Annotated in this window: 50 protein-coding genes (1 of these 50 only partly in view); 27 read left to right on the top strand and 23 right to left on the bottom strand. The window is 66.5% G+C overall.

Annotated features, from left to right (window positions below; genetic code table 11):
- Positions 1 to 1,934: the 3' portion of a tetratricopeptide repeat protein gene (locus ACFWVD_RS09720; RefSeq protein ID WP_379241614.1), read on the top strand. The gene continues 115 nt to the left of window position 1, outside the view; the window shows 1,934 of its 2,049 coding nt (coding positions 116-2,049); its start codon lies off the left edge, out of view; its stop codon occupies positions 1,932 to 1,934.
- Between the two features lie 39 nt (positions 1,935 to 1,973).
- Positions 1,974 to 3,035: a PQQ-dependent sugar dehydrogenase gene (locus ACFWVD_RS09715; RefSeq protein ID WP_379241613.1), complete on the top strand. Its 1,062-nt coding sequence runs from the start codon at positions 1,974 to 1,976 to the stop codon at positions 3,033 to 3,035.
- Between the two features lie 3 nt (positions 3,036 to 3,038).
- On the opposite strand, the gene ACFWVD_RS09710 is transcribed toward ACFWVD_RS09715, so the two are convergent.
- Entirely contained in the window at positions 3,039 to 4,187 is a 1,149-nt protein-coding gene (locus ACFWVD_RS09710) for a metallophosphoesterase (RefSeq protein ID WP_379241612.1), read from the bottom strand.
- Positions 4,188 to 4,446: 259 nt separating this feature from the next.
- Here ACFWVD_RS09710 and ACFWVD_RS09705 point away from each other — a divergent pair, with 259 nt between their 5' ends.
- Complete coding sequence (locus ACFWVD_RS09705) at positions 4,447 to 5,097, top strand: hypothetical protein (protein ID WP_379241611.1); 651 nt, start codon at positions 4,447 to 4,449, stop codon at positions 5,095 to 5,097.
- Between the two features lie 39 nt (positions 5,098 to 5,136).
- Positions 5,137 to 5,832, top strand: a complete 696-nt coding sequence (locus tag ACFWVD_RS09700; protein ID WP_379241610.1) for a DUF2993 domain-containing protein — start codon at positions 5,137 to 5,139, stop codon at positions 5,830 to 5,832.
- Between the two features lie 28 nt (positions 5,833 to 5,860).
- Here the strand turns inward: ACFWVD_RS09700 and ACFWVD_RS09695 are convergent, their stop codons facing one another.
- Complete coding sequence (locus tag ACFWVD_RS09695; protein ID WP_379241609.1) at positions 5,861 to 6,907, bottom strand: fatty acid desaturase family protein; 1,047 nt, start codon at positions 6,905 to 6,907, stop codon at positions 5,861 to 5,863.
- Between the two features lie 375 nt (positions 6,908 to 7,282).
- Between ACFWVD_RS09695 and ACFWVD_RS09690 the strand changes: the two genes are divergently transcribed.
- The gene (locus ACFWVD_RS09690) at positions 7,283 to 7,570 is read left to right on the top strand and encodes a hypothetical protein (RefSeq protein WP_379241608.1); all 288 of its coding nucleotides are present in this window, start codon (positions 7,283 to 7,285) and stop codon (positions 7,568 to 7,570) included.
- Here the strand turns inward: ACFWVD_RS09690 and ACFWVD_RS09685 are convergent.
- Together ACFWVD_RS09685 and ACFWVD_RS09680 are read right to left on the bottom strand one after the other, a co-directional pair.
- On the bottom strand, positions 7,522 to 8,127 hold the full coding sequence (locus ACFWVD_RS09685) for a hypothetical protein (RefSeq protein WP_379241607.1): 606 nt from the start codon (positions 8,125 to 8,127) through the stop codon (positions 7,522 to 7,524). The genes ACFWVD_RS09690 and ACFWVD_RS09685 overlap by 49 nt on opposite strands.
- A gap of 56 nt (positions 8,128 to 8,183) precedes the next feature.
- Positions 8,184 to 8,744: a VanZ family protein gene (locus tag ACFWVD_RS09680; RefSeq protein ID WP_379241606.1), complete on the bottom strand. Its 561-nt coding sequence runs from the start codon at positions 8,742 to 8,744 to the stop codon at positions 8,184 to 8,186.
- 81 nt (positions 8,745 to 8,825) lie between these two features.
- Here ACFWVD_RS09680 and ACFWVD_RS09675 point away from each other — a divergent pair, with 81 nt between their 5' ends.
- Together ACFWVD_RS09675 and ACFWVD_RS09670 are read left to right on the top strand one after the other, a co-directional pair.
- Entirely contained in the window at positions 8,826 to 9,977 is a 1,152-nt protein-coding gene (locus ACFWVD_RS09675) for an AI-2E family transporter (protein ID WP_379241978.1), read from the top strand.
- 89 nt (positions 9,978 to 10,066) lie between these two features.
- Positions 10,067 to 10,960: a hypothetical protein gene (locus ACFWVD_RS09670; RefSeq protein WP_379241605.1), complete on the top strand. Its 894-nt coding sequence runs from the start codon at positions 10,067 to 10,069 to the stop codon at positions 10,958 to 10,960.
- A gap of 2 nt (positions 10,961 to 10,962) precedes the next feature.
- On the opposite strand, the gene ACFWVD_RS09665 is transcribed toward ACFWVD_RS09670, so the two are convergent.
- Positions 10,963 to 12,756 carry an FAD-dependent oxidoreductase gene (locus ACFWVD_RS09665; protein ID WP_379241604.1) on the bottom strand — a complete coding sequence of 598 codons (1,794 nt, stop codon included), beginning with the start codon at positions 12,754 to 12,756 and terminating at the stop codon, positions 10,963 to 10,965.
- A 196-nt stretch (positions 12,757 to 12,952) separates the two neighbouring features.
- On the opposite strand from ACFWVD_RS09665, the gene ACFWVD_RS09660 reads away from it, so the two are divergent.
- The 9 genes from ACFWVD_RS09660 to ACFWVD_RS09620 all read left to right on the top strand — a co-directional run bounded on the left by ACFWVD_RS09660 (position 12,953) and on the right by ACFWVD_RS09620 (position 23,948).
- Positions 12,953 to 14,146: a hypothetical protein gene (locus ACFWVD_RS09660; protein ID WP_379241603.1), complete on the top strand. Its 1,194-nt coding sequence runs from the start codon at positions 12,953 to 12,955 to the stop codon at positions 14,144 to 14,146.
- The gene (locus tag ACFWVD_RS09655) at positions 14,143 to 15,459 is read left to right on the top strand and encodes a hypothetical protein (RefSeq protein WP_379241602.1); all 1,317 of its coding nucleotides are present in this window, start codon (positions 14,143 to 14,145) and stop codon (positions 15,457 to 15,459) included. Before ACFWVD_RS09660 ends, ACFWVD_RS09655 begins: the two co-directional genes overlap by 4 nt.
- A gap of 482 nt (positions 15,460 to 15,941) precedes the next feature.
- On the top strand, positions 15,942 to 16,370 hold the full coding sequence (gene arfB, locus ACFWVD_RS09650) for an alternative ribosome rescue aminoacyl-tRNA hydrolase ArfB (RefSeq protein ID WP_379241601.1): 429 nt from the start codon (positions 15,942 to 15,944) through the stop codon (positions 16,368 to 16,370).
- A gap of 3 nt (positions 16,371 to 16,373) precedes the next feature.
- On the top strand, positions 16,374 to 16,760 hold the full coding sequence (locus ACFWVD_RS09645) for an HNH endonuclease (RefSeq protein WP_379241600.1): 387 nt from the start codon (positions 16,374 to 16,376) through the stop codon (positions 16,758 to 16,760).
- Between the two features lie 152 nt (positions 16,761 to 16,912).
- Positions 16,913 to 18,520, top strand: a complete 1,608-nt coding sequence (locus ACFWVD_RS09640; RefSeq protein WP_379241599.1) for an ABC-F family ATP-binding cassette domain-containing protein — start codon at positions 16,913 to 16,915, stop codon at positions 18,518 to 18,520.
- A 256-nt stretch (positions 18,521 to 18,776) separates the two neighbouring features.
- Complete coding sequence (locus tag ACFWVD_RS09635) at positions 18,777 to 19,667, top strand: ABC transporter permease (RefSeq protein WP_379241598.1); 891 nt, start codon at positions 18,777 to 18,779, stop codon at positions 19,665 to 19,667.
- Positions 19,664 to 20,659 carry an ABC transporter permease gene (locus tag ACFWVD_RS09630; RefSeq protein ID WP_379241597.1) on the top strand — a complete coding sequence of 332 codons (996 nt, stop codon included), beginning with the start codon at positions 19,664 to 19,666 and terminating at the stop codon, positions 20,657 to 20,659. The genes ACFWVD_RS09635 and ACFWVD_RS09630 overlap by 4 nt, the downstream gene beginning before the upstream one ends.
- Positions 20,656 to 22,314 (top strand): ABC transporter substrate-binding protein, encoded by a 1,659-nt coding sequence (locus ACFWVD_RS09625; RefSeq protein WP_379241596.1) that lies wholly within the window; start codon positions 20,656 to 20,658, stop codon positions 22,312 to 22,314. The genes ACFWVD_RS09630 and ACFWVD_RS09625 overlap by 4 nt, the downstream gene beginning before the upstream one ends.
- On the top strand, positions 22,311 to 23,948 hold the full coding sequence (locus ACFWVD_RS09620) for a dipeptide ABC transporter ATP-binding protein (RefSeq protein ID WP_379241595.1): 1,638 nt from the start codon (positions 22,311 to 22,313) through the stop codon (positions 23,946 to 23,948). Before ACFWVD_RS09625 ends, ACFWVD_RS09620 begins: the two co-directional genes overlap by 4 nt.
- A gap of 46 nt (positions 23,949 to 23,994) precedes the next feature.
- On the opposite strand, the gene ACFWVD_RS09615 is transcribed toward ACFWVD_RS09620, so the two are convergent.
- The 6 genes from ACFWVD_RS09615 to ACFWVD_RS09590 all read right to left on the bottom strand — a co-directional run bounded on the left by ACFWVD_RS09615 (position 23,995) and on the right by ACFWVD_RS09590 (position 30,335).
- Positions 23,995 to 24,207, bottom strand: coding sequence for a multiprotein-bridging factor 1 family protein (locus ACFWVD_RS09615; protein WP_379241594.1), 213 nt, complete (start codon positions 24,205 to 24,207; stop codon positions 23,995 to 23,997).
- A gap of 194 nt (positions 24,208 to 24,401) precedes the next feature.
- Positions 24,402 to 25,376 (bottom strand): helix-turn-helix transcriptional regulator, encoded by a 975-nt coding sequence (locus tag ACFWVD_RS09610; RefSeq protein ID WP_379241593.1) that lies wholly within the window; start codon positions 25,374 to 25,376, stop codon positions 24,402 to 24,404.
- A 144-nt stretch (positions 25,377 to 25,520) separates the two neighbouring features.
- Positions 25,521 to 26,156 carry a GNAT family N-acetyltransferase gene (locus tag ACFWVD_RS09605; RefSeq protein WP_379241592.1) on the bottom strand — a complete coding sequence of 212 codons (636 nt, stop codon included), beginning with the start codon at positions 26,154 to 26,156 and terminating at the stop codon, positions 25,521 to 25,523.
- Complete coding sequence (locus ACFWVD_RS09600; RefSeq protein ID WP_379241591.1) at positions 26,153 to 27,319, bottom strand: ThiF family adenylyltransferase; 1,167 nt, start codon at positions 27,317 to 27,319, stop codon at positions 26,153 to 26,155. The genes ACFWVD_RS09605 and ACFWVD_RS09600 overlap by 4 nt, the downstream gene beginning before the upstream one ends.
- 446 nt (positions 27,320 to 27,765) lie before the next feature.
- Complete coding sequence (locus tag ACFWVD_RS09595) at positions 27,766 to 28,845, bottom strand: alkene reductase (protein ID WP_379241590.1); 1,080 nt, start codon at positions 28,843 to 28,845, stop codon at positions 27,766 to 27,768.
- Positions 28,846 to 28,871: 26 nt separating this feature from the next.
- Positions 28,872 to 30,335 (bottom strand): NAD(P)/FAD-dependent oxidoreductase, encoded by a 1,464-nt coding sequence (locus ACFWVD_RS09590; RefSeq protein ID WP_379241589.1) that lies wholly within the window; start codon positions 30,333 to 30,335, stop codon positions 28,872 to 28,874.
- A gap of 262 nt (positions 30,336 to 30,597) precedes the next feature.
- Between ACFWVD_RS09590 and ACFWVD_RS09585 the strand changes: the two genes are divergently transcribed.
- Positions 30,598 to 31,227: a LysE family translocator gene (locus ACFWVD_RS09585; protein WP_379241588.1), complete on the top strand. Its 630-nt coding sequence runs from the start codon at positions 30,598 to 30,600 to the stop codon at positions 31,225 to 31,227.
- Between the two features lie 14 nt (positions 31,228 to 31,241).
- Here ACFWVD_RS09585 and ACFWVD_RS09580 read toward each other — a convergent pair whose 3' ends face one another.
- Positions 31,242 to 32,120 carry an alpha/beta fold hydrolase gene (locus ACFWVD_RS09580; RefSeq protein ID WP_379241587.1) on the bottom strand — a complete coding sequence of 293 codons (879 nt, stop codon included), beginning with the start codon at positions 32,118 to 32,120 and terminating at the stop codon, positions 31,242 to 31,244.
- Positions 32,121 to 32,227: 107 nt separating this feature from the next.
- Here ACFWVD_RS09580 and ACFWVD_RS09575 point away from each other — a divergent pair, with 107 nt between their 5' ends.
- The gene (locus ACFWVD_RS09575) at positions 32,228 to 34,231 is read left to right on the top strand and encodes a BTAD domain-containing putative transcriptional regulator (protein WP_379241586.1); all 2,004 of its coding nucleotides are present in this window, start codon (positions 32,228 to 32,230) and stop codon (positions 34,229 to 34,231) included.
- Between the two features lie 32 nt (positions 34,232 to 34,263).
- Here ACFWVD_RS09575 and ACFWVD_RS09570 read toward each other — a convergent pair whose 3' ends face one another.
- On the bottom strand, positions 34,264 to 35,220 hold the full coding sequence (locus ACFWVD_RS09570; RefSeq protein ID WP_379241585.1) for an alpha/beta hydrolase: 957 nt from the start codon (positions 35,218 to 35,220) through the stop codon (positions 34,264 to 34,266).
- A 40-nt stretch (positions 35,221 to 35,260) separates the two neighbouring features.
- On the bottom strand, positions 35,261 to 36,193 hold the full coding sequence (locus ACFWVD_RS09565) for an NADP-dependent oxidoreductase (protein WP_379241584.1): 933 nt from the start codon (positions 36,191 to 36,193) through the stop codon (positions 35,261 to 35,263).
- 133 nt (positions 36,194 to 36,326) lie between these two features.
- Here ACFWVD_RS09565 and ACFWVD_RS09560 point away from each other — a divergent pair, with 133 nt between their 5' ends.
- From ACFWVD_RS09560 to ACFWVD_RS09545, 4 genes are all read left to right on the top strand, one after another.
- On the top strand, positions 36,327 to 36,875 hold the full coding sequence (locus tag ACFWVD_RS09560; RefSeq protein ID WP_379241583.1) for a MarR family winged helix-turn-helix transcriptional regulator: 549 nt from the start codon (positions 36,327 to 36,329) through the stop codon (positions 36,873 to 36,875).
- Positions 36,876 to 36,987: 112 nt separating this feature from the next.
- Complete coding sequence (locus ACFWVD_RS09555; RefSeq protein ID WP_379241582.1) at positions 36,988 to 37,872, top strand: alpha/beta fold hydrolase; 885 nt, start codon at positions 36,988 to 36,990, stop codon at positions 37,870 to 37,872.
- Between the two features lie 4 nt (positions 37,873 to 37,876).
- Positions 37,877 to 38,707, top strand: coding sequence for a BTAD domain-containing putative transcriptional regulator (locus ACFWVD_RS09550; protein ID WP_379241581.1), 831 nt, complete (start codon positions 37,877 to 37,879; stop codon positions 38,705 to 38,707).
- A 70-nt stretch (positions 38,708 to 38,777) separates the two neighbouring features.
- Entirely contained in the window at positions 38,778 to 40,805 is a 2,028-nt protein-coding gene (locus ACFWVD_RS09545) for an ATP-binding protein (RefSeq protein WP_379241580.1), read from the top strand.
- On the opposite strand, the gene ACFWVD_RS09540 is transcribed toward ACFWVD_RS09545, so the two are convergent.
- The 4 genes from ACFWVD_RS09540 to ACFWVD_RS09525 form a co-directional block, all read right to left on the bottom strand.
- Positions 40,784 to 41,542, bottom strand: a complete 759-nt coding sequence (locus tag ACFWVD_RS09540; protein WP_379241579.1) for an alpha/beta fold hydrolase — start codon at positions 41,540 to 41,542, stop codon at positions 40,784 to 40,786. The two genes, ACFWVD_RS09545 and ACFWVD_RS09540, sit on opposite strands and share 22 nt — an antisense overlap.
- A gap of 147 nt (positions 41,543 to 41,689) precedes the next feature.
- Complete coding sequence (locus ACFWVD_RS09535) at positions 41,690 to 42,490, bottom strand: alpha/beta fold hydrolase (protein ID WP_379241578.1); 801 nt, start codon at positions 42,488 to 42,490, stop codon at positions 41,690 to 41,692.
- 48 nt (positions 42,491 to 42,538) lie between these two features.
- Entirely contained in the window at positions 42,539 to 43,243 is a 705-nt protein-coding gene (locus ACFWVD_RS09530; RefSeq protein WP_379241577.1) for an alpha/beta fold hydrolase, read from the bottom strand.
- A gap of 32 nt (positions 43,244 to 43,275) precedes the next feature.
- Positions 43,276 to 44,100, bottom strand: coding sequence for an alpha/beta fold hydrolase (locus tag ACFWVD_RS09525; RefSeq protein ID WP_379241576.1), 825 nt, complete (start codon positions 44,098 to 44,100; stop codon positions 43,276 to 43,278).
- 80 nt (positions 44,101 to 44,180) lie between these two features.
- Between ACFWVD_RS09525 and ACFWVD_RS09520 the strand changes: the two genes are divergently transcribed.
- The gene (locus tag ACFWVD_RS09520; RefSeq protein ID WP_379241575.1) at positions 44,181 to 47,000 is read left to right on the top strand and encodes an ATP-binding protein; all 2,820 of its coding nucleotides are present in this window, start codon (positions 44,181 to 44,183) and stop codon (positions 46,998 to 47,000) included.
- Between the two features lie 138 nt (positions 47,001 to 47,138).
- Positions 47,139 to 48,437 (top strand): helix-turn-helix domain-containing protein, encoded by a 1,299-nt coding sequence (locus tag ACFWVD_RS09515; RefSeq protein ID WP_379241574.1) that lies wholly within the window; start codon positions 47,139 to 47,141, stop codon positions 48,435 to 48,437.
- Here ACFWVD_RS09515 and ACFWVD_RS09510 read toward each other — a convergent pair.
- The 5 genes from ACFWVD_RS09510 to ACFWVD_RS09490 form a co-directional block, all read right to left on the bottom strand.
- A complete protein-coding gene (locus tag ACFWVD_RS09510) occupies positions 48,395 to 49,096 on the bottom strand; it encodes a 2'-5' RNA ligase family protein (protein WP_379241573.1) in 702 nt (233 codons plus the stop codon). The genes ACFWVD_RS09515 and ACFWVD_RS09510 overlap by 43 nt on opposite strands.
- Positions 49,097 to 49,188: 92 nt before the next feature.
- A complete protein-coding gene (argS, locus tag ACFWVD_RS09505) occupies positions 49,189 to 50,955 on the bottom strand; it encodes an arginine--tRNA ligase (RefSeq protein WP_379241572.1) in 1,767 nt (588 codons plus the stop codon).
- A complete protein-coding gene (locus ACFWVD_RS09500) occupies positions 50,952 to 51,584 on the bottom strand; it encodes a hypothetical protein (protein ID WP_379241571.1) in 633 nt (210 codons plus the stop codon). Before ACFWVD_RS09500 ends, argS begins: the two co-directional genes overlap by 4 nt.
- 122 nt (positions 51,585 to 51,706) lie before the next feature.
- Positions 51,707 to 52,624: a methyltransferase gene (locus tag ACFWVD_RS09495; protein WP_379241570.1), complete on the bottom strand. Its 918-nt coding sequence runs from the start codon at positions 52,622 to 52,624 to the stop codon at positions 51,707 to 51,709.
- On the bottom strand, positions 52,621 to 54,138 hold the full coding sequence (locus tag ACFWVD_RS09490; protein ID WP_379241569.1) for a pyridoxal phosphate-dependent decarboxylase family protein: 1,518 nt from the start codon (positions 54,136 to 54,138) through the stop codon (positions 52,621 to 52,623). The genes ACFWVD_RS09495 and ACFWVD_RS09490 overlap by 4 nt, the downstream gene beginning before the upstream one ends.
- 789 nt (positions 54,139 to 54,927) lie before the next feature.
- Between ACFWVD_RS09490 and ACFWVD_RS09485 the strand changes: the two genes are divergently transcribed.
- The 3 genes from ACFWVD_RS09485 to ACFWVD_RS09475 all read left to right on the top strand — a co-directional run bounded on the left by ACFWVD_RS09485 (position 54,928) and on the right by ACFWVD_RS09475 (position 56,464).
- Positions 54,928 to 55,293 (top strand): hypothetical protein, encoded by a 366-nt coding sequence (locus ACFWVD_RS09485; protein ID WP_379241568.1) that lies wholly within the window; start codon positions 54,928 to 54,930, stop codon positions 55,291 to 55,293.
- A 115-nt stretch (positions 55,294 to 55,408) separates the two neighbouring features.
- Positions 55,409 to 55,741 carry a hypothetical protein gene (locus ACFWVD_RS09480; RefSeq protein WP_379241567.1) on the top strand — a complete coding sequence of 111 codons (333 nt, stop codon included), beginning with the start codon at positions 55,409 to 55,411 and terminating at the stop codon, positions 55,739 to 55,741.
- A 438-nt stretch (positions 55,742 to 56,179) separates the two neighbouring features.
- Positions 56,180 to 56,464: a hypothetical protein gene (locus tag ACFWVD_RS09475; protein WP_379241566.1), complete on the top strand. Its 285-nt coding sequence runs from the start codon at positions 56,180 to 56,182 to the stop codon at positions 56,462 to 56,464.
- Positions 56,465 to 56,925 lie beyond the last annotated feature (461 nt).

Below are 56,925 nucleotides of genomic sequence, written 5' to 3'. Positions count from 1 at the left end.
TGTACCTGCACGGCCTCGAAGGACTCGGGGTCTCGTGCACCGTGACCCAGTTCTGGAACCGATACCAGCACCTGATCAACGGCCCGCTGGTCTGGCTGTCCGGACGCCACCCCGACGGCAACACCGTGCCGCTAGGCGAATTGCTCTCGCGCGCCCTGCTGAAATTCGCAGTGCCAGAAGCCGATCAGGGGACCACCGAGTTCGAGAAGGCCGATAGTTTCCAGGCCGTGGCCAGCAGCCACAAGAAGTTCCTTCTCGTCGTGGACGACATCGACAATATCGCCCAGATCCTGCCCTTCATCCCGGTCGACGCGCCAGACGCGATCATCATGGCCACCAGCGCTTTGCGGTCCAGCACACTGGAGCAGCGGGGGTTCGCACCGTTCACGCCGGACCTGCTGTCCGCCGAGGCGGCCGAGGAGCTGTTCCGCGCCGGGCTCGGCGATACCGCCCTGTCACTCGACGATGCCACGATCGACCAACTGACAACGTTCTGCGGCGGTATCCCCCTGCTGATCAAGGTGCTGGCCGCTCAGATCTGCGGCAGGCCGCCGAAAGCGCGAATACTGTTGTCGCAGTTACGCAAGTCAGGCGTCCGGCTGCTGAAGCTCGATGACGAACAGCGCATGCAGCGCTTCCTCGACACCGCCTACGACAACCTCACCGACGCCGAGAAAATCGCGTACCGCCGCCTCGGTTCCCTCCCCGCAGCGCATTTTGGCGTCGACGCGGTCGCTGCGATCCTCGGCATCGAAGCCGACGCCGCCTACGAATTGCTCGAGCGCCTCACCGAGCTGAGCCTGCTCACCTGCGCCGACCCCGCCCGTGACCGCTTCGCGTTCCACCCGGTGCTGCGCGACGACGCACGTGCCCGAGCGCTGGCCACCGATGACCCGAATGTGTTGCGGCAGGCCGTCGAAGACTGGGTCACCTGGTTTCTGCGCGAAGCGTTGCCCAGGGCCGCGGTGATCTCGCAACGCTGGTGGGTGTCGCCGGTGTCGGACCTGATGGTGGCCCTGCATCCGGACGGCGTTCCCCTGTTCACCCGTCCGGCGGCGCTGGCGTGGTTCGACGCCGAGGACGCCAACCTCGTTGCCGCAGTACGAGCCGCGCACCGGGCTGAACTGCACGACCTGGCCTGGCCGTTGTGTGTCGCCCTGTGGAAGTACCTGCACCTGCACGGCCGGTACGAGGCCTGGATCGACACGCACGTGCTCGGCCTGGCGTCCGCGGAAGCAGCAAATTGCGACCTGGGCATCATGCAACTGTCCTCGCAGCTCGGCAGCGCCTACCTGGAACTCACCGAGTACGCCGACGCGCGCGAATGCTTCACGCGCGCACTGCAGTTGGCGCGCACCACCGACCACCTGCTCGGTGAGCAGAGCGCGCTCGAGTGGCTGGGCAAGATCGCAGCGGCGCAGGGACAGTTCGCCACCGCGCTGGCGGCGTACCAGCAGTCGTGGGACGTCGTCGCCGCCTCCGGCAGCCGGATCAGCCCCGCCGAACAGGCCAGGGCATTCGCTATTCTGCTGCTGCAGCGTGCTCGCGCCGAATACGCCTCGGGCAACCTCGCCCGCGCGGTGACCGACGCCCAACAGGCCATCGACTACTTCGTCGACGAACCGACCGAAACCGACAACACCGCGAAGGCCCGGCTGATCCTGGGACGCGCACAATCGGACCTCGGCTCGACCGACGAAGCGATCGCCACCTTCACCGCCGCTTTGCGAGGTTTCGAGGCAGAGGACGTGCGTAAACAGCAGGCGCACACCCGCCGCCTACTCGGCGACGCCTACCGCGCAGCGGGCAGCCCGACCGAGGCCATCGACCAGTACCGCAGTGCGCTCGACTACTACCGCAGCGTCGGCAACGCGCTGGCCGACGCTGTTGCCCGCGCGATCACCGAACTGTCCGGGACGCCACCCACCGAGTAGGAAAATCACCGGCGATCGCGCACGCTTACTCTCGAAGGTATGGAGTTCCGCAGAACAGCGTTTCTCGTCGTGGCTGTCGGTGTGGTGTGCGCGTGCACTGCCGGTCCGGAGGACGGCTCGCAGCTGTCGACCACCCGGACCGGTTCGTCGGGCGTCAACTCCACTGTCACCGATGGGCTCGAGGCGCCGTGGTCGATCGCCTTCCACGGCGCGACCGCGCTGGTGAGCGAGCGGGACAGCGGGCGGATCCTCGAAATCGGTTCCGGCGGAACGCAACACGAGGTGGGCGTCATCGATGGTGTCCAAGCGGTAGGTGAGGGTGGACTGCTCGGAATCGCTGTGCGCGATGGACAACTGTTCGCCTACTACACCGCCGCCGACGACAATCGCATCGAGCGCTTCGACCTCACCGGAGTACCGGGCAGCCTCCAACTCGGCAGCGGGACAACAATTCTCACCGGGCTGCCTGCCGCGACCAATCACAACGGCGGTCGGATCGCATTCGGTCCCGACGGGATGCTGTACGCGACAGTCGGCGATGCGGGCAACCGCGCAGCCGCCCAGGATCGCGCCGCCTTCGCCGGAAAGATCCTGCGAATGACCCCGGACGGAAAAGCCCCTGCCGACAATCCCATCCCCGGCTCGCTGGTCTACAGCTACGGTCACCGCAACCCGCAGGGCATCACGTGGGCTCCCGACGGCCGGATGTTCGCCAGCGAATTCGGTCAAAACACTTGGGACGAACTGAATCTCATCCAACCCGGCGGCAACTACGGTTGGCCCGAGGTCGAAGGTCTCGCCGGGCGCGCGGGTTTCATCGACCCCGTTCAACAGTGGAAACCGTCCGAGGCCAGTCCCAGTGGCATGACGATCATCGACGGATCGGTCTACATCGCGAACCTGCGCGGCGAGCGACTGCGTCAGATCCCGCTCGACAACCTCACCCACTCGACCGAGCATCTGGTCGGCGAGTACGGGCGTCTGCGCGATGTCGCCGTCGCCCCCGACAGTTCCCTGTGGTTGCTGACCAACAACACCGACGGGCGCGGCGATCCGGCCGCCGGGGACGACCGGATCGTGCGCCTGCCGATCGACAGGTGAGGTTCAGCGCTGCGGGTGCAGCACCAGCACAGTGATCTCACTGGGTGCGAAGACCCGCATCGGCGGCCCCCAGTAGCCGGTACCGCGACTGGTGTAGAGCTGAGTGTTGTCGGCGTGCTTGCTCAAACCCTGGACCACCGGCTGATCGAGGCGGACCAGATAGTGGAACGGCCAGATCTGACCGCCGTGCGTGTGCCCGGAGATCTGCAGTTCCACCCCGGCCGCGGAACTGTCGGCGACCTGTTTCGGTTGGTGCGCCAGCAGAACCACCGGCAGCGCGGGGTCGGTGCCCGCGAGCGCGGCGGGCAGGTCGGGGCCGTGACCGGCCACGTCGGCGCCCGCCGGGTCGTCGATACCGGCCACGACCAGTCGGTCACCGTCGCGATCGACGGTTCGGTGCGCGTTGTGCAGCGGCTGCCAGCCGATGGACGCCATGTAGTCGATCCAGCTCTGCGCGTCGTCGAGGTACTCGTGGTTACCGGTGATGTAGAAACGGCCCAGCGGCGCTTCGACCCCCGCGAGCGGCGCGACCTGATCGCGACGCTTGTGGACCGAACCATCGACGAGATCGCCTGCCAGACCGACGATATCGGGCCGCTGCGCATTGACCCTGTCGACAACTCCCTTCGACCATTGCTCGCGATCCAATGCCGCGAAGTGGGTGTCGGTGATGACCACCACACGCAACCCGTCGAGCCCGTCGGCCAGCCCCGGAATCGCGATATCGACGGTGCGCACCTGCGGGATCCGCCGCGCCTCGTACACCCCGAACACGCTGAGCCCCAACGAGACAACCACCACGGCCACCGCCACACCCCGGGTGGTCCGCAACCCTTTAACCCCCGCGACACCGAGCCCGCCCCGCACCACCAGCCCGATCAACGACCAGACGAAAACCACCCACAACACCCCGAGCGCGACGTCACCGACGATCGCCGCGGGATCGAACTGCGGCGGCCCGTGCCCGAGGACCATGGCGACAGGGACACACACATACCCGACAACACATGCCCCCGTGCCGATCCGATACGCGGTCCCGCTGCGCCCGGTCGGCCCCGCGACCAACACCCACCACGGCACCGCGAACATCACTGCCAGGACCAGCACGATCGATATCAGAAGTACAGCGGTGCCCACGAGTTCCCGTCCCACACAGGGCCACCCCGGTCGAGCGGCACTGCCCCCGATCATTCCAGCTCGGGTTCGCGGGCTTCGGCGGCGTCCTGTGTCCGGCCATCGCGATCACGGTCTCAGCGGATCCGTTCGTCGCACCGGCGATCTCTGATTCCTCCCACCTCCCCAACAAACAAGAGCACTGCTCTTGCTTTGCCCGCGCAGGCGTGCGACCATTGCTCCAAGCAATAAAAGAGCACCGCTCTCGTAAATGAACGGTGCGGATCGAAGGAGCATCATGTCCTCACCCGCTCGTCTCCGAAGCCGCATGGGCGCCGTCGCCTTCGCACTCGCGGGGGTCCTGTTCGTGATCTACGAGGTCGCCGCCCCGCGCGTCGCCGACCAGACCACGCTCGAAAGCGCCCAGTCATGGGCGAGCACCGGCTGGTCGCTGGCCCATCTGGCCGCGATCATCGGACTCGTCCTCATCCCGCTCGGATACAGCGCACTGCGCGACCATCTCGCGGGCACCCGCAACGAGGCCACGGCCGCGAAGGCCACCACAATCGGCTACATCGGGTCTGCGCTGACGATCTCGTACTACGGCGCGGAGACTTATGGCCTGGCAGCGATCGGTCGGCGGGCGGTAGCCGACGGCGACGCCACGCTCACCGAGGTCGGCAACGCCTTCCGGTACGACGCGACCGCGATGACCGTGTTCGCGCTCGGCCTGACACTGATCGCGGTCGCCGCGGTCCTGGCTGCGGTGGCGGTGTGGCGTTCGGGCACGCTCGATCGTTGGAGTGGCGTCCCGCTCGCGGCGCTGCTGGTCACGATGCTGCCGCAATTCTTCCTGCCGCAGATCGGCCGGATCGCCTGGGGCGCGATGGTGGCAGCGGCGACCTTCTGGCTCGCGGCACAGCTGTGGAATAACACCACCCGGCACTGATCCACCGCATGATGGTGGGATGGCCGAGAGGGTGAACGTATGCGCGCACTGCTGATTCTGCTCATCGTGCTCGCGATCGCGCTGGTCGTGGGCGATCGGGTCGCGGTCGGGGTGGCGCAGAACGAGATCGCCCGCAAGATCGCCGCCGAATACCACCTCCCCCACCAACCCGACGTCGTAATCCGCGGGATTCCGTTCCTGACCCAGGCCGTGGACGGCAACTATCGCCACATCGACATCCGGGTCGGCGACTGGAGTGGCGAGGGCTTGTCCGTCCACGACCTCAACATTGCGTTGAACGATGTGTCGGCGCCGTTGGCCGACATCATCGACAATCGCACGTCGAATCTCGTCGCGGGTACGGCGACCGCGACGGCGGTGGTGCCCTATGACGTCGTGCGGAGCTTCGCGCCCGACGGGGTCGAATCGATCTCCGACAGCCCCGACGGTCTGCGCGCGACCGGCACTTTCTCGGTGGCGGGGCTGCATGTGCCCGCGACGGTGTTCGTCACCGTCGCGCCGGTCGAGCAGGGTATCGAGGTCACTCCGGTCTCGGTCCAACCCGCGGCCGGTGGGCCGACGATTTCGCTGACCATGCTGCAAAGCGCCCTGACCTTCGTCGTCCCGCTGCAACGGCTGCCACTGGGCGCCCGGCTGACCGCCATCCAACCGGGCGCTGACGGGCTGCACGTTACTGCTGTGGCCCACAACGTCCGGTTCGACAGCTTGCCGTAAGCGTGAATTATGTTGTTGCACTGCGGGATTAGCGCTCAGAGTGTCGCAAGGGCGCGCCAACTTGGTGCAGGTGCGTCAGTGCCTCGCGGTACGAGGCGATCAGGCCGGTCTCGTGATAAGGCACGCCGATTTCGGCGCAGTAGTCGCGCACGATCACCTGGGCGTGACGCAGGTTCGGCGTCGGCATGCTCGGGAACAGGTGGTGCTCGATCTGATAGTTGAGACCGCCGAGGGCGATGTCGGTGAACGCGCCGCCGCGCACATTGCGGGAAGTCAGGACCTGGCGACGGAGGTAGTCGGGTCGATCATCGCCGGTCAGCGTCGGCATGCCCTTGTGGTTCGGGGCGAAGATGCAACCCATGTAGAGGCCGAACAGGCCCTGGTGGACGGCGATGAACGCGAACGCCTTGTCCGCGGGCAGCACCGCGAACAGCGCGGTCAGATAGAGGGCGAAGTGCCCGAACAACAGCGCACCTTCCACACCGCGCCGTTTGACCGATTGATTGCGCAGCGCACGCACACCGGCCAGATGCAGGTTGAAACCCTCGAGCAGCAGCAGCGGGAAGAACAGGAACGCCTGCGCCCGCCCCACCAGCCGCACCAGACCACGGCTGGACCGCGCCTGCCGCTGCGACCAGACCAGAATGTCGGGCGCGACGTCGGGGTCCAGTTCCTCGTGGTTCGGATTGGCGTGATGGCGGGTGTGTTTGTCCTGCCACCAGCCGTACCCGAGGCCGATACCGGCATTGCCGAACAGGCGGCCCACCAGCTCGGTCGGTCGGCGCAGTCGGAAGACCTGGCGGTGCGCGACGTCGTGCATGACGAGGGCGACTTGGGCGAAGGTCACCGCCATGAAGGCCGCGACCAGCAACGTCCACCACGAATCGCCGATGAGGAAGAACGCCGCCCAACCCGCCGCGAACGCTCCCCCGACGAGGCTGAGTCGCGCGGCGTAATAGCGGGGACGGCGGTCCATCAGCCCGGCGTCGGAGATTCGGCGCAAGAGACGGGCGTAATCACCGTCGGCGCCACGCCGCGCCTGCCGTGGGGTCGACTCGGGAATCAGAGCAGTCATAGATCGTCCTCAGAGCGTGAGTCGGCGACGCCCGCCGCTTGCCTGGGGCGCCGATTTCGATACTCCGAAGCTATCGACGGAATTCTCGTCGGCCGTAATCCCTTGGTAGGGGATCGAATCGGACTGCGGGTTGATATCTGAGGGCTGGTTGTCGGACTGCACGACGGGGTCACCGAGGCAAATGCTCGGTTATGCCGCCTCTCGAGAGCAATCACACATCGACTGCCCCCGGCGCGCATGTTCTCGAGATCTAGGGGTTCAACAGTGACGCCGGTGGGTAAAAAGACTTCGATACCGTTCGCGAATCCGGCGAACGGGACGTCTTAGCGGGCGTTTCACAGTGTGGAGTACAGGTTGCTGAAACTGATCGAGCTCATGCGAAGACCAGCCCCGACCACGGTCGCCACCGAGCCATCCACCGAGGTGGGGGCGCTGCAACCCGGCGATGTGGTGGTCACGCCCAAGCGTAGCTACCGGGTGGTCAGCACCAGTTTCGCCGACGACGCGCGCCGCGCGGGTCGCGTGGTCGCCGACACGGTCGACCTGGTGACCGGGCGGCTGCGCGTGCTCGATTTTCCCAGCGCCGACACCATGGTCACCGTCAAACGGCGCGGTCAGACCGGTCGTTTCTGGACATCCAGCGGCGGGCGCGTCGTAGCCTGAGCGCCGTCGGCGGGAACCACGTCGTCCTCGACCACACGGTGGTGATCGTCAGCGCGCGCACGTTCGGCGAACCTGATGTCACGGGCGCTGCGCACCGACAGGCGGCCCAGCGAGGTCGCGGCGAAGAACAAGATCAGCGCGCCGAGGCCGTAGAAGTACGTCAGCTGCAGTAGCGCGCGCTTCAGATCCGTGGTGGCAACCGGTTCACCCACGGCGCCCAGGCTCAGTGACGCGGCCAGGAACGGCCCGATCACGAACCACGCACCCGCCGCCACCGACAACCAGCCACCGAAGCTGGCCACCAACCGGTTGCGGCTCATCAGCATGAGCAAACCACCGACGATCGCGACCACGCCCGGCAACACCTGCAACCAGCCACGCGCCGCCGACCACGCCCACGCCCGGTCAGGGGTGTACGCGAAGTCGAAATACGGGCCGAGGAACGGGATCAGCGCGCCCCAGATTCCCAGCAGCAACACCGCCAGCCCGCCCAGCGCACCCCGGCTGCGGGGAATACGCAACCGTCCACCGCGCACTTTCTCGCCTGCGTCCACCATGACGTCTCCCTACATCGACAACCGAAGTATCAGGCGCATACCCCCAGTTCGACCGCCTACGCACCGATAACGCAATCGCACCCTGTGTTGTGATCGCGGCTGTTTCTGACTCTCGCGAGCAGGTACGCGCCGAGTCCGGCACCGGCGGCGTTCATCAGCACGTCGTCGACCGACGACACCCGTCCGATATCCAGGACGAACTGAGCGATTTCCAGGGTCGCCGACAGCGCCGCGCCCAGCGCGAACATTCGCCACACCCCGGTGAAGCGAGGACAGCGCAGCGGAAGCAGGAATCCCAGCGGGAAGAAGATCGCTAGATTCGCGCCGATCTGCACCACCGTGTCGAACGACAACGCGCCCACCGTCGCGGTCAGATCGTGCAGCGGGATCGCGCTGACCGCGCGGGTGCCACCGGTCGGTGTCAGGATCATCCAGACCCACGGCAGCGTGCCCGCGACAATGCCCATTTCGGTCAGGCTGTGCCGCAACGCAATTGGTCGCGGCACGCCCACGCGCAATCTCCACCACACCAGCAACCCCACGATCACGGGAAGCATCGCGACCCCGATCCCCCACACCACCAACACCGGCCCCCAGGCCTGCCACACGTGCCCCATGCACGAAACTTACGTCGCTGCCGTGAGATCCGGCGACCGGCGTGCCAGACTGGCGACGTGAGCGAGCCGGTGAACAAACCCATGGGGACGCAATCGAAGACCGAACCGCGACGCGACCGAGGGGACGTGATCGGCGGCGGGGTCCTATGGCTGGCCAAATGGTCGCTGTGCATCGTGGCGATCGCGGCGGGCGCGTGGGTGCTCGGCACGATCATCGGCCAGCTGTGGGTGATCATCCTGCCCGTCGCGCTGGCCGTCGTGGTGACCACAATTCTGTGGCCGCTGACCCGCTGGCTGACCGGACGCAAGGTACCGCCCGCGCTGGCCGCGACGATCACCCTGGTGGGATTCCTCGGGCTGCTGGGCGGGGTCATCGCGCTGATCGTGCCCTCGGTGGCCGATCAGGCACCCGAACTCGCCGACAAGTCCACCGACGGCGTCAACCAGATCCGCGACTGGATCCAGGGACCGCCGCTCAATATTCGCGACGAACAGCTCGACTCCGCGGTCGACGCGATCGTGGCGCGACTGCAGTCCAGCGGCGCGCAGATCGCCAACGGCGTGTTCAGCGGCGTCTCCACCGCCACCTCGGTGCTGATCACCGTGTTCCTGCTGTTGGTGCTGGTGTTCTTCTTCCTCAAAGACGGCACCCGGTTGCTGCCGTGGATCGGCCGGGTCTTCGGCAATCCGAGCGGCCGTCACATCGAAACCGTGCTGGAACGGGTCTGGGCCACGCTGGGCGGGTTCATCCGTACGCAGGCGATCGTCAGCATGGTCGACGCGGTACTCATCGGCTCGGCACTGTTCATCCTCGATGTGCCGCTAGCACTGGTGCTTTCGGTGATCACGTTCGTCGGTGGGTTCGTGCCGATGGTCGGCGCGTTCGTGGCGGGCGCACTCGCTGTGCTGGTCGCGTTGGTCGGCAACGGGTTCACCACCGCGCTGATCGTGCTGTGCGTGGTGTTGGCGGTGCAGCAGTTGGAAGGCAATGTGCTGCAGCCTGTTCTGCAGAGTCGCAGCATGGAATTGCACGCGGTGGTCGTGCTGCTCGCGGTGACCGCGGGCGGGTCGCTGTACGGCATCACCGGCGCTTTCCTCGCGGTGCCGGTGGTTGCGATGGTTGCGGTGGTCGTTCGGTACTGCGGTGAGCAGATCGACGCGGCTACCGAACCGGAAGTGGACGAGGCAGCGGACGCTGATCCTGGTGCGGTGCCGGAGCCGGATGCACGGTGACGGCGTAACGCCGGCGGGGCCGGATCCGACCGCATTAGTGTGAACTGGGATACCGAGGGCAGGGCGGAGGGCACGTGACAGCTGGTCGGATGAGACGAACAGCTGCGGTGGCCGGGGCCGTCGGGGTCCTCGGGTTGCTCGGATATGGCGGCGTCGCTGGCGCTCAGCCGGGCGTCGTGCCTGGTGAGGTCACTGAGTTCGTGGCGGCGCCGGGAGACCATGGGAATGGGAACCCTGGGAACGGCAACGGCAACCAGGGCAATGGTGGCGGTAACCAGGGCAACAACGGGAACGGCAATCAGAACCCCGGCAACGGCAATGGCAACCAAGGCAACGGCGGCGGTAACCAAGGCAACAACGGCAACCAAAACCCCGGCAACGGGAACGGCAACCAAGGCAACGGCGGCGGTAACCAAGGCAACAACGGCAACCAAAACCCCGGCAACGGAAATGGCAATCAAGGCAACGGCGGCGGCAATCAGGGCAACAACCCGAACCCCGGCAGTCCGCCCGGCCCACAGGCACCTGACCCAGAACCCGCACCCGGATCCCCCGGCGAACCTCCCGCGCCCTCACCACCCGCCCCGCAGGCTCCCCAACCCGCCCCGCCAGCACCCGGCGAAGCACCGGGCAACGCCTCACCCGACGGTGGCGGTGGCGGTGGCGGTGGCGCTCCTCCCGTCGCCCCGCCCGCCGAATCCGCTCCCGACGGAACCGGACAGTCCCCCGCGCCCCCAGCAACACCTGGCAACCCACCCGCCGCACCCGCACCCGCTGGCGGCACGCCTACCCCCTCCCACCAGGTCGTACCCACCAGCGACACCGGCATCCTCCCCGAGCCCGACCTCCTCTCGGTGCTCGGCGGCCTACTCGCCCTTGGCATCGCCGGCGGCGGATCAGCCGTGGTCAGTTTCCAAGGCGCCGCAGCAGCCCAAGCCCGCATCAACGCCGCCCGCGCCGAGTTCTTCGGCCCGCGCGCATAGACCTAGCCCAGATCGAACAAATTCGGCTGCCCCGCCCGAAAACGCGCGGCGTCGGCCTGCCGTAGCGGTTCGAACGCCGGAATCGACTCCCTGGTGAACAGCTGGGCGGGAGTCGCCGGGGACCCCGCCGCCGCGAGCAGCGCGTTCGCGGCCGTGCGCCCGGCTTCGTTGGCACCCTCCATGGTGGCCAGGTCGAAGTTGGTCTGCACGTAGTCAGCGGCCAGGAACAGGTTCGGGACGCGGGTCTGTGCGGTGGGCCGGTTGTCCCACGAGCCGATCGTATTCACCAGCAGCGGTTCATCATTGGTGTTCTCGTACCCGTTCCACACGATGCCGGGATCGAGCATCCATTCCCGAACGACGCCGTCGGGCAACTGGATTCGGCCGTCGTCGTTGAGAGCGGCGGTCATCTGCGCCCACGTCTCCTGGTAGATCTGCTCGTGCGTGCACTGCTTGGCGGGCTTGCCGAACAGGATGCCCGGGGTGTCCCAGTCGGCGATGTCGATGGTGAGTCCGTCGGCGATCGCGCCGTCACCGTAGACGGCGGAGTAGTCGACGTCCCAGAACGCGCGCTGGGTGTACGAGGTCAGCCGCCACGGCGCGTCGAGGTAGATGTTGTACCCCTTGCCGAGGTCGAGTTTCTCGCTGACGAACATCTGCAGGCCGTTCATCCAGTCCAGGTTCAGCGCGTCCATCCGGCCCAGCGCCGGGTCCAGTTCCCGCAGTTCCGGTGTCCACAGCGCTCGCGCCCGGTCGGTGGGCACCGCGCACACGTACCAGTCGGCCTCGACATGCGCGGAGCCGCCGGTCGCGCGCCGAATTCGAGCGCCACCGATACGCCCGTCGGTGACCAGGAGTTCCTCGAGCGCCTCGCCCGGCCGAAACTGCACGCCCATGCTCTCGAGCAGCGTGATCCATGGATCCAGCCAGGTCTCGTTGGTCGGCCCGTTGAGCACCTCGTAGACCTTCGGCCCGCCGGTCAGCTCGCGCATGAGCGCGATGAAGAACCCCTCCATCATGTTGCCCATGGTGCGGGTGCTGGCCAGGTATTCCTTGGCCGCCACCAGCGCCCGGGTCAGGCCGGTCGCGGCCAGGGCCTGGAACTGCGCTGATCTACTGCCCGCGCCGATGAAGTCCCACCAGCTCACGTGCTCCCACTGTCCGAAGCGACGTTGTTCGCTCGAGGTCAGATAGGTGACCACCCGACCCGCCATATGAATGGCTTCGGGCAACGGAATGAGGTTGTTCTTCATGAACACCTCGGTCAGAATCCGTTGCAGCCCAACAGGTGTGAGCGCTTCCTCTGGGTCGAAGTAGAAGCCGAACATCAACGGGAAGCCATCGGGCAGGTTTCCCGCACGCGGGTAACGCGGATCGGTGACCGAGAACGGAACCAGGTTGTCGTACACGGTCTTTCGCGTGCCAGGAACCGGGATGCGACGCATCGTGTCGTGCACGTGGTGATAGAACGAGGTGAACCCACGCGCACCATGTTCACCCGGCAAAGCCGCCCGCCCACCGACTCCCGTGCCGACCATCGGAATCGTGCGCGACTTCCCGCCCAGCTCCTTCCGGTCGTAAACCGTCACCGCGAAACCACGTTCGGCAAGTTCGTGCGCGGCAGTCAATCCCCCGATCCCGGCCCCGAAAATCGCAACGGAATTACCTGCCGGGCTATCGCGCCTGCGCGGACTCGCGTGCGCCGGGCCTGCCATCCCGACACCCGCCGCCATCGCGGCCGCACCACGCAGCAACGCACGTCTATTGACCTGGAAAGTGTTCTGGCGAGCTGCCATCCATCGACTCTGTTCACTGCGACGATCACGATCGTCACATGCTGACACAGGTTCACCCCCACGTGAGAGACATTTCTACGAATCTCTCACGAACACAATGCAATCGGACTGCTCCGACCGAACCACGGGATGGCGCTCGACCCCCGTTCGTTCAGATCGCCATTTCCTGTCGGACCTTGGCGCTACTGTCACGCGCATGGACGCAGTGCAGGTACAGAAGAAGCTCGAACTTTCCCCCGATGAGGACTTTGTTCTCACGGCATGGCAGTACCGGATGATGCAGCGCGACATCGCCGCGTCGAAGGGCAAGTTTCTTCCGTCCAAGCGCGAAGTCCGTAACTGCTTTCGGGACAACGCAGTTGCGGCCATTGTGGCCCGCAACCAATTCGACTGGTCACCCGCTGTTGCCGAGGTTGTCGACCAGATCGCCGCGGATGGTGAGTCTCCGAATCTCGAAGCGCTCGAATCCGCTGGGCCCGAGGTGTCTTCGGTCGTGACGAGAAGGTCTCGAGCACTGCTTCTGCTCATCGACTTGTATGGCTTCGAGCCGTGGGTGGAGGGCAAGTGGGACAAGGCCGTCCGAGCCGAAGCTCTCGTCGCCGCTCACGGGTCGATGGATCAACTGCATCCCGAAGACCTCCAAGCTGTGGAAACCGCGTACAAGGACGCGATCAAGAAGCTGTCCAAGGCGACCAACTGGACCAAATACGCACTGCTCGCCGGTGCCGGCCTCGGGCTCGGCGTCTTGACCGGGGGCCTCGCCGCACCAGCAATCGCCGGAGCCTACGGCGCGCTTGTTCTCGGCTATTCGGGCGCGGTGGCTACTTCGGCGGGCCTGGCCGCGATCGGCGGCGGTTCCATCGCTGCCGGCGGGCTCGGCATGGCAGGTGGTGCCGCCCTCATCACCGGATTCAGCGGCGCAGCGGGAGTTGGGGCAGTCACGCTTGCTGGTAAAGCTGCTGGGTTCACGGCAGCGCGCATCGCAGCCGACGCGATCCGGCTCCACGTCGTGACCCAACTTGTGCTTCGCGATGTCGACGGCAACGAAGAAGCGGCCAAAGCGGTCATTGTCAGTCTTCGCGAGAGGGTCACCAACCTCGGCAAGACGGTCGTGACGTTGGCGGAGCGGATCGAAACTCTTCGTGCGCAGCTCGAGATCAAGCAGGCGGAGGTGAATGCGGAGAGGGATCAACGCGTGGTGGCCGAGGATCGCGTCGCGCGCTTCCGGGTCGTCGCCGACCGGCTCAAAGAACGTGTCACAGGCCCCGAAAACGATGAGCTTCAGGCCTTGCTTGCCGAACTCGAGGAGCTCGAGGGCGAGAAGAAGACTGTGGAGACCCTTGCCGAAGGTGTCTCCGTTCTCGCGGACGATCTCGAGATTGCAGCGTGAGCACCGCTAGCGGCAAACCCGACGATCGGAGCTCGCCGATCGATGACGACTACGTCGGCAACTTGGACGCACTCACTCGCGACCTGGACGACATCGAAATGATCGCTGCAGCAGCGCTTTCGGACAGCCCGATCGACGATGCGGCGACCCAGCGCATCACCAGCACTCAAACAGGTTTCACCTATTCAGGTCTCACCACACACCATCAGCAGCGTCGCGAAGTCGAGGGATGGGGCGAGGCCGAGATGGCCGACATCCTCGACCCGATCGCGCTGCAGCAGCTCGATGGATGGCGAGCAGCACAACGGCTTCGGTGGGAACATAGCGACTTGGTGGTCGTCGGAATCTCTGGGCTCATCGGCGCACTCGGGAACCTCTACGATGACCAGGTAGACGCTGCAGTACTCAGTGGCTTGTCCCTGTTGAAGAAGAGCGATCTGCTGCGCCGGTGGGAGAAGGAGACCGCCCGTCTTCCCATCGATTACACCGGCCCGAAGTTCGGCGGCCCGGCACATCGTGTCCGGTCTGCAGGCCACGACGTCGGCCGACTCTTTGCCGCCCTCAATCAGATCCGCACGGGAACATTCGAAGGCACATGGTGGCAGGACGGACAGCGGATGGTCACGAAGGTTGCGACAACTCGCTCCGGTCTGCCGTTCGCTCGAGCGCCCGAGCCTCATCTCGCCGTCGCGCTTCTGTTGAAGCACTGGGCTGCCGACTTCGTTACCCCGATGAACCTTCCGCTGCCGGGCTGGACCCTGCTCACCGAGATGTCGAACCCTGACCTGCGGAAGTTTGCCAACGACGCATACGCCGGAACGAATTCCGGCGACGGGCTGAATCTTCGCTCCGGCGTTTTGACACCTGGTCTGGGGATGCTCGCGACCGAAGTCGTCATCCGAACCCACACGCACCTTGGGGCCTACCGTTCCACCGGCACCGCACGTCTGGCGACGGCCGCAGCGGCCAAACACACAGAGATGCTGCTCGCGGCGCATGCCGCAGCCGGAGCGATCAGCTTGTCGAAGACCGCTGCAGCGGCAGTCGCCGGCGAAACCGTCGTGGCCGCACGACATCTCAACATCCCTGTCCTCATGAGGATCGGCATGCTTTCACTGAAGGTCCGCTCCGACGCCGCGGCACGAGCAAAAGCCGGAGCGCCGTCGTGGGAACAACTGCTCGCTGACGAAGCCGCGACATGGACTCTGCCGGAGGCGGTCACCATCGCGGACCTCTTGTCCGAGTCCGTTGGCCAATCGTCAACCGATGAGCCCCTGCTGCTCGAACAGAACCTCACTGATCGGTCGCGCTGAACCGCCGCCTGATCCGGAGAGTAGTTCGCCAGGCATCGGTACGCTCGTGGGCATGGGTGGGGACTTGTTGCTGCTGGTCGGTACTGTCGGCCCGTTGGTGCTGTTCGGGTGGGCGGCTGCTCGGGCGAAGCATCGGGGGTTGGGTGGGTCGTTTGTCGGGCCGTTTCAGGAGATGTTCGATCCGGGGGCGGCGCGGGCGCAGATTGTTGTCGAGGAGATGGCGGAGTTGCCGGATCCTTCGGAGTCCGGGGACCCGGATAATGACGATGGAATGCCGAATACTGTGGTGTACAAGGGTATTCGGCTCGTTATCGACCCTGACAAAGGTCGGCGGCGTGGAGGGGATGGGTCCACCAGGCGGGTTGGGTGAGCGCCCGGTAAGGCTGTCACCGGCGCGTTGGCGTTATCGTGAAGGACAAGGTGACCATTCAGTCGCACCTGGACCGAGGTGACTCGTTGATCGGAAAGAGCGGCTTCGGATCATGGCGGAGGACCTGACGGTGACTCGGGGGTTGGTGATTCCCGGGTCCGAGTTGCGGGAGCGGTTCTCGCGGTCGTCCGGGCCGGGTGGGCAGCATGTCAACACCACCGATAGTCGGGTGGAGTTGTCGTTCGATCTTGCCAACTCGCCTTCGGTGCCGGAAGGGTTGCGCGCTCGGATGCTGGAACGGCTGGCTACTCGACTGGTCAACGGGGTGATCACGATCGCAGCCTCGGAGCAGCGCGCGCAGCTGCAGAATCGTGCGGCCGCGCGGGAACGCCTGGCAACGTTGCTGCGTGCTGCCGCTGCCGCCCCTCCTGCTGTTCGCCGGGCCACCAAACCTTCGCGTGGTTCGAAGGAACGTCGGATTTCCGCGAAGAAGCGGCGTGGTGTGATCAAACGTAACCGCCGCGCCTCGCCTGACGACTAGCCGATGTGGACCGGCACGGCGCGTATTCTCACTGTCGTGCCCACCGGCGGAAGCAAACAGGTTCGCGCCGCGCGCAAGCGTAAGAAGCGAATGGCGCAGGTCACCCACGACCTCACCGACGTGCAGTGGGACGCGCTCAAGACCTCGTGGGCCGGGTGCGCTTACTGCGGTTCCCCGGCCGGTTCGCTGCAGAAGGACTGCGTGCAGGCCATCTCGCGCGGCGGCCGCTACACGCTGCGCAATGTCGTGCCCGCGTGCGGGTCGTGCAATGCCAGCAAGTGCAATGCCGAGGTGACCGGCTGGCTGCGACGCAAGAAGCTGGACGAGCGTTCGTTCCTCGTCCGCCACTACGAGATCTCCACCGAGCTCACTGCCCGGTTCGCGCAGTGACCTGAAGAGCGGCCGCGATCACACCATTGTCGGCTTGATACCGTGGAGCGACAGTTGCCGTACCCAAGCGAGGTTGCCCGAATATTCTTCCGAGCTTTTCACCCGACCCCGCGGCCATGACCGCGTCGTCCTCGAATGCTTCGGAGAGTGCCATGCCAACCCAGATCACCGCGCTGTCGGTCAGCAAGTCCTTCGACGGCAATCCCGTCCTCGCGGATGTGACGTGCTCGCTGGACGTCGGCGAACGCACCGGCATCATCGGCGAGAACGGTTCCGGCAAGACCACCCTGCTGCGGCTGTTCGCTGGTCGGGTGCAACCCGACAGCGGCGAGATCGTCGTCCAGGCCGACGGCGGCGTGGGCTACCTCGCGCAGGACGAGCAACTCCCCCAGCACCTGACCGTGCAGCAGCTCATCGACCAAGCCCTGCGCGAGCTGCGCGTCGTCGAAGCGAAGATGCGCCGCATCGAGGCCGCGATGGCCGACGGCGACGAGTCCGGAATCGACGAATACGGTGAGCTGACAATACTTTTCGAACACCACGGCGGCTACGACGCCGATGCCCGAGTGGAACAGGCGTTCCACGGGCTGGGCTTGGGCCTGGTGGATCGCGACCGGGTGATCGGTGAGCTGTCGGGCGGCGAGCAGGTCCGACTGCGGCTGGCCACGGTGCTGGCGGCGGCGCCGGAACTGCTGCTGCTGGACGAACCGACCAACCACCTCGACGACGTCGCCCTGACCTGGCTCGAAGACCACCTGCTCGCCCGACGCGGCACGACGGTGGCCGTCTCCCACGACCGGGCCTTCCTCGAAAAAGTGACAACCAGCCTGCTCGAAGTCGACGCGGACCGGCGCCGCGTCGTCCGCTACAACGACGGCTACCCCGGATTCCTGGCGGAGAAGAAGGCCGAACGCGCCCGATGGGTGCAGGCACACGCGCAATGGCTGGCCGACACCGACCGCTACCGCGAGGCCGCCGACACCACCGCCCGCCGAGTCGCACCCGGCCGTGGCATGTCCGACAACAACAAAATGGCCTACAGCCGCGCCGGCGGACGGGTGCAGCAATCAGTGGCCAGCCGAGTCCGCAACGCGCAGGAACGACTGCGACGCCTGCTCGCCGACCCGGTGCCCGCACCGCCGCAACCCCTGCGCTTCGCGCCCACCCTGGCGACCGCGGGCGCACAGGGCACCATGGTCGAAGCCACCGACATCTCCGTCGCGGGCAGGCTCGAACCGACCAGCCTGAAGCTGTCTGCGGGCGACCGACTGCTGATCACCGGCCCGAACGGCGCCGGCAAGACCACCCTGCTGCGCGCGCTGGCCGGTGAACTCACCCCCGACACCGGCACCGTCACCCGAACCGGCACCATCGGCTACCTCGCGCAGGAACCACCGCCCGCCGTGCGCGGACGGATGATGTTCGTCGCCTTCGCCCGCGACCGCGTCGGCGACCCCGAATTCCACGGCGAACAACTGCGCTCGCTGGGCCTGTTCGACGTCTCCCAGTTCACGACGCGGGTCGAGGACCTGTCCACCGGCCAGCGCCAGCGCCTCGCTTTGGCACGCTTGGTCACCGAACCCGTGGACGTACTGCTGCTCGACGAGCCCACCAACCACCTGTCGCCCGCCCTGGTCGAGGAGTTGGAAACCGCCCTCGCGCACTTCCCCGGAGCCATCGTGGTCGTGAGCCACGACCGGCGCCTGCGCAGCCGCTGGGAAGGAAGCCACCTCGCCTTGCAGGCGTCAGCCTCGGTGTGAATCGCCTACCAATGTTGCGGCCATGAACCAGCCGTCCCCGCCGCCCTGTATGGATATCGACGGTGGCGACTCCGGCCCCTTTTCGACCGCCACTTTCCGGCGGTGGGGAAGCACGGTCAAGCCCGCAGTGGCGTTGCGATCAGGCTGACGCCAACCCCTTGCGGATGCGAAATGCCCAGGTGACAGGACCTGCGTAGCGGTCGGTGGGGGTCCGGTCGGAATCGGTAGCGAGGAAAACGAACTTACGATTCCGTCTATGCCGCAGCCGATTCGGGCCTTCCGATCCCTCACGCCGCGCGCTGCGACATCGATCGTCGTGGTCGCGCTGATCGTGGTTCTCGCGGTGGGTGCGCCGGTGATCACCGCCGCGATCGGGGTGGATCCGTACACGTACCACCCCGAAACGCTCGGTCCCGACAGCGCGCCGGCCGGTGCTTTCGGCGGTATCAGCGTCGAGCACTGGTTCGGGGTGGAGCCGTTGAGCGGGCGCGACCTGTTCGCCATCGTCGTGTACGGCGCGCGAACCTCACTGCTGGTGGGTGTGGTCAGCGCGCTGCTCACCACGGTGGCCGTGCTCGTCATCGGGCTCACCGCAGGCTATTTCGGCGGGTGGCTCGATCGGGTCGTTTCGGGAATCACCAACGTGCTGTTCGGTTTTCCGGCGTTGCTGTTCATGATCGCGCTGGGCGCGGTGGTGCCGCCGGACGCGTCGAGGGTGGCGCTGGTGATCGCGGTGATGGCGATCTTCGGGTGGGCCGGTGGGGCGCGGGTGATCCGCTCGCAGACCATGACGCTGCGCAACCGTGATTTCGTCCGCTACGCCGAGGCGACCGGCGCGTCGACCTGGCACATTCTGGTCCGGGAACTGCTGCCGAACCTGCGGGGCACGGTCATCGTATTCCTCACGCTGTACGTGCCCGCGTTCATCGGAACCGAAGCGGCACTGTCGTTTCTGGGTGTGGGTGTACCCGCGCCGACCCCGTCGTGGGGCCGCAGCATCGGCGATTCGATCAACTGGGTGCAGACCGACCCGTGGTATCTGCTGTTCCCCGGGGCGGCGCTGGTGCTGATCACCTTGGCGATCAACGAGATCGGTGAGGCGCTGCGTCAGCGACTGGCCACTCCTGCGTGGAAGTCGGTGGCATGAACCGGTTGTTCGCTCTCGCGCGCCATGCTGCCGGGGCGGTGGCCGTGCTGGTGGTGGTCGCGCTGCTCACCTATCTGGTGTTCTATTTCCTGCCTGCCGATCCTGCGCAGCTGGCGTGTGGAAAGCCTTGCACGCCAGGGAATCTGCAGCGCGCCCACGAGTTCATGGGTCTGGACCGTTCGTGGTACGAGCAGTGCTGGGATTTCCTCGCCGGGTTGCTCGTCGGCCGGTCCTTCGGTGACGGCGGCAACGTGATCGAGTGCGCCGCACCGTGTCTGGGCTACTCGTTCCAGGAGAACCAGACGGTCCTCGCGTTGATCGGCGAACGCCTCCCGGTCACCCTCTCGGTGACGCTGGGTGCGGCGGTGCTGCTCCTGGTGTCCGGTGTGGGCCTGGGGCTGGTGGCCGCGGTGCGGGAGGGCTCACGCTGGGACAAGGTCCTCACCGATGTGAGCGCGATCGGGCTGTCCATGCCGACGTATCTGGTCGGCTTGCTGGCCATCTACGTGTTCGGCTTTCAGCTCGACATGATCCCGGTGGGCGGCTACGTGCCGTTCACCACCGATCCGGTCGACTGGGCGTGGCACCTGGTCGCGCCGTGGTTCGTGCTGGCCTGGACCGGCGCCGGTGTCTACGTGCGGCTCACCCGATCGAACCTGATCGACGCCCTCGGTCAGGACTACATCCGCACCGCGCGCGCCAACGGCCTGCCCGAGCGCCGGATTCTGCTGCGACACGGGCTGCGCAACGGCGCGGTGCCGGTGCTGACCTACTTCGGGATCGAGGTGAGCCTGCTGCTGGGTGGCGCGGTCATCACCGAAACCGTGTTCGGGATGCCCGGCTTGGGACGGCTGATGCTCGACGGCGTGAGCCAGGTCGATCTGCCGGTGGTCGTGGGCATGACAGTCTTCTCGGCCTTCTTGGTCGTGGCGGGAAACCTGTTGGTGGACACAGTTGTTCGAATATTGGATCCGAGAATGGTAGGTCGATGAGAATCAAGTCTGTTGCGATTGCCGCGACGCTGGTGACAGTGCTCGCGGGATGCGGGGCGAACACGCAGGATTCGGGTAATGCCGGGTCCACGGAGTTCAAGCGAGGCGGAACCCTGACGATTCCCGTCGAAAGCGCCAATTTGGATCTGGATCCCGCGAAGTCGTCGAACCTCGCGATCACCACCCAGTCGCTGTTCAACCGTAGGCTCACCACCTGGAGCTCCGAACCGGGCAAACCCGTTGTTCCCGTGCCCGATCTGGCCACCGACACCGGGACGACGACCGACGGCGGGCAGACCTGGAAGTACACACTCAAGCCGGGACTGAAGTTCGAGGACGGCACTCCGGTCACCTCGGGCGACGTCAAATACGGCCTGGAACGGTCCTTCGCGCCGCTGCTGGCGGGCGGCTTCAACTACCACAAGCAGTTCCTCGTGGGTGGCGACAACTATGCGGGTCCCTACGACGGCAAGCACCTGGATTCCATTGAGACACCCGATGATTCGACGCTGGTGTTCAAGCTGACGCAGGCGTTCGGCGACTGGCCGTGGATCGTGTCGCAGCCCGCCTTCGCGCCGGTCCCGAAAGCGAAGGACAACCCGCAGACCTACGGTCGCGCACCGGTGGCGACAGGCCCCTACCGCATCGCCGATCGTGCCGACGGCCAGGTCGTGCTCGAACGAAACCCGCACTGGGACCCCAGCACCGACCCCAACCGCACCGCGGGTCCCGACAAGGTGATCTTCAAACTCGGTGTGTCCAAGGAGACTTCGGTCCAGTCGGTGATCCACGGTTCCGGTGACGGCCGGTTCTCATTCGCCGGTCCGGTGCCCGCCTCGCAACTGGCAGCGCTGACGGCGAATCCGTCCGCGAAGAGCCGCACCGCGGAGGCCGGTGGCGGTTCGATCGACCAGGTGGCCATCAATACCGCCAAGCCGCTGCTGGCCGACCTGCGGGTGCGGCAGGCGATCAATCTGGCCACCGACAAGGCCTCCTACCTGGTCGCCAGCGGCGGCAAGAACCGCGGGTCGATCGCGACGACGAACATCCCGCCCGCGCTGGAGGGCTACGAGAAGTTCGACGTCCTGCCCGCCCCGGAGACCGGTGATGTCGAGAAGGCCAAGACCTTGCTCGCCGAAGCGGGGCACGCGAACGGCGTGGATCTGGTGCTGGTGCACCAGAATTCGGCTGAGGTCGTGGCCCAGGCGCAGGCGCTGCAAGCCGGTTGGCAGCGGGCCGGGATCCGGGTGACGCTGCGCACCGTCGACCGCCCCACCTACACCGACATCACGATGCACCAGGACGGCTCGGGGTACGACCTGGCGCTGTCGCGGTGGCAGGCGGACTTCCCGTCACCGTATTCGATGCTGCAGCCCAGCTTCTCGTCGAAGGAGATCGGCCGCGGCGGATACAACGCGGCCCGGTTGTCCGACCCCACCGTCGACGCGGCGATCGATAACGCCGCGCGGCAAGTGGATCCGGCCGCGGCCAAGGCCGCATGGGCGAAGGCCGATCGGGCGATCACCGCGCTGGCACCGAATGTTCCCTTGATCAATTCGGTGAACACCTGGATCTACGGCGCGGGCGTCGCCAACTTCCTCGTGCCACCGTTCCCGTCCTACCCGAACTACTTCCGGATCTCGCTGCTGCCATGAGTGTCGACTCCGGACAAGCCCTGCTGTCGGTTCAGAATCTGACCGTTCGCGGTCCCCGCGGCATCCTCGTGCGCGACGTGTCGTTCGAGGTGCCTCGGGGTGAGGTACTCGCGCTGGTCGGTGAGTCCGGCGCGGGCAAGTCGGTGACGACGCTGGCAGTCCTCGGGCTTCTCGGCCGGGGCCTGACAGCGTCGGGATCCATCGAATTCCGTTCCGCGAACGGCACTTCGGTGGATCTGCTGCGGCTGACACCGCCGCAGCTGCGCCGGTTCCGGCTGGAATCGGTGGGGGTGGTCTTCCAGAATCCGTCCTCGGCGTTCGACCCGGTGCACACCGTCGGCGCTCAGATCGGCGAGGTGCTGGCGGCCAGACTGCGCCTGTCGCGGGCACAGCGCCGCGCCCGCGTCACTGAATTGCTCGAGCGGGTGCGGCTGCCCGATCCGGAGCGGGTGGCGCGGTCCTATCCGCACCAGGTGTCGGGTGGGCAGTTGCAGCGCGCGATGATCGCGATGGCACTGGCGCACGAGCCGGAACTGATCATCGCGGACGAACCGACCACGGCCCTCGATGCCTTGGTGCAGCGGGAAATCCTCGACCTGCTGCGCGAGGTCCGTGCTGAAACAGACTGCAGCACACTGCTCATCACTCATGACATGGGCGTGGTCGCCGACTCGGCCGATCAGGTAGCGGTCATGTTCGAGGGCGCCATCGCCGAGCAGGGGTCGGTGAAGGCGGTACTGGGAGCACCCGAATCGGACTACACCCGCAGCCTCGTGGACGCGGTCGCCCGCCTGGACGGCACGAAAGCCCCCGAGCACCGCGAATTCGGTGAACCGGTGGTGCGGGTGGAGAAGGCGAGCGTAACCTATCGCGGCCGCACGAAAGTCGCTGCGCTGCGTGATGTTTCAGTGACTGTTCGCGCGGGCGAGATGGTGGCCTTCGTGGGCGAATCCGGAGCGGGCAAGTCGACGCTGGGCCGGGTCGTCGCCGGGCTCGAGCCTTTGACCGGCGGAACGGCGACAGTCGCCGACGTGGACCTGCCGGTGCGTCGTGCCTCGGGCCGACGGGCGCTCGGCGCTGTGATCGGCATCGTCTTCCAAAACCCCGCGTCCTCGCTCAACCCCGAACACACGGTGCGCCGATCCGTGGAATTGCCGCTGCGGGTCCACACCGACCTGTCCCCCGCCGACCGCGATCGGCGGGTGCGCGAACTCCTCGCCGAAGTCGGACTCGGCGCGGAATTCGCGGATCGGCGCCCGCGCGAACTGTCCGGCGGACAACAGCAGCGGGTCGCCATCGCCCGAGCCTTGGCGCTTGACCCAGAGGTTCTCGTCGCCGACGAGCCGACCAGTTCACTCGACGCACGCATTCAACGCGATGTGCTCGATCTGCTCACCCAGATCAGACGCCGACGCGGCCTCGCCGGAATTGTGATCACCCATGATTTCGCGGTCGCGGAGGCGATCGCCGATCGGATCGTCGTGCTCAGAAACGGGGTGGTCATCGAAGACGGTCCGACCAGCACCGTGCTGAGTTCCCCGTCCCACGACTACACCCGCACGCTGATCTCCGCGATCCCACTAGTGGATTCCAACGCGGAATCCACGCACCACACGTGCCGACTCGCGGTGTGAGAAGTTCGACGAACACTCGTTCCTCGTGCGTCACCACGCAGTGAGATCAACACGACACCGCACCTCTGGCCGAGGTGTCGAGGCGCACCCCCAGCACTCTGGACAACTCGCACACACTGTCGCCGCTGGGGGTCACCACACCGCGTTCCCACCGGCTGATCTGGTTTCCGTCCGCGATTCCGATCCAGTCGGCCAGCTCCGCCTGGGTGAACCCGGAGGCCATCCTCGCTGCCCGAATTGCTCTTCCGATCGTCGACATGGTCTCCCTCTCTCGATGCCCTCAGCACGGATCGCATCGGTGCGGGTGTCCGTCGGCGAACACTCCCCGCCTGATGCGTTCTCCCGCAGCCACATTCGAAAGGTATCGGGAATCGCGTCGTCACAGGAGTCTGTGACTGCACGGCACCTGACTGTGCACGCACAAACGTGCTTGCAGTCGGGCGGGAACCTCGGCTATTTCGGCGGGTTGTCCGCCTCGGTAGCACTGCGGCGCCAGTCACGGGGCGTCATGCCATACGTTTCCCGGAATCGTCGGGCGAAGTGGGCCGCGTCGCGGAAACCCACGGCACCGGCCACCGACGCGATGGACCGGTGCGCGTAGCCCCTGTCGATCAGCATGTCGCGGGCGCGGGCCAGGCGGTGTTCGATGATCCATTGTTCGAGGCTGATGCCCGACTGCGCGCACACCTTGAACAGGTGCCGCACGGAAATATTGTTGGCGGCGGCGATTTCGGGGATCTTCAAACCCGAATCGGACAGGTGTGCCCGCACATACCCCAGGATCTGCTCGATCAGCAGTTGGTCCGGGATGGCGCCGCCGTCACCGGGCCCGCGCCCCGCCGCCGAGATCAGCAGCGCCCGAACCATTTCCAGACACGACTCCCCCACCGACGCGGCGGCAGGATCGGTTTCGAGTTGGTCGGCGACGGCGACCAGATGCTGGATCTGCGCGGTGACCATCGGATACAGCGGCGACGCCGCCAACCGCCCGTGGGCCGCGATGACCGTTTCCGCGGAAATCCCCAGGCGGTCTCGCGACAGCTGCAGGCACAGGGTTCCGCCCAGACCATGCCACCCGGAGGCGAAGGCGGGGGCCAGGTCGATCACTTCGCAGGCACCGGGTTCGATCAGCGTTTGCGCACCGAACTGTTCGTGTCTGCGGACCTGCCCGGTCTGCACGGTCACCGTCAAAGTGTCACTGGGAGTGGATCTTTCGTGCCGACGGGTTCGGCAGACCTGGTGACCGGACACCTCCGAACGCGTGAGTGCGATCGGCCCCAGCATCCATGCTTGGTGCCGACTGACCACCTCGGCGGCCGAATCCCACATCTGCAGGTTCGCCCCGATATCGGCTTCCTGCAGGATCGCGGTGACCGCCTCGCGCCGGTCGGAAGGCGTGAAGTAATCGGAGTCGATCAGCACTGCCATTTGTGATCTCAGCTTCGGATTCTCGCCGGCGGTGGGGCCCCTCCCGTCGCCGGCCGCTCCGCGTTTCGGGCAGGGTGATTGCACGAGCCTGTAGTCGGCGATGCTATCGCGCGATGGCGCGCCCCGAGCCGGATTCGGCAGAGTTCAGGACCGACACGCGGTGGCGTGTTCCCTTGCCGTTGCGGGCCGTAAGGCCAGGATTCGACGTTCGGCAGGGGTCGCCGTGGCAACCCATTCCGGGCGCAGCGCGGCATAGGTGCACACGTCGCGCCACCGACCCTGGGTGCGGTACAGCTGTCGCAGCCGCGCCTCCGGCGTCAAGCCCACTCCCGACATGACCGTGTCCATCACCGGATGATCGTCTCGGTGCCCGGCCCACACCCGGTGAATCCCCAACGGTCCGAAGGCGAATGCCGCCATGAGTCGCGCCGCCTCGATGCCGCCCGCACGCAACGCCGTTTCCGGGACCACGACCAGTCCGCCGATCATCGCGTTGCTGCCGAAGTCCTCGACCAGCAGGCTGATGGTGCCGACCATGGTGTCCTCGCCCGGTGCGGTGATCGCGAGCGTGTACTTGCGGCGCGGGGTTTCGGAGCGGGAGCGCAGGGTGGCGTCGAACGCGGCGGCGGCCGCCCGGACACCCATGCTGTCGGTGCCCATATATCTGGTCAGGTTCGGGTCGGTGAAGATCCGCTGATAGACACCCAGGTCACCGGCTTCCAGCTCACGCAACCGCAGCCGCGCTCCGACCAGTTCCACGTTGCTCAGGTCGACCGTCACCGGACTGCTGCCATCGCCCGCACGAAGGCGGTCTGTGGGTCCATCGCGGGGATGAGCTCGTCGAGGTCGATATACGTGCGCCCCGACGGGATCTCCTCTCCGAGCAGAATCCGGCGAGCCGTGTCCGCGACCAAGGCGCCCCCGAGCATCACCCCGGAGGCGAGTTGCGGCCAGCTGGACAAGCTCCGACCGATCTCCCCGACAGCCTCGCGCATCGCCGGACTCAGCCGCGGCTCATCGACCACTGCCAGCAGAAACGACAGCAGCTCACCCTGATTCATCTTCGCGACGTCGGCCGAGGTCGCCCCGCCGCCGCGGCCGTGGAACAGCGGTCGATCGGGTTCGCGATCGAAACGCTCCACATCCAGCAGGCCGCGATCGTTGGCGTCCATCAGAACGGGGATTCCGCGGCTGCGCGCGTACTCACGGGCGGCGACCTTCGCCCACACGGTGTCGCATTCCTCCACCAACAGATCCAGCGTGCCACCGGTTCCGTCGAAGAACGGCCCGATCGACTCCTCGGTCAACCCGTCGGTGAACACCTCGATGTCGAGATAGGGGTCGATCTCGAACATCTGACGCGCGGCCAGCACCGCCTTGGACACGCCGAGATCACCTATCCCCGCCCGCAGCCGATTCAGATTCGACAAACCGAGAGTGTCGAAGTCGGCCAACCGGAACGATCCGCCGACCCCTTCCATCGCCAGCGTCACCGCGGCACTATTGCCCACCGACAGCCCCACCACACCGATCCGCCGCTCACGCAGGTCTGCCTGTTGCGCCCGGTCGATCTTGTTGCAATTTCGATCGGTGCGCAGCTGTTGGAAGTCGTTGCGCGGCAACACATGTACCAATCGGCCGCTCCACGGATAGAACACCCACGTACCCCACCGCCACAACGGCATCCCGCCACAGATCCGTTCGCGCATCGCCGCCAGCGATCCCGTCGTCTGCGCGGCAGCAGGATCCTGGGAGCGGATCAGTTCGTCGAGCTGCTCTTCGATCGTGTCCTGCACTGCCCCAACAGAACTCGACGCTGCCAGCGCTTCCAGCTCACGCAGTCCTTCCGGTCTGGACGCGTCGAGCAGGACCGGACGGAATTGCGATGTCGCAGCGCTGGGCGTGAGTACCGCCGGCCGCGGAACCGAGCGATGCTGAACCATGTGGGCACGAACCTCCGACTCTGATGAGACGAACGTCTCTGTCGACCAGGACGCACAAAGGATACCCGCAGCACACTCTCAGCTAACTCAACCTCGGTCCATCGGCATGGCGCGAAAGTAGCTCAGCCGAAATGACTTACAAGCAAACTGGCCGACGCCGAGCGCCTCGGCGTCATCCAGGTGGATTTGCCGAGGCAATGAACCAGCCACCAGCACAACTGGCACGAGACGTGCGCTCCTACGCGAACGTCACCGGCCCGAGATGATCTCGGGCCGGTGCTGTTTCGACGTTTCGCCCCAGCGCTACTTCACTGAATCGGCCAGCTGCTCCGCGTACGGGGCAACGACCTTCCCGACGAGCGGAAGTGGCGCGCGGACAACGCCGGTGTTGTTCGCCTGGACCATCGCCATGACCAGACCACGATCGTGACGACCGCGCGTGTCACCTACCGATCCCAACTTTGGGCATCGACCACGGGGTAGTCGGTGTAGCCGTGGTGGTCTCCGCCGTAGAAGGTGGTCGGGTCGGGGTCGTTGAGGGCGGCGCCGGCGCGGACACGGGCGGGTAGGTCGGGGTTGGCCAAGGCTGCGGCGCCGACGGTGATGACGTCGGCTGTGCCGTTGTCGAGGTCGGCGATGCGGGTGTCGAGGTCGGCCCCGGCGCGGTTCACGACCAGGCGTTGTGGCCAGATCTTCCTGATCGCGCGCAGGAGCTGTTCGTCGCCGGCGTGGACCAGGTGCAGGTAGGCCAGGTCCAGGTCTGCCAGCTCGGTGACCAGGTGTGTGTAGAGCGCGTGGGTGTCGGTTTCGGTGATGTCGTTGAACGGGTTGGCCGGTGAGATCCGGAATCCGGTGCGGTCGGCACCGATTTCGGCGGCAACGGCCGCGGCGACTTCCAGGGGGAAGCGGGCGCGGCCGGTGAGGGAGCCGCCGTACTGGTCGGTGCGCTGGTTGGCGTTGGTGCTGAGGAACTGGTGCAGCAGGTAGCCGTTGGCGCCGTGGATCTCTACGCCGTCGGCTCCCGCGTCGATGGCCATGGCGGCCGCGATACGGAACTCGTCGACAGTTCGTGCGATGGCGGCGGTGTCCAGTGCCACCGGCTCCGCCATCGGTTGCGGCCCGGTGGCGGTGAACATCATCGCGTCGGCCGCGATCGGCGACGGTGCGACGGGCGCGCGGCCGTGGGAGGTGTTGTCGGGGTGGGCAACTCGGCCCACGTGCATCAGCTGGATGACGAACGCGGCACCGGATTCGTGGACTGCGGCGGCGACCTTTTTCCACGCTTCGACGTGGGCGGGTTCGTAGATGCCGGGGGTGTTGAGGTAGCCCTGTCCGTCAGGCGAGGGTTGGGTGCCTTCGCTGATGAGCATCGCGAGCGAGGACCGCTGCTCGTAGTAGGTGGCGGTCAGATCGGTGACGGTGCCGTCGGCCGCGGCGCGGCTTCGGGTCATCGGCGCCATGGCGAGGCGGTGCGGCAGGGCGATCGTGCCCAACTGCGTAGGGGTCCAGAGGGTTTGGTCGTTCATGATGTGCTCCTGAAGAAGTAGGTGGGTCAGTTCGCCACGATCGCGGCGAGCAGTTCGACACGTGTCGGGCCGGACTGCGGTCGGCCGACAGCGTCGCCGCCGAGCTCCATGATTCGGTCGATGACGCCGGGGCGTGCGAGCGCTTCCTCGGGGCTGGTCAGCAGTGACCCGACGTCGCCGAACGCGCGCAGGACGTCGGGATCGCGCAATTTCGCGACCTCGAGGGCCTGCCGCAGGTTCCAGTCCGCATCGTCGGTTTCGTAGGCGACGCCGACTTCGTAGGGGATGGAAGCGATGTCGAGGTCGATCTGCGCCAGCCGATGCAGATCCCAGGCGGCAGAGGCTTGTTGGGCCGGGTGGAGCGTGGCCTCGGTGACCTCGTCGAACCGCAGTGCGAGCTTGTCCCGATCGTCGAAACCGATCTCCGCCAACACATCCCGCAGCAACACCGCGTGCGCCATGCCCATGGTGATACCCATGCCGAACGTGGGATTGGTGGTGGCCCAGGCATCTCCGATGCTGAGCAGCCCGGTCGCGACCGGTGTGCCGTCGACGACGAAGCCGCGATGCCGCGATTCCATGCCGGACATGGCCAGCACCCCGGTGATGGGCTCACCGTGGGAAGCCCAGTGCGCCATATCGGGATACAGGGCCGCCACCCGCTGCCAGACTTCCGGGTCGCTCAGCGCTCGCAGAGCGCGATCCTTGGCCGACACGAACAGGGCAAGCGCCCAGGTACCCGCGTCACCGGGCACGGTGGTCAGCGAAATGCTGTTGTGGTGCTCCAACGGCCATGCCGCCTGGTCCGGGTACGAGCCGTCGGCCGAGCGGAAATAGCGGCTGTAGGCCAGGAATCCGGTCTCGTGCCGATCCAGGACAGGTGCGGGGGCCCCGATGTCGACCAGCATTTTGCTCGCGGACGAGTTGCGGCCGAGGGCGTCGACGACCAGGTCGGCGTGGACGAGCTCACCGTGCGCGGTCGCCACACCGGTGATGTGCGCGATCCCGGTGGCCGGGGTGGCGTCGGTGAGGAATCCGGTGACCGGGGTGTCGCGGCGAACGGTGACCCCGGCGAGGAGCGCGGCGTTGGTGAGTCCCTGCTCGATGACCGGCCGGCGAGCGGCCAGGGTGTCGAATCGTTCGTCGCCGGGCTTACGACCACCGATAGGGGCCAGGTCGTAGGCGCCGTCGAGCATGTTGTGGGTGCGTGCGCCCAGCGCCCGTAGTTGCGTGACGGCCTCGGGTAGTTCGCGGGTGAGCAGGGCGAACGCGGCGGGCAGCATGATGTGCGGATGCCGGAACTGGTTCACTCCGGGCCGCTTCCACTGGTCCCACGCCTGTTCGGCATCGGCGGTGGCGCCCCCGGAGTCCTTGTCCAACACCGTGACTCGGTGACCTTCGCGAGCCAGCAGCATGGCCGCGGTCAAGCCGGTCGGCCCGCTGCCGAGAACTACCACGTGCTTCTGCCGGTCATTTTCAGTGGTTCGCATGATGTTTGTCCTTGACTGTTTCGGAAGGAGGTCTGGCAACTGTTCGCCGGAAGTGCGCTCAGTTCCCAGACCAAAAGCTGCTCGATAAAATTACGAATCCGCGCACCCCCGCCGAATCAGTCGAACGACTGCACCCTCGACTGCATCGAATGACTCACCGCGCCGCTTTCGGGTTCTCGGTGAACAGTCGAATGGGCTGGGAAGTGAGCGGCCTCGCGGGTGACGATGGACTCCTCAGATCCACGCAGAAGGAGTCCGAAGAATGCACGCGATCAACTGGGTGGGGTTCTTTCCCGCCGCTGTCCTCGTCTCGCTCATTCCGGGAGCGAGCCAGCTGCTGGGCCTGAACAACGCTGTGCACCACGGCATTCGGTACGCGTTGGCCGGGGTGGGTGGCCGGCTGGCCTCCTTCGCCGTGCTCATCGCGCTGGTTGTCGCCGGACTCGGTGCGACACTGGCGGCCTCGGCGACCGCGCTGACGGTGATCAAGTGGGTCGGCGTGGTCTATCTCGCCTGGATCGGGATCGGTGGCCTGCGGCGCGCGTGGCGGCCGCAGGCCGACTCGTCACCGGGTCCGGTCGCGCGCGCGATCCGGTGGCGCGTGGTCGGAAACGAGTTCGCCGTCGGGATCAGCAACCCGAAGGCGCTGCTGCTGTTCGCCGCGTTGCTCCCCCAGTTCGCCGACGAATCCGCGGGCGGTTTCGGCACGCAGCTGGCCCTGCTCGGCGCGGCGTATGTCGGCATCGAGCTGGTCGTGGGCCTGGGCTACGTCGCGGTGGGCGGTCTCATCGGCGCGACCGGTTTCTCCGCGCGAACGTCGCGCCGGATCGACTTCGGTAGCGGAGTGTGCTTCCTCGGCATGGCGGGACTACTCGCGGCGGAGGGCAGCTGACCAGGTGCTCGACCTCAACGCCGGACCAGATCGCGGAGGGCTGCGACGACAACGGCGGGGTCCTCTTCGGCCATGAAGTGGCCCGCGTCGACGGTGCGGTGGTCCAGATTCGGTGCCCAGCTCGACCACAGCGCGGTGGCCTCGTAGCCCAGTGCTGCGCCCCAGTCCTGCTGCATGACCGTCACCGGCATCGACAGTCGGTTGCCCGCGGCCCGGTCGGCGCGGTCGTGGTCGACGTCGATCGTCGCCGAGGCGCGGTAGTCCGCCACGATCGAGGGCACCGCGGCGCGGCAGGCGGCCAGGTAGGCGGCGCGGACCGGCGCGGGGATCGCGGCCGGATCCTTGGTCCACTGGTCGAGGAAGTAGCCGAAGAACGCGTCGGCGCTGGCGGCGATCATCTGTTCGGGCAGTCCCGGCGGCTGCGCCATCAGGTACAGGTGGAAGCCGACCGCGGCGGTGGTGCCGTGCAGGACATCCCACATGTCCAGGGTGGGCAGCACGTCCAGGCAGGCCAGGTGGGTGATCGCATCGGGGTGGTCCAGACCCGCACGGAACGCGACCAACGCGCCGCGGTCGTGTCCGGCCAGCGCGAAGCGTTCGTGGCCGAGAGTCCGTGCGGCGGTGACGATGTCGGCGGCCATGGTCCGCTTGGAGTAGGTGTCGGGTCCGGCCTCGGCGGGCTTGGCGCTGTCGCCGTAACCGCGCAGGTCCGCCACGATCACGGTGTGGTCCGCGGCCAGGTCGGCGGCGACGTGACGCCACATCAGGTGGGTCTGCGGGAATCCGTGCAGCAGCACGATCGGGCCTCCCGAGCCCGCGACGGCGACGTTGAGCGCGACGTCGTCGGCGACGGGGACGCGGTGGTAGTCGAAGCCGGGAATGGTGCTGGTCATCGCGGTGGCTCTTTCGTTCGAAGGCGGGTCCGCACGGTCTGTGCGGATCGAGTTCGAGCGTGCGGTGCGGCGATGAGCATCCGATGAACGCGCACTACATTGGCCTGATGCGGTTTCAGGTGCTCGGTGCGGTCACCGTGCGCGACGACCGGGGCGAGCCGGTCGCGCTGCGCGGTCCGCGCTATCGCGAGGTGCTGGCGCGGCTGATTCTGGCGCACCGTCGCGTCGTTCCGGTCGGTCTGCTGGTCGAAGATCTGTGGGACGACCCGCCCGCGGACGCGATCGGCGCGATTCGGACCTTCGTCGCGGGGTTGCGGCGCGCCCTCGAACCCGATCGCCCGCCTCGCACCCCGGCCCGCCTGCTGGTGACCGAGGGCCTGGGTTACGCGCTACGAGCGGAACCCGACGCGGTCGATGCGTGGCGATTCGACGATGCCGTGCGCGCCGCGGCGACACTGCCTGCCGCCCAAGCATTCTCGCTGCTCACCGAAGCGTTGAGTTGGTGGCACGGACCTGCCTACGCCGACTTCGGCGACCAGCGGTGGGCACAGGCCGAGCGGTCGCGACTGTCCGAGCAGCGATTGCTCGCGGTCGAGCGGCGCGCCGAAGCGCAACTGGCACTGGGCGCCGCCGCGGCGGCGGTGCCCGACCTCGACGCGCACGTGGCCCAGCATCCGTGGCGCGAAGACGCGTGGGGTCTGCTGGCCACCGCGCTGTACGGGTCGGGCCGGCAAGCCGATGCGCTCGCGGTCCTCGCCCGTGCCCGACGGATGTTGGCGCAGGATCTGGGCATCGATCCGGGGCCGCGACTGCGACGCCTCGAACACGATCTGCTGCGCCAGGCGGAACACCTCGACCCCGGTGCCGCCGATCCCGCCGCGCAGGTCTGGGAACAGGCGCGGGCCGCCTACGACAGCGCCGTTCCGCCACGCGCCGGGACGCGGCTGGAGTCGACCGCCGGGCTGATGCGCGACCTCGCGGTGACCGGTGGCGGCGGGCTGGAAGCTGCTCGCCGACACCGCATTTCGGCGGTGGTCGCGGCGGCGGAGCTCGGCGATCCCGAGCTGACCGCGCGGGTCATCGGGATCTACGACGTTCCCGCGATCTGGACGCGATCCGACGATCCCGCGCAAGATCACCGCTTGGTCGCGATCGCCGAGAAGACGCTGCGGCAGCTCCCCGATCACGACGACGCCGACCGTGCCCGGCTGCTGGCCACCATCGCCGTCGAATCGCGCGGTGAGCTACCGACGGAAAAGCCGACCGAGGCCGCACTTCGACCGCTGCGCGCAGCGCGCCAGGCCGAGGAGATCGCGCGACGGCTGCACGATCCGTCGCTGCTGGTTTTCGCGCTCAACGCGGTGTTCATGCAGAGTTTTCAGCGGGCGGGCCTGGCGCCGCGTCGCGAGGCGATCGGCGTCGAGATCATCGCGATCGCGGCGACCAGCAAGCTCGCCACCTATGAGGTACTCGGCCACCTCATCCGGCTCCAATCCCGTTGCGCGGTCGCCGATTACATCGGTGCCGACCGGCACGCCGATGCCGCCGACGCGGTCGCCCAGCGTTATCAGTTGCCGTTGGTGGAGGTGTTCACCACCTGGTATCGCGCCCTCAGGATCAGTGCGACCGCCGATCTCGCGACCGCGGAGGCAGGTTATGAGGCAGCGGCCGCGGCACTCGCGGGAGCGGGAATGCCAGGGCTCGAGCGTGGACTGCTGCCGTTGGCCCGACTGAGCTTGTCTCTGCGACGTCATGAGCTCGAACGGATCGCCGCGTTCGATCCCGACACCGACTGGGGGCCGTACAAGCCGTGGGTCGAGCCCGCCCTGTTGGTCGCGCGAGGAAAGTTCGACGATGCGCGAACTGCCTTGCGCGACATCGTGTCTCCGCCGCGCGATCTGATGTTCGAGGCGCTGTGGGCCGTGGTGGCGCACGCCGGGATCGCCGTCGACGACGTCGAGGTCATGCGCCGAGCCCACACCCAGCTGTCGCCCGCCGTGGCCGAAACCACCGCGCAGAGCGGACTTCTCGATGTGGGCCCGGTTCGCACCTACCTCGACAACCTCGAATCGGCGCTGTCAACACACGGCGCACTGCCGTCGAACGACTGACCCGCCCCGGAAGACGGGGCGGGTCACGGTGTTCAGAGCGACGCCAGAACTCGAACCCGGTCGGCCATGACGCGGCGTGCGACGTCGGAGGTGAAGGCGATCCCTTCGAACTCGTGCGGAACGCCCGTGTGGAGGTGGAACTCCACCGGGACCCCGGCCTGCGACAAGCGCAGGGCGTAGGTGAGGTCCTCGTCGCGGAAGATGTCGAGTTGGCCGACCTCGATGTACGCAGGCGGTAGCCCTTCGGGGTCGATCACGCGGGCGGGCGCGGCGTACGCGGAAGTGTCGGGTCCGCCCGCGGCGTCGCCGAGCAGGGCTTGCCAGCCTGTCCGGTTGTCGTCCCATGACCACAGCACGAACGGCGCGAGGTACGGGTCGGGCGTGCTGGTGCGGTCGTCGAGCATCGGCATGAGCAGGATCTGGCGCGCGATCGCGGGTCCGCTCCGGTCGCGGGCCTCGATCGCCACCGCGGCGGCCAGTCCGCCGCCCGCGCTGTCGCCGAAGACCGCGATGCGGGTGGGGTCCACGTTCAAGTCGGCGGCGTGGTCGTGCAGCCAGACCAGGGCGTCGTAGGCGTCGTCGACCGGCGTGGGGTGCGGATGTTCGGGTGCGCGTCGGTAGTCCACCGACAGGATCGGGGTGCCGCTGGCCGACACGTACCGCGAGACCGACCCGTCGAACAGTCCGACGTGGCCCAGGATCATGCCGCCGCCGTGCAGGTAGATCGCGGCCGGACCGGGTTCGGTGCCGCGGTCGTCGCGCACGTACCAGCGCAACAGGATCGAGGCGCCGTCGGCGGTGGTCATCGTGTGGTCGGTGATGGTGACGTCGGCGGCGACCGGTTGGGCGGTGTCGGTGTGGGCGATGACCTGCTCGAGGATCGCGCGACGGGCCGCGACATCGCCGACCGGCGGTGGTGTGGTTTCCGCCATCGCCGCGGCCATCGGGGCCAGTGCGTCGGCGACTTGCGGATCGAGAGTGAAAGACATGACGTAACTCCTTGTGCAGCAACAGGTTAGAGGGTTCGTTTCAGGGCAGCAGGATCGTTTTGCCCGACAGCCTTCCGGTGACGGCTTCGTCGTGAACGGTTGCCAGCTCGCTCAGTGGTCGGCGGTCGGCAACGTCGATGCGGAGTTCGCCGCTGTCCACGAGCGCGACCAGTTCGGCGAGCTGAGCGGCATCGCTGCGGGCGAACACCCGGACCGCCCGCACTCCGCGCTCAGGGTCGGGTTCACCGGGAGTGGTTGTGCTGACGAAGATTCCACCGTCGGCCACCAGGTCGACCAGGGCCGCGGTCTCTTCCGGCGAGGTGGACACCAAGTTGAGTACGACGTCGAAACGTTGCCCGGATACCGCCTGCGCCAACGGAATTGCGGTGTAGTCGACGATTCGGTTCGCACCGTTGGCACGAACCCGGTCGGTGCTGCGCGCACTCGCGGTGGCCGTGACCGTCGCTGCCGCACGGGCGGCCAACTGGACGGCGTAGCCGCCGACCGCACCGCCCGCACCGTTGATCAGCACGCTGTTGCCCGCGACCAGACCGGCATGCTCGAACAGCGCCTGCCAGGCCGTGAGCCCGACCGCGGGAAGTGCTGCGGCGTCGGACAATTCGATGGTGCGTGGCGCCGCGGCCAGCAGGTCAGCCGCGACGGCGACGTATTCCGCGGCCGCGCCGTCGGCATTCATCGGCAGGAAGGCAACCACCGCGTCCCCCACTGCCCAATCGCTCACCCGCGCACCGACTTCGGCGACGGTGCCCGCCACATCGATGCCCGGCACGTGCGGGAACGACACGGGGAACACCTGCTGCAGGTACCCGGCGCGGATCGCGACATCCACCGGATTGAACGAGGTCGCGGCCACTTTCACCACCACCTGCCCGGCGGCGGCGACGGGCTGGGGCGCCTGCTCGTAAGCCAGAACCGCACTGTCGCCGTGGGCGTGGAATCGCACTGCCTTCATGATCTCTCCTCCATCATCTGCTTCGAACTCGAAGCATGTACAGACAGTAACCTGCTTCGAATTCGAATCAATACCCACGATCGCGGTGATCGTGGTCACTCTGTTTCGAATTCGAAGCAGATAGGATGGGGGCATGGCAGACCACGACTCCACCCCGGCCGCGCACACCGGCAGCGACGTCGAGCCGCTCGAGCCCGGCCAACTCGGGGCCTACTTCGCGCTGCTGGAAGCCGTCGGACTGCTCCAACACGCCATCGAACAGCAGCTACGCGCCGAAGGCGACATCAGCTACGTGCAGTTCCAACTGCTGGCCCGCCTGCTCGAGGCCCCCGGCCCGCTCACCATGACCGCGCTGGCCGACGGCGTGGTCTACAGCCGCAGCGGCCTCACCTACCAGGCCGGGCTGTTGGAGAAGGCGGGCCTGATCACCCGCGCGCCCTGCCCCGAGGACGAACGCTCCACCCTGGTCACCCTCACCGACCGCGGCCGCGCGCTGTTCCACCGCATCCTGCCCGGCCACATCCAACTGTCGCGCGACCTGCTGTTCGACTCCCTCACCGACAACGATGTCGAGCATCTCGGCGACATCATGACCCGCGTGCGCGACCACATGCGCGCCCAGCCGCCGCGTTCGGCCGCGCCCCGCAAAACCCGCGCCACCCCGACAGCGGCGCGCGACTGATCCGTGTCGCAACGTCCGATTGGGCACGAACTGGGCAGGAACTGGTCTGGGAAGTGAGCGGTGATCGGCGCGAAAGTACCTCCGTAGAGCAAGCGCAACAGGAGGTCTCTCAGTGAATATCGTTGAAACCGGTCGTGATTCGGCCGGCCTTGCCACTGGACGCGGTGCAGGGTCCGCGCTGACGCGTATCGAGACCAACGGAGTCGAACTCCAGGTGCAAGTCAGCGGCACCGGGACCGATGTCGTTCTGGTGCACGGATTCCCGGACACCCACGCGGTCTGGCGTCATCAGGTGTCCGCGCTCACCGCGGCCGGATACCGCACGATAGCGCCCGACCTGCGCGGCTTCGGGGCCTCGGACAAGCCGGTGGAGCTGGCGGACTACGAGCTCGCGCACTACGTCCGCGATCTGGTGGGCGTGCTCGACGAGTTGGGTATCGAGCGTGCGCACCTGGTCGGGCACGACTGGGGATCACCGTTGGTCCAGCTCCTGGCGGCCACCGTCCCCGACCGGGTGGCCAGTGTCAGCCTGCTGTCGGCGGGCAGTCCGGCCGCGAACGTGGAGGCGGGGGTGGCCCAGCGCGAAAAGTCGTGGTATTTCCTGCTTTTCCAGTTTCCCGGTATCGCGGAGCGCTGGTTGTCGCAGGACGACTTCGCCAACGCGCGACAGTGGCTGAGCTCCCACCCGGACCTGCCGGAGGTCATCGAGCGACTGCGCGATCCGCGGGCACTGAGCACCTCGCTCGGGCTGTATCGCACCGGCGCGGGACCGCGATTGCTGGTCGAGCCACCCCAACTGCCGCCGGTGCTCGCCCCGGTCATGGGGATCTGGAGCAGCGAGGATCGGTTCCTGACCGAGGAATCGATGACCGGAACCGGCAAGCATGTCCGCGGATCGTGGCGGTACGAACGCCTCGATGGAATCGGTCACTGGATGCAACTCGAGGCACCCGAGCGGGTCAACGACCTGCTCCTGGACTTCCTCACCGGAAAGTAGTCGGTTGGACTCGCCGACCGTCTTCTGCCGCATCCTCGGCCCGATCGCCATCGAAATCGACGGCGCACCAGCGCAATTGGGTGGTCCACGCTCTCGCCGAGCGTTGGCTGCGCTGTCCGCCGCACACGGCATGGCCGTTCCGGACGAGTACCTGATCGAACAGATCTGGGGCGACGCCCGCCCGGCCAGTGTCGTGTCGGCCCTGCGCGGGCTCATCTGGCGCCTGCGCGCCGCACTGGGCCCGCAGGTGGGCCCACGGTATCTGCGGCGCGACGTCGGCGGCTACGCGCTGACCATTCCGGGCCCGCTCATCGATCACCAGCAGCTGGCGGCGCGGGTCGCCGGTGCGATGGGCCATCTCGACAACGGGCATCCCAGTTGGGCGGCAATGGATTTGGCGGCCGCGGTGGCCCTGTGGCGGGGCGAACCGTGGGAGGAACTCGGCCCGGCACCGGAGCTGATCGGGATCAGGGCCAAGCTCGCCGAACTGCACGACGTCGCGGTCGAAGAACTCCAAGCCGCGCGCCTGGCACTCGACGACCCCGCGCACGCGGGGCCCGAAACCGCGCGGGCGGTCGCGGCGCTGGCCGAGGCCGTGGTCGCGACCCCCTACCGGGAACGTCGGTGGGAACTGCTGGCGTTGGGCTTGTACCGCACCGGCAGACAAACCGAGGCGCTGGCGGCACTGCGCGGCATCCACGAACGGCTCATCAACGACATCGGCATCGAGCCACGACGTTCGCTGCGCGCCCTCGAGCAGCGCATCCTCCGACAAGACCCGGACCTGCTGCTACCAGGTCCAACACGTGCGGCCCGACCGCGCAACGACCGCTAGCCTGGCCGACGAGACCGGTTCGGCGCCGGTGCCGCCTCGATCGAGGCGAACACGCCCCAGAGGAGAAGTGATGAGCCTGACCGGCGACGAGCGCGGCGTGCTCGCCGACAGCTTGGCGAGGGGACGTGACCGTGCCTTCGTGGGCCGCCACGACGAACTCGCTCGGTTCCAAGCCGCCCTGGACGGTGCGGTCGGTGCGTACCCCGTGCAGTTTCTGCACGGTCCGGGCGGGATCGGCAAGTCCACGCTGCTGCGCCGTTTCGCCAGGCTCGCGCAGCAGCGTGGTCGTTCGGTCGTCGAGGTCGACGGGCGCACCGTGACGCCGACGCCGGAAGGTTTCGTCGCGGCCGCCGGGGTCGCCGTGCGCGAACCGGGCGTGGTGCTGCTCGTGGACACCTTCGAGAAGTGCCAGGGTCTGGAGGGGTGGTTGTGGGAGCGCTTTCTGCCGCAACTGCCGGTCGGGGCCGTCGTTGTCGTCGCGGGACGGGGCGCGCCGGACCCGGTGTGGACCTCCGATCCGGGCTGGGTCGACCTGCTGTCGGTCACCGCGGTGCGCAACCTCGCGCCGCAGGAGGCCGCGGAGTTCCTGCACGCGCGCCAGGTGCCCGCCACCGCACAGCAGGCCCTGCTCGAGTTCACCGGCGGCAACCCGCTGGCCCTCGCGCTCGCCGCGGCGCTGGCCACCAAAGCTGCTGTGCGACAACCGATGTGGGCACCGAACCAGGACACGATTTCCACCCTGCTGCGCCAACTGGTCGGGAAAACACCCAGTCCCGCACACCGGCGAGCGCTGGAGATCTGCGCGCACGCCTACATCACCTCCGAGTCGCTGCTGCGGTCGCTGATGGGCGAGCAGGCCGCGGAACTGTTCGCGTGGTTGCGGGTGCAGCCGTTCATCGAATCGACCGACACCGGCCTGTTCCCCCACGACGTGGTCCGGGAAACACTGGAAGCCGACCTGAAATGGCGTGACCCGCAAGGGTTCGCGCAGATGCACAACCAGCTGCGCGAATCGCTACTGGCACAGGTGCGTTCGGCCCCCAGCACTCAGCTGGCACAGGCAACCGGTGCGCTGATCTTCGTGTTCCGCGCCGATCGGCAGATGTCGGAATTCAATGTCTGGCGCGAAGTCGGTGTCGTGGACGATCGCCCCTACCGACCACAGGACCGGGCGCGGGTGCTGGAACTGGCCGAGCAGACCGAAGGACCCGCCTCGGCGGCGATCGCGCAGTTCTGGCTCGACCGGCAACCCGAAGGATTCCGGGTCTATCACTCGACCCTGAGCGGCGACCCGGTCGCCTTCTCGGCATGGCTCGAGCTCACCGATTCCGAAGGCGCGGAACATGATCCCGTTGTTGCCGCCGCGTGGAACCACGCCAGGGGACACGGCCCCCTGCGCTCGGGTGAGTACCTGGCGTTGGCCCGCTTCACCGTCGACCCGGCCGCCTACCAGCGCCCCGCACCGTCGACCACCTTCGCCCAGTGGCGGGCCACCGGCGAAATGATTCGCGGCGAGCGGATCGCGTGGTCGTTCGTGGTGATGCGCGACGACGGCTTCTGGAACGCCCACCTCGGCGACATCAACATGCTGCCCATCGACGCACCGCCCACCGTGGGCGAGCACCGCTACGCCCTGTTCGCCCACGATTGGCGCGCCCAACCGGCGGGCCCCTGGCTGCAGGAGAAGACCGACGCCATGCTGGCCGGAACCACCATGGCCGAAGGTTCGGTCCGCGGGCACGGCGAGCTGGTGGTGTTGTCGCGTCCCGAATTCGATGCCGCCGTGCGCGACGCGTTGCGCACGCTACGGCAGCCGGTCGCGCTGTCGGCCAATCCGCTCCATCGCAGCCGTCTGGTACTGGAAAGTGGTCGCGATCTGGCCGAATTGCTCACCGAGGCAACGCTTGTGCTGCAGGGCGAGCGTGGCGGCGACAAGTTGTTCCGCGCGCTCAACGCCACCTATGTCAAGGGCGCGCCGACCCAGGAGGTCGCGGCCGAACTGCTCGGCTTGCCGTTCAGCACCTACCGCCGCCACCTGTCGACCGCGATAGAGCGAGTCAGCGATCTGCTCTGGCATCAGGAGTTGAACGGCCACTGAGCACCTGTCGCGGGAAACAATGACTGCCAGAAATCGGACAGGGCCTGCGCGGCGGCAGCGGGATCGTCCAGCATCCACCAGTGCCCGGCGCCGGGCATGAGGTAGAGCGTGGCACCCAGCTGACGTGCGATTTCGATCGCCGAACCGTACTCGTCGAGACCGTCGCGCACCGGGTGGACGACCAGCCCCGGTGCGCGGGTTCTCGTCGAAGGTCCCCAGGCGCGGTAGCGGCTTTCCAGCATGGAACGGTAGAGGTCGAGCACGGCACTGCCCATCTCAGCGTCGAATTGTCCGTGGGCCCTGTGTGTTTCCGGAAGTCCGAGCGTATGCAATGTCGTGCCAAGGGTTTTCGGGACGGCGACCGCCTGGCGGACGAATTCCTCGCCCGCGCCGACTGTCTGCCAGACTTTGGCCAGCTCGTGCCAGCGGTGGTCTGGATGCAGCACCCCTGCACTGTCTGCCACCCAACTTCGTACTGTGACAGTGGGATCGGCGACCACCCGGTAGGTCAACACCGCGCCGATGTCGTGCCCGACAAGGTCGATCGGACCCGGAATGCTGCGCAATCGCTCGACCAGCCACTGGACGTACTCGTCGACGGTGGCACCGAACGACCGCGGCCGCGGCGACCCGAAACCGGGCAAACGCAACGCGACGCTGTCGACCGCGAGGTGGTCCCGCACACCGTCCCAGATATCGGCGGTCTCGGGGGCACCGTGCACGAACACGACGGTCATATGAGTTCCTCTCAGCGAAAGTTCCTGTGTGGCAACAGTGTCGATTGCGGCGCCGCTCACTTGCCAGGCCGAAAACTGCTCACTTACCGAAAACAGGCTGTGCCGCGTGGAGTGGTCCACGCGACACAGCCTGTTCGGGGGGAAAGGTCAGCTGATCGCGGCGGCGGCCTCGACGATGACCTTCGCGACGGCACCGGGCTGGGAGACAGTCAGAGCGTGCGAGGCGCCCTTGATCTCCACCGAGGAGCGGGCACCGGCGCGTTCGGCCATGAACCGGTGCGCGGCCACGGGGATGTTGTAGTCGGCATCGGGGAACACGAACCACGAGGGGATCGTCTTCCAGCTGGGTGCACCGGATTTGCCGTTGAGGGCGCGGTCGTTGAGCGGACGCTGGGTGGCGGCGTCGACGGCGGCCTTGGTCTTGGGGACGTCGGCGGCGAACTGCTGGTGGAACTTGGCGGGCTGGATGTAGAGATCGGTGCTGCCGTCGGGCAGTGCCACCTTGTTCAGGGTGCCGCCCAGCGTGCTGCCGGGGAACTTGCCCGACAGCTCACCGATGGTCTCGCCCTCTTCGGGAGCGAACGCCGCGACGTAGACCAGTCCCTTGACCTTCGGATCCTGGACCTGGGAGATGACCTGCCCGCCGTAGGAGTGTCCGACCAGCACGACCGGGCCGTCGATCGAGGCGACCACGCTGCGGACGGTGTCGGCGTCGCCGGCCACGCTGCGCAGAGGATTTCCGGCGGCGATGCTGGTCAGGCCCTTGTCGGTGAGTTTGTCGATCACGCCGTTCCAGCTGCTGGATTCGGCGAAGGCCCCGTGGACGAGAACGATGGTGGGTTCGGTGGCAGACGGCGCGGGTTGGGCGGTGGCGCAGCCGGCGCTGGCGACAACGGCGGTGACACCCAGCGCGACGGCGGTGAGCTTGACGATGGCGGTGATACGCATGACGGTTCCTCGAGACAATTATGTTGCGGGAGTGGATGTTCGGCAGTGTCAGCCGGCGACGGCTTCGATCGCGGTGAGGATGACCTCGGCGACCGCGGCGGGCTGGGAGGCAGGCAGCGCATGGGAGGCGCCGGCGATCTCGATGGTGGTGCGAGCACCGGCCCGTTCGGCCATGAACCGGTGCGCGGCGACCGGGATGTTGTAGTCGGCATCGGGGAACACGAACCACGACGGCAACGTCTTCCAGTTCGGTGCACCGGATTTGCCGTTGAGGGCGCGATCGTTGAGCGGGCGCTGGGTGGCGGCGTCGATCGCGGCCTTGGCGGCGGGAATATCGGCGGCGAACTGCTGGTGGAACTTGGCGGGTTGAATGTAGAAGTCGGTGGTGCCGTCGGGCAGCGGCACCTGGTTCAGGGTTTCGCCCAGGGTGCTGCCAGGGAACTTGCCCGACAGTTCGCCGATGGTCTCGCCCTCTTCCGGGGCGAAGGCGGCGACGTAGACCAGTCCCTTGACCTTCGAATCCTGGACCTGGGAGATGACCTGCCCGCCATAGGAATGCCCGACGAGGATGACCGGACCCTCGACGGAGTCGACGAGACCGCGGACGATGTCGGCATCGGATTCGACATCGCGCAGCGGGTTGGCGGCGGCGATCACGGTGGCATCGACCGTGCGCAGCCTGCTGATGACGCCGCTCCAACTGGCGGACTCGGCGAAGGCGCCGTGGACGAGGATGACTGTGGGGGTGCTCATGATGGTCTCCTGAAAAGGTGTGCTGAAAGTGGTCAGTGCGCGAGGAACGCGAGCAGGTCGGCTTCGAACGCGGTGCGGAATTCGCCGTAAAGGCCGTGCGGCGCACCGGGATACACCCGCAGCGTCGCGTTCTTGATCAGCTCCGCCGCCTTGGTCGCCGAGTCGTGCAGCGGCACGATCTGGTCGTCGTCACCGTGCGCGACCAGCACCGGCACGTCGATGCCGAGCAGGTCCGCGGTGAAATCGGTTTCGGAGAACTGGGCGATGCATTCGTAGGCGGCGCGCACCCCGACCTGCATGCCCAGCCGCCAGAACGCCCGGCGCGCACCCTCCGACACGATCGCGTCGGGCCGGTTGAACCCGTAGAAGGCCTCGCTCAGATCCCAGTAGAACTGCGAGCGGTCGGCGGCGACGCCGGCGCGGATCCCGTCGAAGACCGCCATCGGCGTGCCATCGGGGTTGGTCTCGGACTTGACCATCACCGGCGGCACCGCGCCAAGCAGCACCGCCTTGGCGACCCGGGCACTGCCGTGGCGACCCAGGTAGCGGGCGACTTCGCCGCCGCCGGTGGAGTGGCCGACCAGCACCGCGTCGCGCAGGTCCAGGTGTTCGAGCAGTTCGCCCAGGTCGTCGGCGTAGCGGTCCATGGTGTTGCCGTCCCAGGTCTGGCTCGAGCGGCCGTGACCGCGGCGGTCGTGGGCGATGGCACGGTAGCCGTGCTCGGCGACCAGGCGGGCTTGGTCGTCCCAGGCGTCGGCGCTGAGCGGCCAGCCGTGACTGAAGACGACCGGTTGGCCGGTGCCCCAGTCCTTGAAGAAGATCTCGGCGCCGTCGGTGGTGGTGAAGGTGTTTGTCATGCCGATAAAATTACGAGCGGACCCACCCCCTACGAATCAGTCGAACGACTGCATCCATGACTGAGTCATGGCGGCCGTCGATGACTCAGTCACTGCCCGATTACCGCACCGACCTGCGTCGTCGCGTTGTGGAACCAGTGGTTCTCTGTCAGGATCGGGCGGTGAGTGGTGTGCTGTCGCAGTCTTCGTTGATCGGTCGAGACCGGTATCTGGCCATGCTGGGCGACCTGCTGGATCGCGCGGTCGCCGGAAATGGTTCGGCGATGGTCCTGCGCGGACAAGCCGGTATCGGAAAGTCGGCTCTGCTCAGCGAGATTCGGCAGCGGGCGACCCAACAGGACCTCACCGTCGTGTGCGCGGACGGTGTCGAGAACGAAGCCGGCCTGCCGTTCGCCGCCCTGCACCAACTGCTGCGCCCGCTCGAGTCCGAAGTGGCCAAGCTGCCCGTGTCGCATCAACACACCCTGCGTGCGGCGTTCGGCCAGGAAGACGGATCGCCGGATCTGTACGCGGTGGCGTTGGCCGCACTGCAACTGGTCGGGGAAGCCGCCGCGGTCCGGCCGACGGTGTTGATCCTCGACGATCTGCAGTGGCTGGACAGCTGCAGCGCCGACGTTCTCAGTTTCGTCGCCCGCCGGATCGGCAGTGACGCGGTCTTCGTGCTGGGTGCCACCAGAACCGGATCCGAGGATTCCGCACGTCGAGCGGGGCTGCCCGACGTCATGGTCGAACCGCTCGACGAACAGGCCGCCGCGCAACTCCTACAAGCACAGGCACCCGCACTGTCGGGCAACCTGCGACTGAAACTGCTCAGCGAAGCCGCGGGAAATCCGTTGGCGCTCACCGAGTTACCGCGCGCGATGGCGCAGACCACCGACCGAGTGGTCGAGGATTTCCCGTTGACCGCCCGCCTGGAAGCCGCCTTCGCCGCGCGTTCGGCAGAACTCAGCGAGCCCACCAGGGCCCTGCTGGTCGTGCTCGCCGCCGATGTCACCTGCGACGCGGGCAGGCTGCTTCGGGCGGCCACCCAACTCGCGAACACCCCGGTCGGCACCGCCCACCTGCAAGAAGCAATCGACGTCGGCCTGGTCGAGATGGCCGGGCCGGTGCTGCGCTTCCGGCACCCGCTGATGCGTTCGGCGACCTACGTCCGGGCACCGCTGACACAACGACTCGACGCGCACACCATCTTGGCCGACGTCCTCGCCGACTTCCCCGACAAACAACTGTGGCATCGTGCCGCGGCCACCCTGGGCGCCGACGACACGATCGCCGCGCAACTCGAACTGTATGCGCAGCGATCACGAGCCTGCGGCGCCATCATGGCCGCGGTCTCGGCCCTGCACCGCGCCGCGGAACTGTCGCAGCGACCCGACCGCACGACCGCGTTGCTTCTGCACGCCGCGGAACTGGCCAGCGAGACCGGTGCGCGCCGCGAAGCCAAAAACCTGCTCGACCGAGCCGACCTCAGCAATCTGGGGCCGACCGAACGAGCACGCCTGGCCGGGGTCGAGGAAGTCGTCGCCTTCCAACGCTACGACGACCACGAACGCCGCATCCGCGAGCTCGTGGACATCGCGGCCGACGTGCACACCGCGGGCAATACCGACCTGGCCGCGGAGGTACTGTGGCGCGCCGCGTCCCGCTGCTTCTTCCAGGACGCCTGCGACCAGTCACGCAAAGCCATTGCCGCCCAACTGGATTCACTCGACCTGCCCGCCCACGACCCACGAGTGCTCGCCATCGCCGCCTACAGCATGCCGTGGGAACGCGGCAGCGACGTACTCGACCAACTCGCGCGACTCGACCCCGACCGCACCGACGCCGACGCCATGCGCTTCCTCGGCTACGCCGCGCTGTTCCTCGGCGACTTTCGCCGCGGCTCCGCCTACATCGACAACGCCGCCGGAATCGGCCGCCGACAAGGACGACTCGGACTGCTGTCGGGCATCCTCGGCGCCGGCAACTGGAGCCGCATCTGGCTCGGCGAATGGGACAAAGTCCGCGCCGAGACCGAGGAATCCCGCGCGTTCGCCGAGGAGACCGGCGAGGAGTTCTACCTCGTCGCCGGGCGCACCAACCTGGCCATGATCGCCGCATTGCGAGGCGAAGCCGACCTGGCCGACGAGCACCTGCGCGCGATCGGCGCCAGCCCGCTGGCCACCGGAATGCGATGCATCCAGGTCGCCGCCCAGCAGACCCGCGGCATGCTCCTGCTGTTGGACGGCCGCGCCGAGGACGCGTTCGCGGCCCTGACCCGTGTCTACGATCCGACCGACCCGGTGAGCCACCCCATGCGACGCTGGTGGATCGCCCCCGAACTCGCCGACGCCGCCGTCGCCTCCGAAAACACCGACACCGCAAGACAATTGCTGGCCGACCTACCGGAACTGGCCCAGCGACTCCCCGCGCCGATGCTGCTCGTCGTCGACCAATACAGCCGCGCCGTACTCGCCGACGACACCAACGCGGACTCCGCCTACACCGACGCACTCAACGGCCACGTCGGCACCTGGCCGCTGTACCGCGCACGCCTGCAACTGCACCACGGCCGCCGCCTACGCCGCCTACGCCGAACCGCGGAAGCCCGCGAACCCCTACGCGCGGCCCGCGACACCTTCGACGCACTGGGCGCGGACCCCTGGGCCCAAGCCGCCCGCAACGAACTACGCGCCGCAGGCGAAACCAGCACCCGCCGCTCCCCCACCGCCCGCGACCAACTCACCTCCCAGGAACTGCAGATCGCCACGCTGGCAGCCGAAGGGCTGACCAACCGTCAGATCGCGGAAAAGCTCTACCTGTCCCACCGCACCGTGGGGTCTCACCTCTACCGCATCTATCCCCGCTTGGGGATCACCAGCCGAGTCGAACTCGCGGGGGCTATCTCGGCGATCAGCTGAGGGGTCGGTGAGTGGGCCGACTCCCGGTCGGCGAAGCCTTCAGTCTCCGCGGTTGCCGAAAGGCGTCGACGTTCAGCCTCAGGAGGTTCTACCCTCGAACCTGGCGAGTCGTCGCATTGCGAAGAGCGGGGGGTTGGCGTGGCTGTCACAGCTTGGACCGGCGCTGAGGTCCGCGCGATGCGTACTGCCGCGTTGCGGATCACGCAAGCGGATCTGGCCGAACGTCTCGGATTTACGGAGTCGGTTGTTCGCAAGTGGGAAAAGCGCGGTGCCACAATCACACTCACGAACCAGCACGCCGCCGCGATGGACACCCTACTGGCGCGTCTGGACGACGGTCAGCGCCATCGGTTCGAGTCTGCCCGATCTGCGGTTTCGCCCACCATCGTGCCGGATGTCGGTCAGTTCGACAGGTCGGATGCGATCGTCGGTCGGCTGCATCAGCTTGCCGAGCTGCGTGGTGATGGTGATCTCGTCGACGGGCTGAGTCTTGCGCTCGGCGAGGTCGTCGACCGTTACGAGGCGGAGGGACCACGCCATCTCGCGGGCGAGGTTCAAGAGCTACGTCAGCGGGTGAATCTTCTTCTCCAGCAACGTCGCCACCCCGCCCATGTCGAGCAGTTGTATCGGATCGCGGCACGGCTGTCGGGAGTGCTGGCGTACATGGCGGTGAATTGTGGTCGGTTCGGCAGCGCTCGGATGTACTGCCGCGAAGCACAGGTACTGGCATCGCTGATCGAGGATCGCGAGATGCTGGCGTGGGTTAAGTCAACTGAGAGCTTTTGCGCGTATTACGCAGGCGATTTCGCGCTGTCGGTGACGTTGGCCGAGGAAGGGATCTCGCTGGCCGACTCAGGGTCTCAGGCAATCCGGTTGTATTCCAACGGGTTAGCCCGCGCTTGGGGGAAGCTGGGCGACACCGTAGAGGTCGAGCGCGCTATCGAGCAGGCGATGTCGCTGGCGGATCACCACAATGTGGTCCCTGGCCTGACTCCCGCGCTGACCTTCGAGTCCTACGGCAAAGCGCGCCTCATGGCCAATGCCGCCACCGCGTTCCTGTCGGCCGGGCGATTCGACAAGGCCCTCGAGTTCGGCGAGTTGGTCGAGGACCATGTTTCGCAGTCGGACTCGGTGTGGAGTGCAACGTTGGTGCGCTTGGATGTGGCGACTGCGCTTGTCCTGCAACGCCACCCGGAAGTCGAGCGGGCGGTTCGGCTCGGCGTCGAGGCTCTCGACGCGTCTTCGGATCGTCCGATCAGGTCGGTGTGGCAGCGGGCCGATGAACTCGGCGCGCTGCTGGAATCCCGGCATCGTGTACCGTCGCGCGTTTATGCCGAGCGGTTGGCGCAGTGGCGTCGTTCGGCCCAACCCCTGATCGCGCCGGAGAGCCGGATTCAACCACCCAGCGCAAGCACTGCTCGGGTCGTCCAGCGATAGGCGTGGCCATCTCGTCGCAACACGACCAACTCGACCTGGTTCACCCGCACGGTGACGCTTCTGGCCGTACGAACCGCCGCGACTGCGTCGATGACCTCAGCGGCAGCGCGGTCAGTGTTGTTGTAGGCGATGCCCAAATGCGGGCGGAACCGGGAAGAATTCGGTGCTGACGAGTTCGGCAAGGCTTGTGCCGTACAGACTGACAGGATCTGATGCAGGTCCAGCAGCGGATCCCATGGCGCGACCGAGAATCTGATCGCGCTGCGCGAGCCGCTCAACGGTCCCACGGTCAAATCGAACGGCTTCACCTCCGAAAGGCTTTCGCGGGCAAACGAAACCAGCTCGTCGATCTGCTGGTCAGAGACAACGTTCGTGTCGCCGACCCCCATCATCGTGAGGTGCAGCGCATCCAATGGCACCGGATCAACCCCGCCGATTGCCAGCGCTTTCTGGCAATCGGCAGCGAGTGCGTTCAGGTCCGAGTCAACGAAGGTCAGATACCAGTAGTAGCCCGTCCGGCCTGGCGTCCACTGCTTCACCGCCCAATGGTCGCGAAGGATCTCGATCTCGGCGAAGGCGTTCCAATCGTTGTGCGCGATGGCATCTGGATCCGACGTCGAGTCCGGCGGCTGCCGGGGAAACGGGCCACTGGATGCCATGTCCGTCCTCTCCACGTCGAAGGTCTTGTCGGCAAGTTTACGGACTGTCGGCCGGACGCAGCGTCGATGCAGGCGAGCGTCCGGCCGCAGGGTCACATCCGTTGCGGAGCCGCCATCCCCAACTGACCCAACCCGAGTTCCAATGTTCGAGCAGTTAACTGGCACAACGCGATTCGGTTCGAGCGAATCGGTTCATCAGCTGCGATGACCGGGCACAGATCGTAGAAGGTGGTGTACGCGCGGGCCAGATCGTAGAGATAGCCCGCCAAACGGTGGGGCTCCAACGCATCAGCCACCTCCGCCAGCACGGTGCCGTAGCCATCCAGGACCAGTGCGAGTTCCCGTTCTGCCGGTTCGAGCGGACCGGCAGTGTCGACCGTGATCTGCGTGGTGGCGTCTGCCTTGCGCAGGATCGAACAAACGCGGGCGTGGGCGTACTGCAGGTAGACACCGGTGTTGCCGTTGAGTGTGGTCATCCGGTCCAGGTCGAAGCTGTAATCCTTGACCCGCGACGTCGATAGATCCGCGTACTTGACCGCACCGATCCCCGCCTGCTCAGCGATAGTGTCGAGTTCAGCCGCAGACAGGTCCGGGTTCTTTTCGGCGACAACAGCGCGGACACGCGCGGCGGCCTCGTCGAGCAGGCCCATCAACCGAACAGTTCCTCCCGCACGGGTTTTGAACGGTTTGCCATCCGGTCCCAAGATCGTGCCGTAAGCCACGTGATCGACTAGGATCGCCTCGGTGAGCCACCCGACTCGCCGGGCGGCTTCGAAGATCAGCTGAAAGTGCAACGCCTGCCGCGAATCGGTGACATACAGCAGGCGGTCCGCGTTCAGCGAGGCGATGCGGTATCGGATGGTGGCCAGGTCGGTGCTGTCGTACCCGTACCCGCCGTCGCGTTTGCGGGCCATCAGCACAACAGGCTGATCATCAGGACCGGTGACCTGTTCCGACAGCACGACGATCGCGCCATCGCTGTCGACTGCTACGCCCTTGTCGATGAGTTCGGTGACCGTGTCAGCGAGTTGGTCGTTGTAGAACGACTCCCCGACATAGTCATCGGGGGTGAGCAGGACACCGAGTCGGTCATAGATCGCACCGAAGGCCTTCTCGGACTCGGCGACGATCTCCCGCCACCGCGCGACCGTATCCGTATCGCCAGCTTGCAAGGCCACCACGCGGTTTCGTGCACGGTCGGCAAAAGCCGGGTCGGCGTCGAACTGGGCGCGGGCAGCCTTGTACAGGCTGTCCAGCGCCGACACCGCGCTAGTCTCGGCATCGAGTTCGTCTGTGTGCCACGGTGATTCGGGATGCTCGTCGATGTACTGGATCAGCATCCCGAACTGGGCACCCCAGTCGCCGAGGTGATTCGCACGCACGACATCAGCACCGAGGAACCCGAAAACCCGAGCGAGACTGTCACCGATAATCGTGGTCCGCAGATGCCCGACATGCATCTCCTTGGCCACGTTCGGCGCGGAGTAGTCGATAACCACCCGATGCCCGTTCTCGCTGGCCGGCACACCGAGCCGATCATCAGCCAACCGTGCGGCCACGCTTTCCCAGATCGCCTGCTCAGCGAGGGAGATGTTCAAGAATCCGGGGCCCGACACCTGCACATCAGCGATCACGCCACCGCTGAGATCGAGATGGGCCGCGAGCTCGCTACCGAGCTGAGCGGGTGGCATCCCGACCTTCTTCGCCAACGGCAACGCGGCGTTGGATTGAAAGTCGGCCCGATCGGATCGTCGCACTACCGGGTCCGCATCCGCCATTTCCGGGCGGACTCGCACGATCGCCTCCGACACAACGGCAGCGACACGTCCGAGCAGCGGCACAATACCGGCAGAGCTCACCTTGGATTCCTTTCGATGGGGATGGTGGGCCCATTGTCGCAGGCGTGTGAAGTGGAATAGCTGCGGCTGACGTGGCACCGGCGGAATCGCGCGCCATCGACGACCTCGACCAGGTTCCGAGCGACCAGCGACGCCAGGCCCGACTGGACCGTGGAGCACAGGCGCGCAGGGTGGGTGTAGCCCAAGAAATCCTTTCCCTGCGCACCACCGGCCACGCCAGTCAACGCCCGCACCGCACGCGGAACTGTGATCTCCGGCGTCGCGAGCATCGAGATCGCGAGCACCGCCACAGCCTGCTCCGCCCGCGCACGATCAGCGCGATACCGGCCCACGTTCCCACCGAGGAACACGTGCTCGCTGGTGAGAGCGTTGAGCACCAGGCGCTGCGCGAACGCGGGCGAGTTCAACCAGCTCGCTTCGACAACCACCGGATCAGGGCTGAGCACCCCATCGATCCTCGGAAAGCACCGCAGACTCACAGCACGATCGACATCGGCATAGGTCGCGAAAAGTTTTGTCTCGTAGTCGACTTCCATGTCGTCGGCCAACCCGAAATCATCGTGGATGCGCCGAACCGCGCCCACCAGGCCGTCCATCAGGTAGCGACCAGGGCGATCGCGTCCGACCAAGACGAGGTCCAGATCTGAGCGCGAGTCTCCCGTGCCGGCCTGCGAGCCGTAAACGAGTCCGTACCCTCCCGCAGGGGTGAATGTTCGACACAGCTGCGCTGCCGCGGCAAACAGCTCGGGCGTCATGACGACAAGCCGATCGGCAGCGACGCATACGGGTGCGCGGCGGCGTGGAAGTCGATGAGGTGGACTCCGCTCGGCAGCGCGACCCCGCCACCTGCGATCTCGTATCGGTCGAGGAACTCCTCCACCGTTTCCGCGAGCTGTGGATCATCGAGCAATAGCGGATGGTGTTTGAAATGCACCCCGAAGAACCACTCACGCGCCGCATCCCGGCTGGGTGCCCATGCCACTCCCCCGAGGCGCGTGTGTGTCAACGTGCCGTCACCTCGACCTTCGGCTTCGCGGAGTGCGTCGACCAGTACGTTCCTGGTGTAGGCGCGGCCACCATCGGGAAATGGCGCGACGACTTCCCAGCCACGGGTCACCAACTGCTGTTCCGGGCTCTCGGCGTCGAACAACATGGCGAGCAGGTGTCCGCCCGGCGCGACCAACCGGACCAGGTCGAGCACGAATTCCCGCGCCCGGGCCTGCGCGCGAGCCTGATCCTGTCGAGGTCGCACACCCGAAGGAGAGAGTTCCTCGAAGAACTCCCCGATCGGGTAACTCAGCGACCAGAACGCCGTCACCAGGTCAAAACTGCTCGACCGGCCCTGCCGCAGGAGCACGGTCACGGCGTCGCTGGTATCCGCGCAGATCGTCCGAGCCTCAGGGAATTTCTGGGCAACGGCGTTCACCATTGTTTCGCTGTAGTCGGCGAGCACAAGGTTGCGTGCGTAGGGCGCGATCGTCTCGGTGATCCGACCTGTGCCGCAACCGAACTCGACAACTTCCAGCGAAGCGGTTGGGGCATGGTGGTGTTCGGTGAGCCAGTCCGCCACCAGGTCGATGTCTTCGGTGCCGCCGTAGTAGTGGCGCAACAGAAGCTGGTCGTAGACGCCCTCGGTCTCGTAGACGGCGCGAAATCTCTTGGTACTCATGGCATTTCTCCGTCCAGGTCCAGGGCGAGGTGGTCGAGGTAGGCAAGGGCGTCGCGCATGTGGGCCTCGGTGACCGCGGGATTGTTCGCCATGAACCGCAACGGATGCACGACCGCTCCCGCGCGAAGGCGGGCGAGGTCATCGGGGAGGGTGAATTGATGCAGATGCCAGCGGCCCTCGGCCAGCATCCGTGCATGGATCGCGATGTTCAGCCGGTTGAGTCGACCCAGTTCTGCCGCGTCCAGATTTCCAGCCTCGATGCCCGCCGGCAGGTACGCGAACACCACTGCCGCAAGGTCCGGGTTGTTGAGCCGCACCAACCGTGGATGCGTATCGACCAACGCCGCGAACGTTTTCGCCACCTCATGTCGGTGATCAGCCAACTCCGCCAGGCCTGCCCGTCCACGACCGAGCATCATCATCCACAACTTCAGCGACATCCACCCTTTGGTGCCGATGAACGGGGTGACCTGCCCGAACGCGAAGTCTTCCTGCATGATCAGGTCTGAGTACGTCGAAATCGTCCGCACCACAGCCGGATCCCGCACCAGCAACGCACTCAGCCCGTACGGCACTGCCATGATCTTGTGGGGGTCCACGGTGATGCTGTCGAACTCGGCGATGCCGTCGATTTTGTCCCGCAGGCTCGGGCTGAACGCCGCGAGCAAACCCCAGCACGCATCCGCGTGCAACCAGATCTTCGCGTCGATCTCCCGCACCACATCGTGCACGGCACGCAGGTCGTCGACGGTCTGCGTTCGGCTGTCGCCGGCATAGGCGATCACCGCCATCACCCGACCACGATGCTCCCGCAGTATCCGTGCGAGTTCGTCTGTGTGGTAACGGAACCCATCGGTAGCGACGTCGATGATGTGGGCACCACAACCAATCCAGGTCAACGCGGCTTTCACGCTGTAGTGCCCGATCCCTCGCGGCACGACCACCGCGAACTGGCTCGGATCGACAATCCCGGACTGCATCGTGCCCGGTGCTTTCGCCTCACGGGCGAGCATCATCGCCACGGTATTGCTGGTCGTCCCGCCGGGCGTGATCATGCCGCCCACATCCCACACGGAATTCACCTGCGCGACTGACGGATTCGCATAGCCGAGCAGCTCCCGCAACCACCGGAGAACCGTGATCTCGATGAAAGTCGCACTCGGACTGTCGAACGACTGGTTGATCATGTTCTGCTGAGTCAGGGTTGCGAGCACACTGCCCGCCAGCGCGAGCTGATCATCGCCGGTGTCACCGAAACCCATGAACCGCGGCGATGCCTCGTTCTTGCACAGCGGCAACACCCGGTCCACGAAGTCAGCCAACACCTCGTCATCCGTCATCGGTTCGACGGGCAGATCAGCGACCAGAAGGTCGCGGATCTGCCCCGCGGTGCTGCGCCGTCCGAAGATCTCCTGGCCGGCTTTGAACTGCAACCCGATATCGAGGCTGCGATGAAGCAGCTCGTGAGGGTCGGTTGCGGTCTGGTGGGGTGTGCGAATTGCGGGAGCGTGCATCGGGTTTCGCCTTCCGTGCGGTGCGAATCTGTTACCCACAACGATCCAGCCGAAGACCCGAAGCCGGAAGCCACGCCACCGCTACGGAACCGCCACGACACCGCCCGCCATGACATCAGTTTGACGATGGCCCGTGCGGACGTCAGGCTGTCGCCACCACCGATTCGTTGATCGAAGGAGTGTGATCCCCATGCTCATCGAGGACCTCGCTGTTCTCGTTGCACGCAGCACACCGCGACTGGGCTCAACCAAATCGGTCGCCATAGATGGCCCAGGAGGCGCCGGAAAGTCCACTCTTGCAGCCCAACTCGCCGCCGCGTGCAGTGCGACGCTGCTCCACACCGATGACTTCGCGTCCTGGGACAATCAATTCGATTGGTGGCCCGACTCGAGCAACAGATCTTGTCACCCATCGCCAACAGGCAAGCGGGCCGGTATCAACGATACGACTGGGGTACACAGACTTTGGCGGAGTGGCACGACGTCGCCCCACCGAAGGTCCTGATCCTGGAAGGCGTATCCGCTGCCCGGAATTCCCTGTCGATCTGGGTCCAAGCGTCCCCCGAGGTCAGGCTCGCACGAGGGCTCGCCCGCGACGGTGAGGGAGCCCTGCCGCTCTGGCAGCGTTGGATGGCCGCAGAGGACGTTCACTTCGCTGCCAACCGAACACGAGCACATGCCGATGTCGTCATCAGCGGCCAGGCTGATCACACACCGCCAGAATCGCTATAGCGGCAGCGGCGATCTCACGCCGGCTCGGTCAATGTCGTCCCGCGGATGGTGGCATCGGTGGCAGGCAGCAGCGCCGTCGGTACTGCGGGAGGGATGGTGGAAAGCCTGGCGAGCCTGCATGATCGACACCCGGAGGATTCCTGGACCTCAGGTCGAAGCCGGGAGTCGATTCGGATGCGCAAACTGTTGGCAGCACCCCGAACCAGCAGCGGGCACGTCAAGATCAGCCACGATTGCCAGACTCCCCGCCCGGCCCCACCGAGGTACGTGAGCTGGTTCGACGTCCGCGGGGACGGCCGCTACCTCTACTCCCGCCGCGGCGAAGACATCCACATCGACCCGTGCACTGATCAGCAGTTCCACGACGGCCTTCGCCAGCTGATCGGGGGTCGATCGGGGGCGTCGTCCGCCGGACGGCACTAGACATTCTGGTCTGGCGTCCGGGCAACCGCGCCAATCGCAGCGCTTGTCGACGACGACATCCGCGAACTGAAGAAGACCGCCGAGGGAATCCTCGCCCTCTACAAGGAGGAGACCGATGAGCAGCACACCCATTCAGCCACGCCCACTGACCGACCTCGAATCCGCAGTCGTCACCAACATGCTGTCAGGCGGGGGAACGGGCGCAGACGAGTTCCGAGCACAGATCCCGTATTCGCAGGTCGTATCGACTTGGGGAATTGGGTCGCCCAGCGTCGATCTGGTTGTGCAGCAAGGGGCGGCACGAGCGGTCGACTCCGCCGATGGGATCTTCGCGAACGGCGCGGTCACCGACGAGCGCCCTCGCACTCTGCCGGAACCTGACCTGATAGAAGTCGGCGACCAACCCTCTAATAGCACCATCGGTGGTCAGGCAGATGGGAAAGAATGAGCAGAGCACAAGTACGCCCACGTCCCCTCAATACTCACGAAGAGTCAATTCTTCGAAAGTTGCTATCAGTAGAATTTCCCGGAGCGGACAACTTTGTGTCCCAAGTTTCACACGTCCAAGTGGTTGCCGCCTGGGGAAAAGGGTCCCAAAGCCTGGACTTCCGCATCGCCCCCGAAGCATCAAAGGGCCCTGCCGGGGATGGCGAGCTGCCGGTATTCGGAGAAGTCACGGACGCTAACGGGACCGTGACCGGATTTATTACACTTTGGGTAAAGGATGGTCTCCTGAGTTCGCTTGAATACGGATCGCACACCGATGACAGTCCGACATCATTGCCGGATCTTTCGGCTATCTCCGTTAGTCGATTCAAATAGCCGCAGCGTCGACGTGGTCGAGACTGCCACGGCACCGCGTCGGCCCGAACGGTAGCTTTCCGCTATGACCAAGAAGCCGACGAACCCACACGATGCCTACGCCAGAGAGATCCTGAGTCACCCGGCCGACGCGGCCAGCGAGATCCGCGTCAACATCGATGCGGAACTCGCCGCTCGCATCGACTTCGACGCAATGGGCGCTGACCGATCGTCTCGGGCCTCGAGCGAAGGAAGGTGTGACGACCGACAGCGGCACGGCTGGAAGCACGCGGAGAGGTACGCGGGGAAGCCCGTGGAGAGGCCCGTGGACGCGTGGCAGGCCGTGTCGAGATGCTGGGCGAACTGTTGACCGTCAAGTTCGGTCCATTGCCCAGCGCTGTGACTGAGCGGGTTCAGGACGCTGATGCCGATGAGCTTCGTGTGTGGGCAAAGCGAGTGCTGACCGCTGGTTCGTTGGCAGAAGTGTTCGCGTAGTTTGCTCCCGCCCGGCGGGTCGGATCTCTCGACCGGTCGTGGTCGGCGGCCCGTCGGTTGGAGTAGTTCCTTTCACATTCAACATCGGGCTTTAGCCCCACAAATTTGAGGCTAGGACTGGTCACCCGAGTACCCTTTCCAAGGGTACTCGGATCTATTTTGCAAGTCGGCCCAGCCAGCTTTACGATAGCCGACAATGCTATCGCCATCACATACCTCCGTGACTCCCCGATCGGTGAAGCCCTATCTGTCAGACTCGGATGAGACACGGCGACCGTGTAGTTTCCCGTAGACATGGGCGAGATCGGACGTTGTGAGCGTGACACTGAGTACCGC

The organism is Nocardia sp. NPDC058666 (genome assembly GCF_042714895.1).
GTDB lineage: Bacteria > Actinomycetota > Actinomycetes > Mycobacteriales > Mycobacteriaceae > Nocardia.
Note: the sequence above shows the minus strand (reverse complement) of the source record. Positions and strands in the feature narration are given on the sequence as shown.

Bases quoted from the DNA above. Each gene is read 5' to 3' on its own strand.
- ACFWVD_RS09715 (WP_379241613.1), top strand. From the start codon at position 1,974: ATGGAGTTCCGCAGAACAGCGTTTCTCGTCGTGGCTGTCGGTGTGGTG.
- ACFWVD_RS09705 (WP_379241611.1), top strand. From the start codon at position 4,447: ATGTCCTCACCCGCTCGTCTCCGAAGCCGCATGGGCGCCGTCGCCTTC.
- ACFWVD_RS09700 (WP_379241610.1), top strand. From the start codon at position 5,137: ATGCGCGCACTGCTGATTCTGCTCATCGTGCTCGCGATCGCGCTGGTC.
- ACFWVD_RS09695 (WP_379241609.1), bottom strand. From the start codon at position 6,907: ATGACTGCTCTGATTCCCGAGTCGACCCCACGGCAGGCGCGGCGTGGC.
- ACFWVD_RS09690 (WP_379241608.1), top strand. From the start codon at position 7,283: ATGCGAAGACCAGCCCCGACCACGGTCGCCACCGAGCCATCCACCGAG.
- ACFWVD_RS09685 (WP_379241607.1), bottom strand. From the start codon at position 8,127: ATGGTGGACGCAGGCGAGAAAGTGCGCGGTGGACGGTTGCGTATTCCC.
- ACFWVD_RS09680 (WP_379241606.1), bottom strand. From the start codon at position 8,744: ATGGGGCACGTGTGGCAGGCCTGGGGGCCGGTGTTGGTGGTGTGGGGG.
- ACFWVD_RS09675 (WP_379241978.1), top strand. From the start codon at position 8,826: ATGGGGACGCAATCGAAGACCGAACCGCGACGCGACCGAGGGGACGTG.
- ACFWVD_RS09670 (WP_379241605.1), top strand. From the start codon at position 10,067: ATGAGACGAACAGCTGCGGTGGCCGGGGCCGTCGGGGTCCTCGGGTTG.
- ACFWVD_RS09665 (WP_379241604.1), bottom strand. From the start codon at position 12,756: ATGGCAGCTCGCCAGAACACTTTCCAGGTCAATAGACGTGCGTTGCTG.
- ACFWVD_RS09660 (WP_379241603.1), top strand. From the start codon at position 12,953: ATGGACGCAGTGCAGGTACAGAAGAAGCTCGAACTTTCCCCCGATGAG.
- arfB (WP_379241601.1), top strand. From the start codon at position 15,942: ATGGCGGAGGACCTGACGGTGACTCGGGGGTTGGTGATTCCCGGGTCC.
- ACFWVD_RS09645 (WP_379241600.1), top strand. From the start codon at position 16,374: ATGTGGACCGGCACGGCGCGTATTCTCACTGTCGTGCCCACCGGCGGA.
- ACFWVD_RS09640 (WP_379241599.1), top strand. From the start codon at position 16,913: ATGCCAACCCAGATCACCGCGCTGTCGGTCAGCAAGTCCTTCGACGGC.
- ACFWVD_RS09635 (WP_379241598.1), top strand. From the start codon at position 18,777: ATGCCGCAGCCGATTCGGGCCTTCCGATCCCTCACGCCGCGCGCTGCG.
- ACFWVD_RS09630 (WP_379241597.1), top strand. From the start codon at position 19,664: ATGAACCGGTTGTTCGCTCTCGCGCGCCATGCTGCCGGGGCGGTGGCC.
- ACFWVD_RS09625 (WP_379241596.1), top strand. From the start codon at position 20,656: ATGAGAATCAAGTCTGTTGCGATTGCCGCGACGCTGGTGACAGTGCTC.
- ACFWVD_RS09620 (WP_379241595.1), top strand. From the start codon at position 22,311: ATGAGTGTCGACTCCGGACAAGCCCTGCTGTCGGTTCAGAATCTGACC.
- ACFWVD_RS09615 (WP_379241594.1), bottom strand. From the start codon at position 24,207: ATGTCGACGATCGGAAGAGCAATTCGGGCAGCGAGGATGGCCTCCGGG.
- ACFWVD_RS09610 (WP_379241593.1), bottom strand. From the start codon at position 25,376: ATGGCAGTGCTGATCGACTCCGATTACTTCACGCCTTCCGACCGGCGC.
- ACFWVD_RS09600 (WP_379241591.1), bottom strand. From the start codon at position 27,319: ATGGTTCAGCATCGCTCGGTTCCGCGGCCGGCGGTACTCACGCCCAGC.
- ACFWVD_RS09595 (WP_379241590.1), bottom strand. From the start codon at position 28,845: ATGAACGACCAAACCCTCTGGACCCCTACGCAGTTGGGCACGATCGCC.
- ACFWVD_RS09590 (WP_379241589.1), bottom strand. From the start codon at position 30,335: ATGCGAACCACTGAAAATGACCGGCAGAAGCACGTGGTAGTTCTCGGC.
- ACFWVD_RS09585 (WP_379241588.1), top strand. From the start codon at position 30,598: ATGCACGCGATCAACTGGGTGGGGTTCTTTCCCGCCGCTGTCCTCGTC.
- ACFWVD_RS09580 (WP_379241587.1), bottom strand. From the start codon at position 32,120: ATGACCAGCACCATTCCCGGCTTCGACTACCACCGCGTCCCCGTCGCC.
- ACFWVD_RS09575 (WP_379241586.1), top strand. From the start codon at position 32,228: ATGCGGTTTCAGGTGCTCGGTGCGGTCACCGTGCGCGACGACCGGGGC.
- ACFWVD_RS09570 (WP_379241585.1), bottom strand. From the start codon at position 35,220: ATGTCTTTCACTCTCGATCCGCAAGTCGCCGACGCACTGGCCCCGATG.
- ACFWVD_RS09565 (WP_379241584.1), bottom strand. From the start codon at position 36,193: ATGAAGGCAGTGCGATTCCACGCCCACGGCGACAGTGCGGTTCTGGCT.
- ACFWVD_RS09560 (WP_379241583.1), top strand. From the start codon at position 36,327: ATGGCAGACCACGACTCCACCCCGGCCGCGCACACCGGCAGCGACGTC.
- ACFWVD_RS09545 (WP_379241580.1), top strand. From the start codon at position 38,778: ATGAGCCTGACCGGCGACGAGCGCGGCGTGCTCGCCGACAGCTTGGCG.
- ACFWVD_RS09540 (WP_379241579.1), bottom strand. From the start codon at position 41,542: ATGACCGTCGTGTTCGTGCACGGTGCCCCCGAGACCGCCGATATCTGG.
- ACFWVD_RS09535 (WP_379241578.1), bottom strand. From the start codon at position 42,490: ATGCGTATCACCGCCATCGTCAAGCTCACCGCCGTCGCGCTGGGTGTC.
- ACFWVD_RS09530 (WP_379241577.1), bottom strand. From the start codon at position 43,243: ATGAGCACCCCCACAGTCATCCTCGTCCACGGCGCCTTCGCCGAGTCC.
- ACFWVD_RS09525 (WP_379241576.1), bottom strand. From the start codon at position 44,100: ATGACAAACACCTTCACCACCACCGACGGCGCCGAGATCTTCTTCAAG.
- ACFWVD_RS09520 (WP_379241575.1), top strand. From the start codon at position 44,181: ATGACTCAGTCACTGCCCGATTACCGCACCGACCTGCGTCGTCGCGTT.
- ACFWVD_RS09510 (WP_379241573.1), bottom strand. From the start codon at position 49,096: ATGGCATCCAGTGGCCCGTTTCCCCGGCAGCCGCCGGACTCGACGTCG.
- ACFWVD_RS09495 (WP_379241570.1), bottom strand. From the start codon at position 52,624: ATGAGTACCAAGAGATTTCGCGCCGTCTACGAGACCGAGGGCGTCTAC.
- ACFWVD_RS09490 (WP_379241569.1), bottom strand. From the start codon at position 54,138: ATGCACGCTCCCGCAATTCGCACACCCCACCAGACCGCAACCGACCCT.
- ACFWVD_RS09480 (WP_379241567.1), top strand. From the start codon at position 55,409: ATGAGCAGCACACCCATTCAGCCACGCCCACTGACCGACCTCGAATCC.
- ACFWVD_RS09475 (WP_379241566.1), top strand. From the start codon at position 56,180: ATGACCAAGAAGCCGACGAACCCACACGATGCCTACGCCAGAGAGATC.